Origin of the sequence: Oligoflexus sp. (assembly GCF_035712445.1) — a bacterium.
Taxonomy (GTDB): domain Bacteria; phylum Bdellovibrionota_B; class Oligoflexia; order Oligoflexales; family Oligoflexaceae; genus Oligoflexus.
The window spans coordinates 1-57,671 of record NZ_DASTAT010000100.1; the positions used below are offsets into that span (position 1 = coordinate 1).

Sequence of the window (57,671 nt, forward strand, 5' to 3'; positions counted from 1 at the left end):
CTTGGCTACGCTGATATGGCTTTCAGGAGCATCCCAGGCCGCTTCGGTCGGGGTGCGGATAATTTCAGCACCCAAGGCTTCCAGGACCACCTGCTTTTCACGACTCATTTTCTCGGGCATGGTGATAATGACGCGATAGCCGCGCACAGCACCTGCCAAAGCGATGCCGATGCCGGTATTGCCGCTGGTCGGCTCAATCAGGGTATCACCCGGCTTGATCCGGCCCTGTTTCTCGGCATCCATCACCATCCGGTAGCCGATACGATCTTTGACAGAACCGCCCGGGTTCATAAATTCGCATTTGGCGTAGAGATTACAGGCGAGATTGCTGCCGACCCTGTGGAGTTTCACCAAAGGCGTATTGCCAATCGCATCGAGAATGGTTTCGCAAAGCATGCACTTATCCTTCCAAATTGGGGAAAATCAGGACCAATCCCCCGGTTTTACCTGAAGCCGCCAGTGAGTTGTCAATCCCTGTATGAACTGGCTCTTATCCACCTTCCATAATTAACAGGATTGCACAGGAATTTCGAGGTCATGTCGATCAGTAACAAAATCTTGACGCCGTGCACTCGTTGACAGGCAAGGGTGTCAGTGAAACAATAATGAATGATATCTCGTCATATTCTTGACCAGGCCGGTTTTTCGGAGTCTTCGGACTCACAGCAGCTTGTCACACTGGCCGTAAACTTCGGTTTCCAGACAATTCACCACTGCGGGCTATGGCATGCTATTTAAAAAACCATTGCTGGCCATCGACATCGGCTCCTCCTCGATCAAGGCGATCGAGATGTCGGGTGGACAGCAGAGAAAACTCCACAATCTGGGCATCGAGCTTCTGCCGCGTGGAGCTATCGAAGCCGGCATCATTCGCGATTCCGATGTGGTATCCAAAGCTTTGAAAAAGCTGATGGAACGGCTGGGGATCAATGCCAAGACCCGCCGCGTAGCCATCTCCGTATCCGGCGTTTCCACTCTGATCAAAAGGGTGAACGTCACCTTTGATGAAGAGGCCGATACGGACGAGGCCCTTTATGAAGAGGCGAAGCAGCAGTTTCATTCCAACCTGGATGAGATGTACTTCCGCCATCAGGAAATCGAATCCGCCTTTGTGGATGAGGGTCAGCGTTCCTTCATCCTGGTCGCTGCGAAAATCGAAACGATCGAGCAGTTTGTCGAGCTCATCCATCGCGTGGGACTGAAGGTCGGCATCACCGACTGCGATGTTTTCTGTCTCGCCAACATGTTCGATTACAACTATCCGGTCGCCGATGCCCTGACGATGGCTGTGAATATCGGCGCCAGCTCCACCCAGGTCATCTTCCTCTATAATGGGGAATTCCTCTTCTCGCGCGAATTCTTCACCGGCGGCAATGATATCAGCGCCCGCATCGCCGAAAACCTGCGCGTGGATTTTGATAACGCCGAATCTTTGAAAATCTCGGCCTCCATGGGTGATCAATCCATCGCCGATCGCGTCAGGCCAGCGATCCAGGAAATCAACGATCAGATCGCGGTCGAAATCAATACGACCCTGGCCTATTTCCAAAGCGAGGAAATGAGCGGACGCTTTGAAAAAGTCGATCACATCTTCCTTGCCGGTGGCGCCGCGAGCACCCTCGATCTGGGCTCCACCATCTCCTCGGTGCTGAGGGCCCCGGTGCAGGTGATCAACCCTTTCCAGCGCATTGATATCAAACCATCCGGTATTGATATGGACTATATCATGACCCAGGGCTCGCTCTTTGGCATCAGTGTGGGCCTGGGTTTGCGTGATTTTACAGATGTTGGCTAAGAGGTGGCTGGTCCGTGATTAAAATTAACCTCACACCGGTTGAAGAACTTGAGAATCCATATTGGTGGATTCCCGATCTGTCTGTGCTCCTGCTGACGCTCGCGATCAGTCTGGGCGGCGTCTACATTTATGTCAGCACCGTCGAGGCCGAAATCGCCGTTCAGGAAGCGGATAAAAATCGCATGATCGCAGAAACCCAGGCGCTGACCGCCGATGTCGAGCGCTACAACAGCCTGAATCAAAAGATCGAGCAGCTCGAATCGAAAAAGTTCTCGCTCAAACGCATCACCGAATCCAAGCTCGTGCGCTTTCTGCCGATCATCCTGCTCGAGAACATCCAAAATCTCAAGCCCGCCGGCGTATGGCTGACCGCGCTCGCTTTCATCGATAAAAAAGTCGATCCTGCGCAGGCCGTGGTCCCTCCGCCCCCGGCCGATCCGAATCAACCGGCTCAGGCTGGTGGCACAACGCCCAATGCGTCTGCGACACCGAAGCCGACCCTGGTCGATGGCCTGGGCACGGACTATCCCTTCGTGATCGAAATCAGCGGCAGCGCGACGAGCAACGTGCAGATCGCCGAATTCATGATGGCGCTCAAGACCACGCAGAGCCAGGCCTATGAAAAATCCGACCTCCGCACGCAGCTCTTCTTCAGCGACGTGGCGATCAACTTCTCGCAGGTCTCGACGCAGAAGGTGGAAGGTCGATCCTCGGACTACGTGAACTTCAAGCTGCAGCTCAATTCACGGGAACGCAGCGGGCGTGATGGGGACAATACGGGGAAATTCAGCCAGTTTATTGATGATTTCCGGCGCGATGGCCAGGCGAGCATGAACTGAGGGCAGCATGGAACTCGAAGAACTGATAGACAAGTATCGCAACTCCAAACCCCAGATCCGTTTTGGACTTGCGGGCCTTTTGGCTCTTTTGCCGGCTCTTAACACCTGGCTGAATCAAGGGGAGGCCCTGGAGGCGCGTCGGGCGCAGGTGGAAACCGAGGTCGTGGATGAACGGCAGAAATTCGAAGCCGCCAAACAGAAGGTCGCAGAGCTTCCCGCGCTCATGGCGAAGCTGAGTGAGATCGAAGATGAATTGACCAGAGCCAAGCAGATCCTTCCCGACCGCATCGAGATGGACAATATCCTGGCCTCGCTCGGCAAGCTTGAAAAGGAACTGGACGTGAAAATCGCCAAGTTCACGCCGGCGGCGGAATATCAGCCGAATCCGGGTCTGGAGTATAAGGAAATGCCTGTCGACCTTGTCCTGCAGGCTCCCTTTCCCCAAACCATGCGCTTTTTGGATCGCCTCGTCCACATGCCGAACCTGACCCATGTGCGGAATATTCAATTCGGCAACAGCATTCAGGACGCGAGTAAAAAAGGCAGCGATGCTCCGGTTCTGGAAACAAGCGCCCGTCTGATTCTGTTCAAGGGGATGTAATGATGCGTTGGTTGCGCCCAGTTCTTTTACTCCTGCTGCTTCCGTCGGCAAGCGGATTCGCGGCCGATCCCGTGGAGGCCAGAAAACTGGCTCAGGGCGCTGCGCCAGCCAATGGCAAAGCGGGCAAAAAGAAAAAGCAGGCCGAACGTCTGGACTTGAATCAGATCGATCTGGAGCAGGTGGAAGAGGAGTGGGACAGTACGCCCACCAAATCCACCGTGGACATGGGCAATTCCGTCAAGATCCGCGAGATCGTCGAGCCCTCGGGTGAATACACCTATGCCTCCTTCGGAAGGCCCGATCCTTTCATGGCGCCAGCGGCCCTTATGGATCCCGGTGCCAATGCGGGCGCGACACCTGCCTTCACTCCCGAGGGCAGCGAAATCAAAATCGTCAGTCCCCTTCAGCGCTATCCGCTGAGCGATTTGAATGTCAAGGGCGTGTGGCAGCTTTCGAGCGGAGAAACACGGGCTGTGATCCTGACACCGAAGGGTGAAGGCGTGGTCGTGAAAGAGGGCGATCCGATTTCGTCGGGCAAGGTCTTGAGCATCAAACGCGAGCAGCTGACCGTGCGCCTCTATCGTTTGCGAGCGGATGGCGTTCGTGAATATGAAGATGTCGGTATGAAAATCGGTGGAGCGCCGGATGCGAATCAAGGCGTCATTAAACTGGATCCCGGCAAGGACCCGGTTTTTGTGAATCCCGAAGCGAACAGTAAACCCGCGCCCTTAAGCAAGGCGCTGGAAAATCCCGTAATGCCCGCATCGCCGGTCGCGATACCGGCCGGGGCGGGGGCAGGCATGGTGGTTCCTGGAATCGTGGTTCCAGCAGGTGCTGCCGCGGCCATCGGTGGTGCGGTCCCAGCGCAGCCAGCGCCACCCGTTGAAAAAGGACTCGACCCAGTCGTTCCACGCGCTCCGAAATAAGCGCGTGCGAACAGGAGGATTATGGATGAAATCTATGCGGACAGGTTCTCACAATCTCGCTTTGATCAGCTGCGTTTGGCTGCTCAGCTGCACATCAGCGCAGAATCCGGTCAGTCGCGAAAGTCGCGCGGCTGAACTGGAGGTCAGCGAAGAGGATGCGAATGCCGCCATCAACGAGGCCACAGCGGATGACTCGGCTCCGATCGAGGCTGGGGACGAGGCCTCCTTCCTGAATGCGGAAGAGGCGAAGGAAAACTTCATCAACGAATCGGCAGAGGTTCGTGATGATATGTTCGGCAACGAGAGTGATGAAGCGGCCATGGCCAACGCGGTGGATCCCGATTTTCCCGTGGATCCCACGGCCGCATCACCGATGGGCGAGAACCTGGCTCAGGAAAGCATGACCCAGGATCCCACGGCCATGATCAATTCCAATCCCACGGCTCCCGATGCGATGCAGGCCGATGACGGCGATCCCGTCGCGGCGGCAGCGGCTGCGGAATCAGCTGCGATGAGCACCGCAGCCGGTGATATAGATCCGATCGGTGAAGGCTCGGATCAGATTCCTCCGGCCCTGATGGAAGATTCCAGTGTAGCGACAGCCCCAACGGCTCCGCCTCCTTCCGTTCCCGCTGCTCCTGCCGCGGCACCGGCTCCCACGCAGCCAGCGCCGGTCGAGGAAGTGGAACCCGTGTCGAGCGTTCTGAGCTGGGTCGGATACCGTATCGCGGAAAAAGACCGGCAACTTAAAGTTGAACTCTTCAGTCAGGGCAATCCCGATTTTGAAATCTTCGAAGAAACGAACCGCGCGCAGCAGCTTGAGCTCGTGATCCGCTACTATCAAACGCGTCTGCGCCGGAAGATTCATTGGGATATCAATTCGAGTGAATTCCGTTCACCCGTGGCTTACATCCGCATGCGTGAATTCAAGGACAAAGGTGTCGTCGATGTGGTCCTGACTCATCGCGATGCGGTGCTTCCGGAATTTTATGCGCGTGATGGCCGCATGCTTCTGGTTTATAAAATACCCGAGACCTATTTCAATAGCACCCAGGCCAACCGCCGCATGATCAAAGATCGTGCGATCAGTCTGGTCACAGGGATTGAGGCGCCTTTGCGTCAAGCGTCCAAGCCATCATCGACCAATGGCCCCGAGCAGCTCGGACATCGCCGGACGATCTTCCGTGACGAACCGACCGCTTTGCGTCCTATCAAAGACGTCATCCGTTCCTTCCGTGAAGAGGAAGCGGATGAAAAGGGCTTGCCCGACGACTTCAACCGCCGTCCTGCTCCCAAGCAGCAGCGTGCGGTGTATCAGATCGAAACCTTCTCATTGAGTTCCGTGGGTCAGGATGATTTGAATGAGTCCGTCGAAGAAGAGGAGGACGACTCATCGAGCGCCTTTGATGCGCTCAAGCGTCGAAAGGCCAATGAAGCTGCGGGTGAAGCATCGTCCAACGCCGTTCAGAATGTTCCGACGGAAACAGTGGAATCCAATCCTGTCCCTGCTCCTGCCGCGGAAGCTCCGGCCGCCAATGCGCTGCCTGTGGTGAACGAGGCGGTTCCTGCGGAATCGTTTCCTATGGAAGAGGAAGGTCCATTGCCGGCTGCCGAGACGCCCGATCCTGCCGCCGATATTTCCATTACGGATGAAGCGGTCGCCGAGCCCACGCCGCCGCCTGCGCCGCCTCCTCCTCCAGAACCCGTTGCCCAGCCGACCCAGGCAGGGTCCGTGATGTCCAATCCCATTGAGATGACCGGCCAGGCCAATCCTAATGGAGGCCAGGCCTACACAGGCAAGCCGGTTTTCATGGAATTCTATGATGCGCCCTTGTCCCTGGTCCTGAAAAGTTTTTCCGAGGAAACGGGCAATAACTTCGTCTATTCGAGCGCGATCGGCAGCACGCCGGTGACCGTTCATTTCAAAGGCGTTCCTTGGGATGAAGCGCTGAAAGGCATTCTTGAGACCTATAGCCTCGGTATGGTGCGTATCGGGGAAAGCGTGGTGCGCATCGATCAGGTGACGCGTCTGACTCAGTACATGCAGGATCTGGAGCAGGCCAAACTTTTTGAAATGCGCCGCATCCCCACCAAAGTCCTGGTTTTCCGGGTGAATAATGCGGTGGCCAAGGACGTGACCCAGCGCCTTCAGGCTCTTTTGGCCCGTGATATCGAAGTCGATCAGCGCACCAAGATCCAGGCCGATGATCGCACCAATTCCATCGTGATGGAGGCTTCGCTTCAGGTGCTGAATAAAGCCAAGGCCATCATCGAACGCCTCGATCTGGAGACGCCGCAGGTGGAAATCGCCTCGCGTATCGTCGAAGTGCAGAAGACCATGAATAACTTTTTCGGTGTGGCCTGGGGTAACAGCTTTAACTTCGATCCAGGCCGCGCTTTGGGTTTTGGTTCCTTGAACTTCCCCAACTCCGTAGGCTCAAGCTTTGCTGTGGATCCCGGTGTGGCAGCCGCCAACACTGCGGGAGTCGGTCGTTTCCGCTTCGGCTCCCTGAATAAGTTCGTCGACCTCGACCTGCTTTTGAAAATGGAAGAAAAGAAAGGCACGACCAACGTTCTGCAATCGAACCGGGTGCTCGTGCTGGATGGACAGAAGGCTTCGATCCTCGCGGGTAACTCCCGATTCTTCCGTCCGGCCGCGGGGGCTGCGACGATTCCAGGCCAGGTCCCGGCCGGGGGAGGAGCGGGTGGCGGAGAGGCTGTGGGACTTGCGGAAGTGAAGTTCAATCTGCAGCTGGATGTGAAACCTCAGATCACCGCCCTGGGTTCTGTCATCATGGATCTTCTGATCAAGAGCGATACGCCAGGGGACTCCACAGGTGAAGCCCTGGCTACCAAAAACACCCGTGAATTGACCACACAGATGGTGCGTGACAGCGGGGATACCGGGGTCATCGGCGGCATCTATGATACGAGTCGCACCACCTCCGTATCGGGTGTGCCCCTTCTTTCGGATATTCCGATTCTGGGAGCCCTCTTCCGTTCGACGCAGACCGTCGAGAACCAGACCGAACTTCTGATCATGGTGACACCAACGATCGTATCAGGCCGCAACACCGAAGACCGCATGGAAACGTCCGCGACCAAAGGCAACCGTGCCCGTGAGGCGATGTGAAGGAGAGCTTTATGCTTCGCTATGTTTGGCTTTTAAGTCTCATCAACCTGGGTGCGGGCTGTTCCTATAAACCCGAGGACCCTGGCCTTTGCAAGTTGAATTGCAGCAGCGCAGTCATCGGCAGCAATGATATTCCGCTGTCCATGACCCTGCAGAGCACGACCAATAACGTGACCTGCGCCGCGGGCTCCGCCGGCCAGGTGATCAGCGATCCTTTCTTCGCTCAGTTTCTGGTGGCGGAAGCCTTCGATGCAGGCGTGGACCAACCCGGGCAGAGGCCGGTTCCATTCGTCAGCGTCGAGCCCATCGTGAACGGTTTGCGCTCGGACCTGCCGGAGCACAACCCGAATGTCGAGATCAACGGCAACATTTTTACGCCAGCCCGCTATAAGGGCATCATCACGCCCAAAGATAACTGGTGCTCGGATACCTGCGGGGTGGTGACGGTTGAAGTCGCCGCCGTATGCCCGCCGCCGGGCAGCACGAGTGAAATCAGCATTCAGATGCACTCAGGCGCTCTCTATTCGGATGTTGCGACCTTCACTACCACCACGCTCGACGCCAATTAAGGTTCAAAAGAGGCTGTCATGAATAGCATCGATCATCTTGCGGCTCTTGATCCGGGCAAGCTCGCCAAATCCGAGCAGGTGGCCCTGGATCATTTCCGCAAAAAGCCGGATGGTCGGGGTTTCTTTGCTGTGGGCGAAATCCTTGTTCGCCATCATCGCATCGAGGAAGCGATCCAGGTCCTGATGCAGGGGCTTGAACGTCATCCCAATTATTCGGTGGCCCGGGTTTTCCTGGCCCAGCTTTTTTTCAAAAAACATTTTTTCCGGGAAGCGTGGAATTGCCTGGAGGGTAGCCCCTCTTCTCTGCGCACCAACCTGACCGCGCAGATCCTTCGTCTGAAACTCTGCGTGGTCCTGAACTTTGAATCCCAGGCCCGCAGTCTGGCCCGTGAACTTGCCGTTCAGGACTTTCAGGATGGCGAAGCGCGCATAGTCATCGATCACATCAATATCAAAAGTTTTCCCATACTCCGGCGCGACTATGCTGAATACCTGGGCTGGGACGGCATCAATCAGCAGCAGAAGAAAGAATCCCAGCGCATCACGGAAGTGGCCCTGAAATCGAAGAGCCAGGATGATGAGCTGGCTCAGGAACATTTCCAGGAACGCGTGGCCAAGGGTTTTTTCTCAAGTCCCGTTCAGGAAATTTTTGTGAAACGCACGGCGCCCGATTTAAAACCGGGTGACCTGGATGAGCTGACCAGGGCGCGTCTGGCCCGACGCCAGGGCTACTATCAGAGCGCCTATGAAATCTATGAGCGCCTGGCTTATGCCGCGCCGTCCAATGAGCTCTTGCGTCGCGAATTTGCTGAAGTGCGTGAGCTGCGTGACGCGCAAAAGGAAATCGATCGTCAGATGGACCCCAAGATGGCTGATGCCATGGATAAGGTCCGGACGATCGATAAGAAAATTGCAGTCCTCAATCAGCTGCTCCAAAGTCTGGAAAAACTGGATGTGGCCTAAGGCTGCGTCCTCTCATTTACTTGCCGCCCTGCATCATGCCCTGGTGCATACCCATATGACCCAACATCGGGCACGCATCGGAGTCCTGGCAGTGCTTCATCATTTCAGCCTGGCATTCGCTCGCGGCTTTATTGCTGCGTAGGCAGGCAGCAAAGGCCTCGTGATTTTTAGCCATGGTTTCCCTTTGCTCCTTGGTCCACTCGGTTGTTTTGCCGCTCTGGGGTTTTTGTGTAGCAGGCTTGTCCGCAGCGTAGGCTCCGAAACTCAGCATGGCTCCTGTACAGAAGATGAGAATTCGTTTCATAAAAAGAACTCCTTATTGGTGTGAATTTCCGCCTGACGATGCGATAGAAACATAAACGCTGGATCATTTCGAGTCTTTCTGTTTAATAAATTCTGCTGCATTAGAGGACTTGTCCATGGCCAGAACGACTAAAAAACGCATACTCGTTGCGAGCGGTGTGAACCTGGATCTCCTGGGAAAGCGCGAGCCGGAAATTTACGGATCCACAACGCTGTCCACGATCGAAGATGAATTGCGCAAAATCAATCCGACGCTGGCCAAAGCCTTTGGTTTGGAAGCGGCCGAGCTGATCTTTTATCAGAGCAATCATGAAGGGCAGTTCCTCGAAAAATTATCCGAGGGATGGGATGGCGCTGTCATCAATCCCGGAGCCTGGACGCATACCTCGCTGGCCTTGGCCGATCGGCTGGCCGGTTTAAAACTTCCCTTTGCCGAAGTCCATCTGTCGAATATCGCCAAACGTGAGGCTTTTCGCCAACACTCGTACTCCGCCCCGCATGCTGTCGGTGTTTGCTTTGGCTTTGGTTCGGCGTCCTATACCGCAGGCCTCAGCGGACTCTATGCCTGGCTTGCCAAACAATCCTGATGGTGGGTTTCTGTACACCCCTTCCGCGCCCTGGGTTCTTTTTCGCTCTTGACCAGGGCTCCACTCCACCTGCATTCTTGCCACAAAGAATTTAAGCGCACACCTTCCCAAAGGGGGCCCGATGAAACGTGCCGTTTTTAATCAAAAGGGCGGAGTCGGCAAAACGTCCATTACCTGTAATCTGGCGGCTGCCTTTGCCAAAGCTGGACGCAAAGTCCTGGTGGTGGATCTGGATTCCCAGGCCAATTCCTCGAAATATCTGCTCGGCTCGCGCATGGAACGCGTGAACACCACCGTGGCTGATTTTTTTAATTCCACGCTCAGTTTCCGGCTGTTTCAGGAATCGCTCATGGATACGATCTATGAAAGCGAGTATCCGAATCTTTACGTGATCCCTTCCAGCGAAGCCCTGAAAGAGCTGCAGCCGAAGCTCGAAGGTCGCTACAAGATTTTCAAGCTGGGCGAGGCCATCGATGTGGCGATCGAAAAGATGGGCTTCGATGACGTTTTCTTCGATACGCCGCCGTCCCTCAATTTTTACAGCATGAGTTCGCTGCTCGCCGCCGATCGCGTCCTGATCCCCTTTGACTGCGATGCCTTCAGCGAGGACGCCATTCACCAGGTGATGCAGGCTGTGCAGGAAGTGGCGAGCGATCACAGGCCCGAACTGCAGGTGGAAGGCATCATCATCAATCACTATCAGTCGCAGGCCAAGGTTCCCAAGGCCGGCATCGACCGCCTGGAGCAGCATGGCTTCACGATCCTGAAGCCTTTTTTAAGTTCGTCCGTCGTGATGCGGGAAAGCCATAGCGCAGGTGTGCCCTTGCCTTTCTTCCGGCCAGGCCATAAATTGAGTCTGGAATTCTCAGGGCTCGCCGAGGCGCTGATCGGCCACGACAAACACGTGCGGCAGGTCAAGGCCAAGGGGCGCAGTCGCTCCTCGCAGCCGGAAGCATAAGGTCACGTTATGAAAACTCTCGAATCCTGGATCAATCGCATGAGCTGGGCCGGCCCCGAGCATCAGCTGGCCCCTTGGGTTGAAGATGGCATCGCCCATGGATTCGAAGGACTGGGTTTTGATCTGCCTCCATCCGGCTATCATCTGAAGCAGGTGCATGGGCCCGCCCTGGTGGAAATTAAAAAGGGCGCGAATCCAGAGACGCTGGCGGAAGCGGATGGACTTTGGACGCGGGAACCGGGCCTTGTCATCGCCGTGAAAACTGCGGACTGTGTCCCGGTGCTCATTCAGCATCCGCGACTTGTGATGGCGATTCATGCCGGCTGGAAGGGGATGGCTCAGGATATTCTGGGCGCGGCCTGCGAGGTTTTGGATCAACAGGGCATTCCCATCGCGGATTGCAAGGTCGGCATTGGACCCTGCATCAGCCTCGATAGTTTTGAGGTGGGGCCCGAGGTCATAGATCAGTTCCGCCGCAGCGCCTATGGCCTGGATCAGGAAACGCTGGCCTGGTCTTCGAGCAAGGGCCTGGGGGATCGCTGGCATCTTGATCTTGGACTCATGGCGGCTTTGCGCTTGAAAAGGGCTGGATTTGAGCCCGAGCAGCTGAGTGTGATTCGCAGCTGCACGCGGAAAAATCCTATGGTCTGGCATTCCTTCAGGCGTGACGGGCAAAGGGCGGGGCGCAACTGGAGCTGGATTCGCCTCGCGTGATCATTCTAGGGTCATGCGCAGACCGGCCAGGTTTATCCCGAACTGGGTGCTTTTTTTCGTCGAGTCGTCGGCATGATTTTTCCCGTTTTCCGCCGCCCACCACACACCGCCCATGTACCAGGCATTTTTAGCAATGGGAATCACGATGGAACTGGAGACCTTGAAAAAGTTTCCGGTGACCTTGACGGTTTCCTCTTCGCCTGTGGTCGTATTGAGTTCGGTGGATTCCGAGCGGTTGAAATCGAGGATGCCGACGTTCTCCAGAGTATAATCACCAGCGGGAACGCTCCAGGTGGCGAAGGCTCCGAAGAGATCGGAGCTGAGTTCGCTTTTGGGATTTTTCACTTTACTGGCGTTCAGTCCAAGGTCAATGCCCAGTTCAAGATCATCACGCACCATATAGCTGATCGAAAGAAGAGCATTGGAATCCTGAAAAGGATAGAAATAAAGGTTCACCTTATCGACCGTGGCCCAGATCATGGAATCCACGAGGTCACCCGAGTTCAGCGTGGTGATTTCGCGCTTTGCGTCCTCATCGCTGTATTTGGTTTCGGATTGGGCCCATCTGAGGCCGCTGAATTGCAGGGAAAGGCTGGCGGCAACCGGTTCGCTTTCCGCGGCCATGCTCCCTGTGGCGAGTAGGGTGGACACGAAACAAACGCTAAAGTTCTTCATGACTTGTCTCCTGGATCATGACACGTGGGGCCGGCATGGCTGCTGCTATTATTCTAACAAACGCCGCATCAATTTGGCAGTATGCCCGCAAGTTGGCTTTTTTCCTGGTCGGCGTCTGTGCTAGAACTGCCATTCGGCGCGGTACGGAAGGAAGGAGTGTTTCATGGGTGTTCTGATAGGCTGTCAAAACCTTGCGAAATCTATGAGTCATAAGGTTTTGTTTCAGGATCTGAACCTCGCGATTGAGGACGGGGAAAAGCTGGGCATCATCGGCCCCAATGGAGCCGGTAAATCCACGTTCCTGAAGATCCTGAAAGGGCTGGAAGTGCCTGACGCCGGAACCATTGCCGCGCGCAAAGGCCTGCGACTTGCGTTCATCAATCAGGAGCCGCAGTTTCCCACGCAGAAAACTTTGGAAGAGGTGCTGACGTCCGCCGGTGAACGGGAAGGACTTGATCATGACACCGCCATGATTGAAGCGCATAAGCTTTTGAGCAAGCTTGGTTTCCCCGATCCCATGCAGATGGTGGGAACCCTGTCCGGTGGCTGGCGCAAGCGTCTGGCCATAGCCGAAGCCTTGATCAGCAATCCCGACCTTGTGCTCTTTGATGAACCGACCAACCATTTGGATCTGCGCTCGGTCATCTGGCTGGAGGAGTTTCTGCGCCAGGCGAGTTTCGCCTGGGTGCTGGTCAGTCACGATCGTTATTTTCTGGATCGGACCGCCCGGCGCATTCTCGAAATCCACCCGGCCTATCCAGGTCGCTGGCATGTCGAGGAAGGCGGCTACTCGTCCTTCATCGAAAAAAAGGAAGCCTACCTTTACGATCTGCAGGTGAAAGAGGCCTCGCTCGCCAACAAGCTGCGGCGGGAAGAGGAATGGCTCGTGCGTCAGCCCAAAGCGCGGGGAACCAAGGCCCGCTATCGCGTTGATGAAGCGATGCGCATGAAGGGCGAGATGCAGGATCTGAAGCAAAGGCTCAGCACCAGCAGCGCGAACCTGGATTTTCAGGCCTCGGGCCGCAAGAGCAAGCAGCTTCTGCAGCTTAAGGGCATTACCAAGCGTTTCGGTGAACGCACTCTTTTTCAAAACCTGGATTTCGTTCTGTCGCCCGGCATGACGGTTGGAATTCTTGGAGACAACGGCACGGGGAAATCCACGCTCCTGAAAATCATGGGGGGTGTTGAAGAGCCCACCGAGGGTGCGGTTCAGGTCATTCAGAATCTGGAGATCGTTTATTTCGATCAGGCCAAGGAGCAGCTGCAGCCGGACTGGACTTTAAAGAGGGCCCTGTCGGAAGGTCATGAAGCCGTGATTTTCCGTGATCGTTCCGTGCATGTGGCCTCCTGGGCTCGCCGTTTTCAGTTCAAGGCCGAGCAGCTCGACACGCCGGTGTCCTTTCTTTCCGGTGGCGAAAAAGCCCGCGTGATGATTTCCCGTCTGATGCAGCGCAAAGCCGATGTCTTGCTTTTGGATGAGCCGAACAACGACCTTGATATAGATACTCTCGAAATTCTGGAAGACAGCCTGGAGGATTTCCCCGGCGCTGTGGTTCTCGTGTCGCATGATCGTTATCTTCTCGATCGCCTCTGCACGCATTTCCTTGGGCTTGGGCCAGGCGGAAAAATAACGGCTTTCGCGGATTATGCGCAGTGGGAGCGGAGTCTTCTGGACGAGGGCAAGGCCCAGAAAAAAGAAAAACAGGGCGCCGGGGCCGCGCCTGCAGCCAAGCCGAAATCCACCAAAGCCGTGAAGCTTTCCTATAACGAACAGCGTGAGTATGAGAAAATGGAGGAATCCATTCTGCATGCGGAAGAGGAACTCTCTGCCGCCCAGGCGGCGGTCGAAGACCCTTCGATAGCCTCGCAGACGCAAAAGCTCATGGCTGCCAGCGACAGGCTGCAAAAAGCCCAGGAAAACGTCGATCGGCTTTATGCGCGCTGGACGGAACTGGAAACCAAGGTGCAGGGCGGTTGACTTGAAAAAGTGGGCTCTACTCATACTTCTGATCCTCGGTCTGAGCTGGATGACAAGTCTGGCTGAAGGGCTCATGTGCGATGCCGACGGTCATGACATGAGCGCACAGCTTCACGAGGAGTCCGCACCGAAAACAGATTCCCATGCCTGTCATGTCGGGTCCTGTCACTTCGGACACTGTTCCCACGTTTATGCCCGACTTGCGTCCACGTCCATCATGGAGCCGGATGGTCATGCCGGTCCCCATGTGACCCCGTACTTCTTCATAACCATTTCTGCACCCGACTTTTCCTTGATGCGGCCGCCCCTCGCCTGACACGAATCCGTGATAGTATTTCCTAGCCTTTTTAAAGGCTGAATCATTCCTTCAACTCGTGAGCCGAGTATGAGACTTAACTTTCTCATGTCTGTCAGTATTTTTATGTCAGCACCGCTTCAGGCTGCTGAAACCTGCCGTTGGTCGCAATGGTCGGAGGTGGCGTCCTCCATTCTGCGTTCTGCGCCGGAGTGGGGATCTCTGGAGAAAAAGGCCGGTTTGAATCAATCGCAGCAGGAAGCCGCAGATTATGGTCCCGCGCCTCGCGCTGCGTTTCAGTATCTGGCGGGTGCGCCGCTGACCCGTGAAGGGGAAGCCGAGCTGCGTTATGAGTGGACCCTGGAACGTGGCGGCAAACGGGATGCTCGTCAAAAACTTGTGAGCGCGCAGCAGGCCCTATCGGAAGCCGCGATAGCCGGTCGCAAAGCCGAGCTTTTAAAGGATCTCGCGGTGACAGCCGATCGTCTGCAGCAGATCGAACATGAAGATGAAATCCTGAAAGAAACGGTCAGCACCTATCGGGCTTTGATGCGGCAGCTCGCATCGCAGGCGGCCCTTTCACCCGAGCAGGATGTGACGCTCGCTGTTTTTCGCCTGGCCCATGATGAAACGCTGATGAAGTCCGGTCAATTGGAGGTCGAAGCGGACGGCATTCGCAGTCAGCTTGCGCATCTGACCGCTTGCGAGGCAGTGACCCTTCCTAAATCCCGCAAGCAGGAGCGCACGAGCTGGCCTGAATTTCCGAATCAGATGCAGGATCTGAATTCGGCCTGGAAAAGACGGCAGGAAGCCCAAAAAGCTCAGCAGAAAGCGCTGCTGGATCAGGAGACGGCGCAAAGCATCGCGGATCTTTCGATCGGTCCTGTGGCGCGTCTGAGCCTGGAGGATGGGAGCAGCAAGCCGGCCTTTGGCGTCGCAGCAAGTCTACCGCTGGGGCGGACGCAGTCCCAGGCGACCTTGCAGGTGGCGCAGGCCACGTTCTCCCTCGCCGAAGTCGAAGCCACGATCGAACAGAAAAAGCGGGCTGCGGACTACGCCCGCTGGCTTGGACAGTACCGCAGTGCGGTGAAAGTCCTGAGGCAAGGTTTTGCTGAAACCGCGGTCCAGGATAAGCACGAGAAAATGGAAAAACTCTTCCTTGCGGGACGCGTGAATGCATCCCTCATCATCGAAGCCCACCGTCAGATGTATGAGCACGTCGTGTCCCGTCATCAGATGGAATGGAAGGCGCTGGAAGCCTACTGGAATCTTCGTTCCATGAACGGTCAGCTGCGGGAGGTGGACCTGTGATGCGTTTCTTTATGATCCTTCTTTTCGTGCATGCGCCTTCGCTTTGGGCCCATGCCAGTGAAGGTAAAATGTCCCTGCACGTGGGACCGGATAAAGGTGTTTTGGAAGTGGATGAGGACAAGGGCTTTGTCCTGCGATCCAGTGCAGAGCGAAATTTTTCCATTCAAAAAACCCTGCTCAAGGCGGGGCCATCGTGGACGGTTCCAGCCTCATCCCTCGTTCATTCGGGCATGGAAACCCAGGTGATTCGGCAAAGGGCAGGGCACTGGAAGTCGGTGGACGTGGATGTCGTGCGCAAGTCCGGAAACCGGATCGAGATTCGCAGCAAGGAGCTTCTGAATGGTGACCTGCTGGCCACGGCTGGACTTGGCTTTCTGAAGATCATTGAGCAGAGCGTCATGACTCCGCACACTGACTCCCATGATGATTGAAAAGGACGACTGATGCTGAATCGCATTATACATTTTGCCGTTTTTCATAGGGTTTTAACGCTGTTTTTGACAGCCATCGTGGTAATCTCGGGCCTTGTTTTCGGCTTTCGCCTGCTGCCCATAGATGCCGTGCCTGACATCACCAATAATCAGGTGCAGATCAATACGACCATCACCGGCCTCGCGCCCGAAGAAATTGAACGCAGTATCACCTTTCCGGTGGAATCCTCGATGCGGGGGCTGCCCCAGGTCGAAGGCGTGCGTTCGATCACACGCTTCGGCCTGTCCCAGATCACGGTGATTTTCGAGGACGGGGTCGACGTTTATCGAGCCCGGCAGATGGTGTCCGAGCGACTTCAGAATGTTCTGAGCGATCTGCCGACCGGCGCGGTCACCCGCCTGGGGCCGATTTCCACCGGCCTTGGGGAAATTTATCAGTACACCCTTGATTTCAAGACCATTGCCACCGATCCCGACGTCCGTTTTCAGCAGCTGATCCAGCTTCGCAGTTATCAGGACTGGACCATCAAACCCCGGCTTTTGACAGTGAAGGGCGTGGCCGAGGTGAACACCACCGGCGGCTATGAAAAGCAGTATCAGGTGGAACCGGATCGGCAGAAACTCCAGGCCTATGGCATTCACTTTTCCGATCTTAAAAGCGCCTTGGAAAGCGCCAACCGCAATGTCGGTGGGGGACAGATCCAGCAGACGGCGGAGCAGTTTTTGGTGCAGGGCATAGGCCTCTTCAAAAGCCCGGAGGACATTAAGCTCGTCCCTGTGAAGCAGCTCGAATCCCTCCGCATCGTCCGCCTCGGGGAAGTGGCCAGCGTCACCCTCGGTCGCGAGCAAAGGACGGGAGCCGCGACCATGAATGGAGAAGAGGTTGTGCTCGGCACGGTCATGATGCTGATGGGGGACAACAGCCGTTCGGTGGCCAAGGCCGTCGATGCCCGCATCGAAGAGATTCGGCGCACGCTGCCGCCTGACCTCGTCCTGACCACCGTTTACGATCGTTCGACCCTCGTCGATCATACGATCCAAACCGTGCAGCATAACCTGCTCTTCGGTGCGCTTTTGGTGACCCTCGTCCTCTTCGCCCTGCTCGGAAATATCCGCGCGGCCATGATCACCGCTCTGACCATCCCCTTCACGCTCTGCGTCACCTTCCTCCTGATGCGCCCCCTCGGACTCTCGGGGAACCTTATGAGCCTTGGCGCCCTTGACTTCGGCATGATCGTCGATGGAACGGTGATCGTGCTCGATAACTGCGTGCGCATGATTCAAAGTCGCGCGAAAAGCCTGGGCCGTGCTCTCAATTCCCAGGAAAAAAAGCAGGCGATTCATGATGCGACAGTCGAGATTCGTGCGGCCGCTGGTTTTGGTGAACTCATCATCGTTGTGGTCTTTCTTCCGATCTTCGCGCTGGTGGGTGTGGAAGGGAAGATGTTCAAGCCGATGGCCACGGCCTTCTCGATTGCCGTTCTCGGGGCGCTTCTTCTTTCCTTCACGGCCGTCCCGGCCCTGGCCAGCTTTGTCCTGAGCGGTGAAGGACGGGGTCGCGAACCCTGGCTCATGCGGATTCTGACCAGGATCTATGAACCGATTCTGCGTCTCTCCTTCCGCCTGCGTTTCGTCTTCATCAGCGTGGCGCTGCTGGCGATCGCCGGATCTCTCTTTCTCTTCACCCGCATGGGAGCCGTGTTTTTACCGCAGCTTGGAGAGGGGTCCTACGCCTTTCACATGATACGCCCGGTGAACATCAGTCTCGATCAGTCGATTGCCTTTCAAAAAACCGCCGAGCGCATTCTGCGGGATGTGCCGGAGGTTCAGCATGTTTTCTCGCGCATTGGAACCAGCGAAGTCGCCACCGATCCCATGGGGGTGAACGTGTCCGATACCTACATCATGCTGAAGGACCAGAGCAGCTGGCCTCTTCAACAGGGGACAAGGCATACCTTCGAATCCCTGGCTCAGGAGATCATCGAGACTTTGGAGCGCGAAGTCCCGGGGCAGAATTATCTCGCATCCCAGCCCATTCAGATGCGATTCAACGAATTGATGGAAGGAACCAGGGCCGATGTGGCGATCAAGGTCTTTGGCAATGACCTTGCGAAGAACCTTGATATCGCCCGCGAGATTCAGGAACTCATCGAGGATATTCCCGGCGCCGGGGATGTGGAACTTGATCTGGCCGGCACCTCGCCGGTCCTTAAAATCGAGCCCAAGCCCGAGGCCCTGATCCGCTATGGAACCTCGGTCGCTGAAGTGTTTGAAACCGTGGCCGCGGCCCTGGGTGGCGAGGAAGCCGGGTTCATCCATCAGAACGAGCAGAAGGTTCCGATTTACATTCGACTCGGCGAGGCCGAGCGTTCCGATCTGGATGTGATTCGTTCGCTGCCGGTCGCCATCAGCAGCGGAGCCTCGACGCGACTCGATACTCTGGCCGACCTTGAATTCGCGGATACCTATGGTTCCATCAATCGGGAAAACGGCATGCGCCGGACCGCGGTCCTCGTGAACCTCCGCGGCCGCGATACGGAGAGTTTTGTGCAGGAGGCTCAGCAGAAAATCGCCGATTCCATTAAGCTGCCGGACAACAGCTTCATTGAATGGGGCGGTAACTTTCAGAACCTGCAGGAGGCGCGGCTTCGTCTCCTCGTCCTGACTCCGCTCGCCCTCTGTCTCGTCTTCTTCATGGTCTATGCGGCCTTCGGCAATGTCTGGGAAACGCTGCTTATCTTTGTCGGCATTCCGCTGGCCTGGGTCGGCGGCATCCTGAATCTTTGGCTGAACGATCTGCCTTTTTCGATTTCCGCGGGCGTTGGTTTCATCGCGCTCTCGGGCATTGCCGTTCTGAATGGAGTCGTTCTGATCGGCTATTACAATAGTCATAAGGCCAAGGGTGAAAGCGGAGCGACCATGATCATGAATGCGACGGTCGCCCGCCTGCGTCCTGTGGTGATGACAGCGCTCGTGGCGATCTTTGGTTTTTTACCGATGATGTTTTCGCAGGGCATGGGGGCCGAGGTGCAAAAGCCGCTGGCCACGGTCGTCACCGGCGGGATACTTTCGTCGACGGTGCTGACGCTTTTTATTCTGCCGATGCTCTTTTCCTTGATTGAAAAGCGTGTGCGGACATTCCGCGTGACGGCGCATTGAATGGGAAACTTCCATGGCGTTTTTCGCAATACCGCTTCCCGATGAGGGGAAGGCCCGGATAAACGAGGGCCTCGCCGCTTTGAGAAAGGATTGGCCTGATGTTCGCTGGGTGCATCCTGAGGACTATCATTTCACGCTGCGCTTTCTTGGGGGGCTTCAGCCTGAGGCCATGACCCGGCTTCTGACAGTCGTGAAGGGAGGGGGTCTGCCCTTTCCCCCTTTTACGCTGAATCTGCAGGGCATTTCCTCATTTCCGCCGCAGCGGGATCGGGGTGTGCTCTGGATCGGTCTGAACCTTATGCCCCCCGAAATGTTGGATCTGCAGATGCGCCTGGAACAGGCCGTGCAAGCCTGGGGTTTTGAAGCCGAAACCCGACCCTTTACCCCGCATCTGACCATAGGCCGCTTCAAAAACCACGATGCGGCGGGGATTATGGAACGTCTTCCTGAGTTTGCGGCCCAGGATTTTGGCCAGTTCACCTGCCGCGAGTACGCCCTCATGAAGCGGCGATATGGCGCCAGAGATCACGAGGCCCGGCCATTGTACGAGGTCCTGGCCCGCTTTCCGGTATAGACGTTCGCTGAAGCTTCGGCCTCGTAGGCTTTGCAGCTAAAGCAGTTGAGAGGAAAGCCTGGAAGGATTACAACGGGAAGGGTAAAAGATTGGTTCCCTGGAACTCGCTTGTGCGGAGAGAGTATGACGAAGAAATCGATAGCTGTGCTTTGCAGTGGTGGTGATGCCTCCGGCATGAATGCAGCCATTCGTTCGGTGGTGCGCAGCGCCCATTTTGAAGGCATCGACGTGTACGGCGTTTACAAGGGCTTCGAAGGCCTGCTCGATAAATCCGTCGCTCATCTTGATTTGTCCGCCGTCGGCAACATCATCCAGCGCGGGGGAACAGTCATTTACAGTTCCCGCTCCACCCGTTTCATGCAGCCTGAGTACAGAGCGCAGGCAGCATCCTTCCTGAAGGACCTTGGGATCATGGGCCTCGTCGTGATCGGCGGGAACGGCTCGTTCAATGGCGCGGCTCTTCTGCACAAGGAACACGGCATTCCCGTCGCGTGTTTGCCCGGTACGATTGATAATGATATCGGCGGCACGGAATTCTCCATCGGTTTCGACACCGCGCTCAACACCGCAGTCGAGGCGATTGATAAAATCCGTGACACCGCGACTTCGCATGATCGCACCTTCATGGTGGAAGTCATGGGCCGTTCCTCGGGCCTGATTGCGATTACAGTGGCGATCGCCACGGGTGCGGAAGCGGTGATCTTCCCGGATCTGACTGTGGACCTCGCCTCGGTGGCCTATACGGTCAAACGCGGTGTTTCGCGCGGCAAGAAATCTTCCATCATCATCGTTGCCGAAGGTGAAAAGGAAGGGCTCAGCCATCTTTATCAAAAAGAGCTGCAGGAAAACTACGGACTGGAAACCAAACTCTGTATTCTGGGTCATATCCAGCGCGGCGGCAACCCTTCGCCGCGTGATCGTTTCATCGGCTCCTTCATGGGGAATATGGCCGTGAAAGCTCTCGTCGGTGGCGAACAGGCCGTGGCGACTGTCGTGCGCGATGGAAAATTCGCTCTGGCGCCTTTGCAGGAATGTCTGAAGAAGCGCAATGACTTCGACCGCAATCTTTTGGATCTTCTGAATACACTCGCTCTTTGAAAGGAGCTTCGCATGGGCCTTTTCCCTGCTTCCGTGGATCTGGATGCATTGAACCGTGACTGGCGACCGAAGGCGGAAGCGAACATGGGCCTTCAGGTCATCGAAATCGGGGAAAACAGCATCACCGCGGAATTCACCGTCGGCGAGGCCATGCTGCAGCCGCATGGCATCATGCACGGTGGCTTTTCCTGTCTGGTTGGGGAGGGGCTGGGTTCCATCGCCGGCAACCTTTGTCTCAAGGATCCCGCTTTCGCCGTCGTGGGTCAGAACCTTCAGGCTCTGCATCTGCGTCCTGCCAAACCTGGGGATGTCCTGCGGGCCCAGGTGCGGCCCGTTCACATCGGTCGGCGTTCACATATTTGGGAGACGGAAATCAAGGACAGGCGCAGTGATAAGCTGATTGCGCGGGTGACCCTGACCGTCGCGGTGGTGGAGCGGCCGAGGTGATTAGCGCCGTGATTCAAAGTGGAAGTAAGCAGCTGGCTGGTGGCCTCGTGGATTCTTGTCCAGGAAGATCAGCACAATAATTTCATGACGACGTTCGCCGTCGCTATTGATGATCATCGCATCAGCCAGCTGCAGAAGTCGCGCAAGGCTCGGCAGGGAGCGGCCTGCTTCACTCTCCTGAATATGCCTTTCCAAAAATACGATCAGCTCCTGCTGATTCAAAAGCTGTCCCCGCAGATCCATGGAGAGCGCCACAAGACTGGCATCAAAGCCATAGCGCAGCTGCTGCAAAGGCGTGCTGATCGTCTGCGGGCTCCAGTTGCTTACCAGCGCATGGGCTTTTTTAATGCTCAAAAGACAGCTCGTGATCTCGGCCATGGCGTCGATGCCATCGGCTTCCAAGCCCATGCGTTCCAGGTCCTCACGCAGCTGCCGCACCAGGAAATCCCGCTGATCGACAGTGGGCAAAGGCTTTTCTTTGACCTCAAAACCCCAGGCCAGATACTTTTCAATGCCGAAGATATCACGCGTCAGGAGCTTGCTCAGATGAATCAAAAGAATCTGCTGCAGCATCAGACGCGGCAGGTTCATGGGAATGATGTGGGCCACGTGAGGATTCTGCCGCATCATGGCCAGATTCTTCAAAGTATCCTCGGACGACATCACCACGATACGGCTCTGCTGGCTGACTCGCATGATGTCCGGCGTCAGGCTCAGCCAGCTATGGTGCAGCGCGAGCAGATCAAAGGGATGCTCGCCAATCATCCTTAGGAAATCCTGGGGCGTTTCCGCGATCTGCACATCGACCTTGCTGCCGCCGATCGCCATGCGATAGATCCTTTGATGCTTGCGATCGGCATCCAGGATCAAAAGCCGCTTTTTGCTGATCGAATGATTCTTTTCATACTGATGCGCAGCCGGTTCCAGGGTTTTGGCCAGCACCTGGATGTGATTATTCAGCTCGGCGAACGAGTTGTCATCGAAGCCCACATGCAGCTGCTGCAGGCAGTTGAAAATATTCGGAATGGACTGATTCTTAAGGTCGGCGATGCGACTCAGGATGACGTCCTTATCACGGGCAATGATCGCGACCTTATCCTTTTGGTTGGCCAGGATCTCGTGATGATCCTCCAGCTCCAGATGCAGGCGTTCAAGCTCACTGTTGCGGCGGTTCAGATCCGAGGTGCGGCGGTCCACTTCCGACTGCAGGGTTCGGTTGCGATCGGCGATCAGCTTGGCCTTGGCCCTCTGAATCTCGGCATCGTTGCGGATCGTCCTTTGAATCATGATCGAGAGCAGCATACTGATGAAGCCGATCAGAGCCCAGGGGAACAGCATGCTGCGGGGTCTGTCCGAGAAGAGGAGATGACTGATGTCGTGCATGGAGGCCAGGGTCAGGAGCGTAAGGCTCAAACCGAGACGAATGCCGAACTTCGGCTTATCGAACATGGATTTGATGGCGAAAGGCATGAATATGCAGGCTTCGATGATCATGATTTTATAGTAGGTGCGGCGCAGGCCATCGAAGTTGGGGGCGGAGTCCCACATCCACGAGATGATAAAGAGCAGGAACACACTGCCATTGAAGATCGCGAGCTTTCGTCCCATCCCGAATTTCGTCGGCATGATCTGTTCGATGAAAAGAAAGAAGGGTATGGGCGAGACGACCAAAAGCAAATGCCAGATCACGCGCCAGATCGGTTTATGCGCGAAGAGGACGAAGGCGAGATCCGTTCCGGTCATGTAGGTCAGGCTCATGGCGCAGGCGGACAGGCTGAAATAGAGGAGAAGTCTTCGGCCTTTGACGGCAAAGAGCAGAAAGCCGCCGATTCCCATGAAGATCACGATGGACCCGGCTGCGAGGTCGGCTATTTCATTCGCCAGGAAATGATAGAGCGCCATGTCCTGGTTGCTGAGCCGGATGGTATCACAGGTGGGGTGATAGCCGGTCTTATCCGAGTAAAAGGTCTCGATGATCAGCTGCGAGGGACGCTGCGCGCCCGCCACGATCAAAAAGGGTTCGCCTTCGGTAATGCGGACACTGAAGGGATAGGTGGCCTGCGACGCGCTTTCCTTGATCAGCTGCTGATCCTGGAAGATGCGCACGATATTGGTGCATTTGGTGAGGATAAGATACTGAAGGCTGGTATCCGCCGGCAAAGGATAGGCGAACCAGGCGCGTGCATCCGGATTCAAAGGCTTATCATCGAAGGATTCATCGGTCAGCGTTTGCCAGGCATCCTGCGGCGGCGGCAGAAGCCTTTCATCATGGGTATCATAGGACCAGAGAACCGGCTCGCTTTGCCGCAAATCCACCTTCGGTCCCTGACGACAGGCCAGCGGCGCTGTCCCGATCAGGACGAGTAGGGTGAAGATGTGTCTCTGGAAGAACTGCAAGCGTCTACCTTTCGATAAAGTAATGGAAAGACCCGTGACGTTTCCGGGCCTGGGTTTTGCCGCTGACATTGATCAGCGCGATAATCTCGGTGCGTTCGCCGGGCTTGATATTGGTGATCATAAGATCCGCGGTCGAGATGATCTGGAACAGACCCATGCCCCCACCGCCTTTGCCCTCGTGCTCATTGATTTTGCCGAAATGTCCATCAAAACAGGACTTCAGATAACGGGTGATGGTCTCGCGCTTCAAAGCTCCGAACGGATCATTCACCGACAGGGCGATCGTGGATCCATCGAAGGCGAAGCGGAGCTTTCCGTATTCGGTCGGTTCCAGCTCCACCGCCACGCGACGTGACAGATGGTTGTATTTCGAAAGACCTGTCTTCCGATTCACAGGTGCATCATAGATGGCGTTCATCAGGATCTCGTCGGTGATCATCATCGCATTGCGGATATGGGATGTCATGACCCCGGCCTTGGTCAGCTCCGATTCAACTACTTCCAGATACTGCGTCCGGTTTTGACTGGAGGTGATGATGTATTCCTTCACATCAACGCCCCAGTTCAGGTACTTTTCAAGGCCGAAGATATCGTTGCTCAGGATCTTGGTGACGGTTACGAGCAGGTTTTTCTGCGTGAGCGCCCGCTCTTCGTCATCCTGATAGATCACATGACAAAGCCCGGGATTTTCCGCGAGCAGGTCGATGTGATGGCTCAGTTCCAGCCTCGTGGTCAAGACCGTGGAGACGGCGGGATACTTTTTTTGAACAAGCGAGGGGATGCCCGCGAAGTCTGTGCTGATAACGGTAAGGTCGGGCTGACCCTGGGACAGGGCCTGCGTGAATTCATCCGTGCTCATGAAGGATCGAATATCCACGCGACTGCCACCCAGAGCCATCTTGGTTACCATGAGCAGCTGCTTTTCCGGCTCCAAAAGCCAGATGCGGCGACTTTTCAGGGCTTCGCTGCTGCTGTGCAAACGGGCCACTGGCTCCAGCTGGCTGGCGATTTTATGAAGCTCGATGCTCAGGTTTTGCAGAGCGATCTTGTTGCGCTGCTCGTAAAGCGTTTTCAGGGCGGCCAGGACATTCGGCAAAAGGTCACTGCTGATCTCGGCCACCTTCTTCAGCAGCGCATCCTTCTGTCCAATCAGGTCTTCCAAACGCTTATGGCTGATGCTCAAAAGAATGTTCTTTTCTTCCAGATCGAAGTTGGACTGCTCCAGCTCATCCGTCTTAACCTGCAGGACCTGGGATCTCTGCTCCACTTCCTTGGCCAGCTTTATGCTGTATTCTTCGAGGCTATGGGTTCGCTCCACTTCCAGACTGCGTTCGCGATCGATGTGGATTTGAATCAGATAGGTGATCAGGGTCCCCATGAAGAAAATCAGGGCTATGCAGGTCCCTTCAAAAAAGGGCCAATTCAGCAGCAGGCTCGCGATATCCACCGCCGTCCCAAGGAAGAGGACGACCAATCCCAGAGTGAGGATGGGAGCCGGGTAGGGGGAGCGGATCAGAAGCGGCAGAGCCAGAAGCGCGATGGCGACCAGCTGAGGGGCGAGCAGCTGGAAAAAGATAACCCGCAGCTGTTCCAGTTGCAGCTCATGACCGCTTGCGAAAAGGACAAGGGCAGCCATCCAGGGCAGAAGGTTCGCCCAGGCCAGGACCTTCAGTGTTCGCACTCGCTGGGGCAGGATGTGATAGAAAAAGGCCATGAAAGCGGTCGGGGACAGCATGACCGAGAAATTCCAAATATGCAGAAGCCAGGGGATGCCTGGCAGCGAAAAGTGAACCGGATGAGAGACGGCAAAGAATGTCGAGCCCACCGAGCCCGAGAAGAAACCAAAGAGAAGGATGGTGCGCTCGCGTTTGAAGAACCAGATGATAAAGCTCATCAGGGCAAGAAAGAGCATGATCACCGATGTCATGGTCTCAAAAGCCTGGAAAACGGTGAAACGCTTGACCACGGTGGCCTCGGGTCCGACCCGGACCTCGCGGCAGTCCGGCTGGAAAGCGGTGCGATGCGACCACAGGACGCGGAAATAAAGAGGCTGCGGCCCCTTGTCCATCGGCAAAATAAAATAGGGCTGGGAGCTGCGGATCATATCCAGGCTGAAATTACTTTTCAGTTGATAGTCCATGAGGATGCGGTCGCCCCAGGCGACTTTGTCGATATTTCCGCAAAGTCCAAGGAGCAGCGCTGGCCGGCCTTGCAGGGCAGCCAGGGGTATATCATAACGAATCCAGGCTTTTTGAAAGGCTTCCAGATGCTCGATGCGATCGAGAGGCTGAAAGTTCTCGTTCCGCTTCATCTCTTCAAAGGACAGACTCTCGCCCACCCCCTCGGGCATCAACGTGAAGGCGGTGGGGCCATGCAAATCGTAAAGCTGCTCCGTATCGCAGCCTGTGACCATGAGCCACAGGCAGCTAACAAGCAGGCTTAACTCCAAGCATTTGCCGAGTTTCCATCGCATGCGTAAAAAGACCCTTGCCAAGAAAAAGCGATGAGCTTCCTCTTTAAGCTTACCTGGTCTTTTATGGAAAATGTTGCCGGGTTCAGTGAGGCTTTGAGGGGGCATCAGGGCCGGGGTGCGAGCTTATTCTTCCAGCGCAGGAAGTGCTTTTCAAAGCAATGGTAACTGACCCAGGCGATCAGAATGGAGGCGGTGATACCCAGGGCTCCATTCACCAGAATTGCCAGAGTCTGATGACCGAGCCTCTCCAGCCACCATTCGGTCATCCGATAGCGATCGGCTGGCCAGGAGATGAAGTGGTGAAAGATGTAGATGCCGTAACTATACTTCCCGAGGAACGTCAGTGGCTGAATGCAGAGGCCTCGGATCAGAAGGGAAGACGGCGGCAGCGAAACGGCACTCAGATGCATGGCTGCAAAAAGTCCGAGCCAGGACAGAGTGCGCAGAGCTTCCATGGCCTCGCTCAGATGCGGAACCATTTTCACCAGGATGATGATCAAGACCTTCGTCAGCACAGCAAGGATGAAGACCTGAAGAGCCCGCCGGCGTATCGGGGCAAGGCCCGCGGCCAGGACCCTGGGCTGCCGCAGCCAGGTCGCAAGCCAGGCGCCGATGCACAGTGCGTTGAGGCGCAAAGGCGTCAGCACATGAAGGGTGACCTTGCTGAAACCCGAGACTTCCATCCAGGCGAGCAAAGTCGTGGTCGCGATAATGATGCCGATGCTGAGCTGCATCAAACGTGGGGCAGACAGGCGATAGACGACAAAAGGCCAGACCAGGTAGAACTGTTCCTCGACGGCCAGCGACCAGAAATGTCCCATGTAGGGAACCGACCAGGAACCTTCGCGGGCTATGAAAAAATTAAAGAGATAGCTCCAGGCCCAGGGCTGCGCTTCCCAAATTTTGCTGTAAGGAGGCTGATCGGAGCCAGGAATCAGAATAAGGGCCAGGAGCACCAGAGCCAGAACCAGATAGTAGAGCGGAAAAATCCGCAGAAAGCGTCGCAGCAGAAAGTTGCGGAAGTAGTGGCTTTTGGATTTGGTCTCCAAAAGGATGCCGGTGATCAGAAATCCCGAGAGCATGAAAAAAAGATCGATCCCCAAGGTTCCGAAGCCACTGATCTTTTGAATCGCCAGTTCCAGGATATTCTGCGGCGTGTAGCTCATAAAAAAATGCACGCACACAACGCCGAGTATCGCCAGTCCACGGATGCCATCCAGGGCTGGGATATGACCTTGTGCAGGGCTTTTGTGGAGTGGTGTGGTCATCGGCAAAGACACCTCTTTTGCCGATTTTATCAAAAACCTGTGGGTAGATTATGCCCGGCTCATGGCTCTGTTCTGAGTATGACGCCCGCCGCCTTGGTTCCTTTGCGCTCGCCCTCGGGAGTACGCAGAGTCAAGGTCTTGACGCGGACCCACTGCGACGGTTGCCAGTTGCGAGAACAGGATTTGAAAACATAGTCCTCGGGACGTGAGCCCCCTTTCGAGTCCTCGCCTTTGGTGCCATCGGAACGAATTTCGTAGGTGCAGACAGTTTCATCGAAGACGATTTCCATCTGACCGGAAGCCTTGCCCTCCTGTGGTCCGCCGGGACCAGGACCTGAGTTGGATGCGCCGGGCGTAAAGTTTGTGATGTATTTTGGTATCTCGACCGGCATCCAAAGATTCCAGGTCTTTCGATCGACACCGGGCCAATCACCGGCCGATCCGGTCGAGGCATAGAGCGCAAGCCCCTTGCCGAGACGCTGCTCAATGGCCTTCAGCGCGCCGGGATTCACGGTCGTGCTCATCACAAGGCGACCCTGGGGAAGCACGACGTCCACATGCAGCTCCATAAAATTCTGAAGACTGCGGTCCATAGGGAAAGACATATGATAGGCGCTGCCCTGAGGCAGGACGTTCACTGTTATGGGCGCCATCATATCGTCAAGGTTATTCATGACAAACATATTCTTATCAGCTGCCTGCCACTGGTCATCGGCTGTGTTGCCCATACGGCAACCGACATTGACCCGAGTCTGGGGATTGCTGCCGGCTTTGCCGTCTTCGGCATCACAATAAAGATAAGCCCCGCCGATTATAGCCGGCTCGACGGATTTCTCCTCTTCCAAAGGATCATCAGGTGGCGGCGTGCGGATATCGCCCTGATCAGAAGGAACCGGGATCGCGTCACTCCCCAGAGGCTGCGCGGATGCATTGCTTTTGTTGCCTTTGGGTTTGAAGGGCTCCAGGCTTGATCCCGGGGCACAACTCCAAAGCAACGGAAAGCATACCAACAGGTATGAATGTCGCATATTGGACTCCTCTTACGGTTCCCTACTAGAATAGGATCGGTCGGCCGTGGGAATTCCTTGATAATAAGTCAATTAATCAAGAATATCAGTCTGTTGCGGTGGAGTATTGGGAAGTGGGCGCGGGGCCAAACTCTGGGAAAGCATGCCCAGCAGATCGAAAACCGAACCGCTCTGGCGCTTGATCATCTGATCGAGACTCTGTTCCACGAGGCGGATCAGCATGCCGAGCAGAGCTACCTTCTGTCGTTCCACGCCATGATCCTGCAATTCCTGAGGATCAAGACGCTCCAAAAGCGAGTGCGAAGTGCGAATGCGGGCCATCATTTTTCTTTCGCGACGCCGCAGCGTATCGAGAATCGTCGCGCCCAGATCCTCGCGCGCCCGATAAAGGCGGGTGCCGCGTTCGCTTTTGCCGGCCTCTTCGATCACGGCGAAATCCAAAAGCTCTTTCAAGGAAATGCTCACCAAAGCTTTCGATATGCGCAGGCGACGCATGAGTTCGGCCGCATCCAAAGGCGTCTGCGAGAGATAGATGTGACACCAGATCTGTCCGTGAACTTTCTTGAAGCCCCAATACTCCATGAATTGCCCGACTTCCGAGGCAAATTCTTCGAGTTCGGTAAGGACACGCTGATCGTCTTTTTTCGTCATATGCGCTGGGCCAAATAATTCACAAGAACTTTAAGCGCAGCAAGAGACTGTGGATCTTTTTGCCCGCGACGGCTTGCCGTTGCCTCTGACAGAATTTCGAGCAGAGTGTTGGCCTCTTCCACCAGACGATCGACCCGCAGGCGGACGCGCTCAATCGCCTGATCAAGAGTCCTGGGATCCGGCTCGATGGAATCAATGCGAGTCATATCGAGTTGCTCGCGATCGTGCGTCAGGCAGAGCGCTTCAAAAATCACGGCATTGATCACGCGATTTTTGATGTCAGCGCCTTCCGAACCATCGCGGCGTTTGAAATCCAAAATATCATCGGTCAGCTGAAAGGCGATGCCGATGGATTCGCCGAGGCGCCTCGCTTCCGGCAAAAGATAACCGTTCGGATAGGCGAGCAGAGCCGGAGCCGCACAGCTCCAGCGCAAGACGCTGCCGGTTTTCTTCAGCGCCACGCGTTCGATATCCGTCCAGCTGAGATCTTTTTTCACGCTATTTTCAATCTGCAGCCATTCCCCTTCCGCCAGATCCGCGATGATCGCCGCCATTTCACTGACCAGATCATTGCGTCCCGTTTGAGCGATTTCCTGCAGCACGTAGGCCAAAAGATAATCACCGGCAAGCACGGCCTGCTTGTTGCTGGCTACGATATTAATGGAAGGTTCCCCGCGACGGTATTCGGCATTATCAATCACATCATCGTGGGCCAGGGTGGAAGCATGCACAAGTTCGATGTAACGGCTGAAGGGCTCGATCGCCGCGTGCGCGACGCCCAGAAGATCCGCCATCATGAAGGTCATCAGAGGCCGCAGCCTCTTACCGCCGGAAAGAACCGTCTTGCCCAGCAGGTTGCCTATGCGCGGGTTGCGCTGCCATTCACTCAAACTGAAATCGAGTCGTTGAATACTGTGCAGGACAGCAGGTGAAATGGCGTGGGCAATCGATGCAATAGTCACACGAGGATCCTGTGGACAGAGTTCATAAAATTTTGAACCGGAGAAACTCCTCCTGGTTCCGGCGTCTCTATTTATTCCTCGATCCAGGCTTGAAGGCAAGTCCCTTCCTTAAAAAACCGAAATGTCGTTCGCATTCGACGCTCGCGAAGGCCGGGATTTTGGTTGAAGCTGCTCTTGCAAAAGGTTTATATAGTCGTGAACAACGACATAGGGAACCCGGACCCATGCCTCTCCCCCATGCGAAAATAGAATCCTACCGAATCTTCGATGCCATTGCTGGTCGATATGACGTTATCAATACCGTACTATCTGGCGGACTTCATCGCATCTGGCGCCGTGCCATGCGACGGTCTTTGCCCCAACGGCTGAATCTGACTGTCCTTGATTTAGCAACCGGCACAGGTGATGTGGCGTTGGAATTGATCAAGAACCCGCACGTACAAAAGGTTCGTGGCCTGGATCTTTCGAAAGGCATGATTGCCAAGGGGCGGGATAAAATTGCAGCAGCCGGTCACGGTGACAAAATTACGCTCGATGTCGGTGATGCGCAGAAAATACCTTATTCAGACGCATCTGTTGACGCGGTGACGATGTCCTTTGGAATACGCAATGTCGCCGACGTGAAACTCTGTTTAAGCGAAATCTATCGCGTGCTCAAACCGGGCGGTCGCGTTTTGATTTTGGAATTTGGTTTGCCGCAGAGCCGCGTGCTTCGTTCTGCGCATCTTTTCTATCTGCGGAAGATCCTGCCCGGACTCGGCCGTATGCTGTCCGGTCACGCCACGGCCTATTCCTACCTGAACCAAACGATCGAGGAATTTCCCTACGGCGCGGCCTTTGCAGAACTCCTGACGGGCGCTGGATTCACGGATGCTCAGTACCGTCCGATGAGCGGCGGCATCGTGCATCTCTATCGGGGTGACAAGCCTTGAAGCTGTCGAGTTTGAGGGACTTTGAACGCGCTGGCTGGCAATGGCTGGAGGCCGGTCGTTTCCTGCAGGCACGCCTGGCCTTGCCCGTTCACGGCAACGCCACTGGCTTTTTGCGCCTGCCGCCCGACTGGGCTTTTTTCTGGAAGAGCAAGGAAGCGCGCTCGTGGTTTGCGGCCTGGGGTGAAGCGGAAAAAATTTCCTTCGATGAACTCATGGCTGCGGACATTGATCCGCTTCTGACCATCTGTGGTGGTTTTCCTTTTGCGCCGTCTCAGGATCCTGATGCGGAGTGGCAGGAATTTTCCACGAGTCATTGGTTCGTGCCGAAATTTCTTTGGCGTCAGAATGCGGACGGCGCCGTGCTGGAAGTTACCTTCCCTTTGGCTGCGGCGCAGAATGATGACAACTGGAAGACGCAGCTCATCCAGCAAGCCTTTCCCTTCTATCAAGCCATGCGGGAAGACGCTCAGGATGCCCCCTTGCCGTCCTGCCACCGGCGAAGCGATCATCCCTCGCGCTCGCGCTGGCAGGATATGATGCACAAAGCAGGCGCTGCGATGACAGCCGGGGACTTCGGCAAAGTCGTCCTGAGTCGCCGCGCGCAGCTCGAATTCAGAGCAGGAATTCCGGCCGCGGCTTTGTTCCGTCAGCTCCTGACTCTGGACGAGGAAACTTTTATTTTTGCCTGTCAGAGTCCCGAAGGCCGCTGTTTCATGGGACGTTCACCCGAGCGCCTGCTCGCCTGGCAGAAACGGAATTTTCAACTGGATGCCATCGCAGGCACGCGCCGCCGCAGTCTTTCAGCTTCGGGGGATCAGGCCTTTTCCGATGACATGCAGCAGTCACCCAAAGAACAGAACGAGCATCGGCTCGTGCGCCAGGCGATTACGGATCTTTTGGAGGCTGAAGGCATTCGCTTCGAGCCCGTGGAAGAGCAGGGCATCATCCGACTGAAGCATGTTCAGCATATGCGCACGCGTTTTCACGGCGAGATGCCGGCCGGACGCCGACCGGCTGAACTTCTGCCGCTTTTGCATCCGACGCCCGCGGTCGGTGGTTTTCCCCGCCGTCCGGCTCTTGAATTCATGCTGGCGGAAGAAGGCTACGATCGCGGCTGGTTCGCCGGCGGCATCGGCGTTTTTCAAGGGGACGCCGGGGATGTGGCGATCGGTATTCGTTCGGCCCTGGTGGATGGCAACAAACTTTATATCTATGCGGGAGCGGGGATAGTGCCCGGTTCCGATCCTGATGCGGAATGGCAGGAAATAGAGGCCAAGATGCAAAACTTCCTGGGCCTCGTCACGGCCGAGGACGCCAACACATGAGGCGGCTATGGAATCGATTCCTAAAACCTGGCTGACGCAAAACTGGAATACCTTTGCGAGTTCGCTCCTGGTCCACGGATTATCCCAACTTGGTGTCCGTGGTTTTTTTGTTTCCCCGGGTTATCGCGATGCTCCTTTCATTGCGGCTCTTCAGGCGCGTCCTGACCTTCACGTGAAATCCTGCATGGATGAACGCGCTGCAGCCTATGAGGCCCTTGGTTTTGCCAAGGCCACGCGGCGTCCTTCCGTCCTTGTCTGCACATCGGGAACCGCAGGTGCCAACTATCTGCCGGCCGTGATCGAGGCCAAGACCGATCAGCTGCCCCTGCTTCTTATCACCTGCGATCGGCCCTTCGAAATGGTGCACGCCGGCGCGCAGCAGGTCATCGACCAGCGACAGCTCTTCGGTTCCTTCGTGAAGCAGAGCCTTGATTTCCCTGCGCCTTCACCCACGCTGGATATGGCTGCCTGGCTTTCCTATGTCCGCATGCTGGTGGAAATCAGCTGCGAAGGACGGCAGGGACCTGTGCATGTGAATCTGCCCTTCCGTCTGCCGCTCGATCCTGTGGAAACAGCCGATCGACCCACGGATGCGCAGGTGATGGACGCGCAGAAACTGATTCGAAATCTTGCTGTGCAGCCTGATATCACCCAGAGCACGCGCCTTGCGCCCAAGGTGGCCCGCGATTGGCTGGATGATCTGCGTTCAGCGGAACGCGGCCTGATCATTCTCGGTCGCATTCAGGGGCGTGAGCAGCAGCGTGCGGCTGCGGCTTTGGCATCATCCTTGGGCTGGCCTTGCTACGCGGATATTACGTCCGGCGTGAAGGGGCGTTTGGAAAATGACCTGATGGATCCGACGCATCCTTTGATGACGCGCGCCCTGGAAGACTATCAACCCGATGTCTGCGTTTACCTGGGACGTCGCCCGGTCAGCGGATTTTTTGATAACTATCTGCAGAAAGTTCAGCCGCGCGCCTACTGGGTCTTCACAACCGAAGCCACGGTGCAGGATCCCGGTCATCTGCCGCAGAGGCGTCAGGTGACGGTTGATCTTACGACGCTGGCTCCATTATGGTCGGGTGCTCCCTTCGTTCCGATGCCGGTGCATGAAGCCCTATGGCAGACCTCGGATCGCGTGCGGTCGGCCCTGCAAAAGCCTTTATTTCCAGGCTTTGCCTTTGCGGATGTTGCCCAGGAAATTGCCGCTGCGATTCCCACGCGCGATCATGGACTCTTCCTTGGCAATTCCACGGCCATCCGCGCCTTTGATAACTGGTGCGATCTGCAAGGCAAGCGCCTGCCGAACATCGAAGCCAACCGCGGAGTCAACGGTATCGAAGGCAATATTGCAACAACGCTCGGGCTGGCTGCGGGTACGGAACATGCCTGGACTCTTGTCCTCGGTGATGTTTCGGCTCTGCATGATTTGAATTCGATCCTGGGCCTGCCCCAGGCGAAGGCGCCGATCATCCTGGTCCTTGTGAATAACAGCGGCGGGCGCATTTTTGAGTTTCTGCCGATCCAGGCGCATGGCTGGGTGAAGGACCCCTTGATCACCACGCCGCATGCTTTCCGTTTCGAGGGTGTTGCGGCGATGGCGGGACTATCCTATGAACACTGCAGCGACCGCCTGCGTTTCCGTGATCTTTATCAGAAGGCCCTGCAGTCCGGTAAAAGCTGTATCATCGAATGTCAGCAGGATGCGCTGGCGGATCAAATGTATGTGAAGGCATTTAAAAGTCAGGAGTGAATGATGAGTAGCGCTGTGTCCACAAACCCTGCGATTCAGCCCCAATCCTGGCGGGCTTTCGTGCAGGCGATTCGTCCCCCGACCTTGCTGGCCGGACTGGGTCCGGTTTTTATCGGGATCAGCCTGGGACTCTCGCAAAGGAAAATTCTGCAGATCAGTGAGGGGCCTGTCGTCCTTCCGGCGGCGGCGGCCATTCTTCTGGTGGTTCTGCTTCAGGCTTCAGCGAATCTTGTGAATGATGCCAAGGATGCGGAAAAAGGCGTCGATCACGGCGAACGCCTGGGGCCGATTCGCGTGGTGCAGAGCGGACTGCTCACCATCCAGCAGGTGCGGCTTGCGTATCGTATTCTTTTCGCGCTGGCGGCTCTTTTAGTCCTTGGGCTCTTTCTGATGAATCCTGCGCCTGTGATTCCCCTGGTGGCCTTGGCCTGTGGTTTGGCGGCTTACCTCTATACGGCCGGTCCCTTTCCACTGGCTTACTATGCACTGGGTGAAGTGCTGGCCTGCGTTTTCTTTGGTCCGATTGCTGTGATGGGGACGACCTATCTTTTAACGGGTCAGATCCTCTGGGACACAGCAATCTGGGGTCTCGGTTCAGGTCTGATCGCAGCGGCGATCATGGCCATTAATAATCTTCGTGATCGCGTCGGAGATCGCGTGGCGGGCAAACATACGCTGGCTACGCTGAGTTCGGATGATACAGCGCGCAAGCTGCCGCTGCTTTTCGTGATGGGCAGTGCAATGCTGCTCGCGGTCTATGGTTTTGAGCATGATAAGATCATCATCGGCGTGCCCTGGACGCTGCTGGCATTATCCTTCATTCGCCGTCGCATCACCCCCAGGCTGCAGGGCGAAGGTGCGCTTTTGAATGAGGCCCTGAAAATCACGGCTCTCTTCAATCTCTTTTATGCCATCCTCTTTGCGAGTCTGGTTCTTTTATGAGCTTCCAAACGATCAGCGTGCGGCAGGAATCCCTGCCGTGGTCCTGGCCTCTGCGCCTGGGCGCTCAGATGCCTCAGAATCGACTGCGGGCTGTGATCACAGCCTGGGATTCTGAGGGACGCCGTCACGAAGCTGAGCTGGCGCCTTGTCCCGGCGTGCATCCGGAAAATCTGGAAGAGGCCCTTGGTCAGTGGCATCGGCAGGTGGAAACGCTCCTGACTGCAAATGCCTTTGCGCCTGAACGTTGGAACTGGACCCGTCCTGCGTTTGGTCTGCTGGATCTTCCTTCAGGACTTTTTCGTTCTGTTTTGACAGCTGTGGAGCAGTTGCTTTTAAGCCTGGCGCAGGCGGAGCATCCCGAGGAATTTTCATTACCCGCAGCTGTGATGATGGAAGGTTCCGCTCTCCTTGCCTTGCAGGCGGATGCGGAAAAGGGTTGGCAGGAATTTTTGCAGCTGTGGGGCGCGGGATTTCGCGTTTTCAAATGTAAAGTGGGGCGACTGCCGGCTCGGCATGAATACGACCTTTTGCAGAGAATGAACGTGCACGCCGCGGGCCACTTGCGTTTGAGGCTGGATGCCAATCGCGGCATGGATCAGGAAGGGCTTCACTTTTGGCAAAGTCATCAGGCGTCCTTGCCCATCGCCTACTGGGAGGAAGCCGCGGGACTGCGGCCGCAGGCTTTGGATGAAACGCTTTGGGATGATGATGCCGCAGGGTCCGAAGCCGCCGCCTGGATTCTGAAACCCACACGCCTTGGACTCTCACGAACCATAGCCCTCTTGAAAGACGCCGCAAATCAAGGCATTCCCTGTGTGCTCAGCAATGCCTTCGACTCGGGGCTCAGTCTTCGCGCTTCGGCTTGGATTTACGCGGCTTTTTGCGCGAATCCTCAGCCGCTCGGTTATGGGACCACACGATTTCTGCCGGCCGATTCATGGGACAGTGAAACATGGGGACGAGCCGAGGTGCTCATTCCCCGTCATCCGTTTTCTCAGGGTAAGGACGCATGAAGACTTCCCTTCACAATATTTTCAAACAGCATGCCGCGCAGCCTGCCTGGCGAACTCCTGAAGGATCTTTGACTTATCAGGATCTGGAGCAAAGGGTCAGACGTCATGCGACTCTTCTGATGAAATCCGGCGCCAAGGCCGGCGATTTCTGGGCGGTGCGCGGCTGGTCCGCTCTGGATACCTTTGCCCTTCTTTTAGCCGCCCTATGGCAGCGCGTGACCCTTTTTCCTTTGCCTGATCGTCTGCCTGATGCGCAGCACCAGATCATGATGCAGCAGGTGCCTCTGGCTGGCGTTCTTGAAAGCGCGGCCCCTAAGGCAGAAATGGAAAAGGAAGGACCGATCGACTGTGATGCCGACGCTCCCGCCGTCGGCATCTTTACCTCGGGCTCCACAGGAGCCCCGAAGGCCATCATTCACAGCTGGAACAGTCTCACGAGTTCCGCTGAAGCGACCAACAGTTTCTACGGACTGAAGCCCGGTGACAGCTGGCTCCTCAGTTTGGATCCGGCCCACATCGGTGGCCTTCAGATCGCCGTCCGCTGTTTCATAGGCGGTGGCATCACCTGGCATCTGGCGGAACCCAAGGCTCTGGCCCATGTTCTGCACACAAAGAGCCCAACATTTCTGTCCCTGGTACCGACGCAGCTCTATCGACTGCTTTCGGACCCCTTGGCCTGTGATGCCTTGCGTCTCTCCCGTGCGATCGTTCTCGGAGGCGCAGCCGCTTCGCCTGAACTTTTGCAGGAGGCCGCAAAAAAATCGCTACCCTTTTCCGTCAGCTATGGATCCAGTGAAACAGCAGCCCAATGCACGGCTCTTCCTCCGGGAGTTCTGCCCCGGCACGCGGGTGATGTGGGCTATCTCCTCTCCGGTTGGGAGTATCAGCATAGCGCTGTAACACTCAGACTGCGCGGTCCTGCAGCAGCGTCTGGCGTTTATCAGCAAAAAGAATGGCGGTCGCTCGTGGACGCAGACGGTTGGCTCACACTGCCCGATCGCATACTCTGTGATGCCGGACGGCTGACGATCCTGGGCCGGGCGGATGGAATTTTCCAGGTCGCCGGTGAAAATGTTTCGCCTCTCGATATCATTCAGCCGCTGGAAGCCTTGCGTCAGCACGCGGATTTTTTAGCTTTGCCCTGGCAGGACGTGGAATATGGAACCATACCCGTTCTGATCGTGAGATCCCCGGAAAAACCGGATATTCCAGCAATTCTGCAGCGCCTTCAGACAGCCTTGAACGGCGTTCAAAGACCAAGGCGCATCTACTGGCACGCGAGCGACGAGATCTCAAAACCCTCGCGCAGCTATTATGAAAAGGCGCTGGAGCGCCACGAACTTCCTCTTGTGTGGAGACTGGACCTTGGAAGAATTTGATCTGATCGTGGTCGGCGGTGGTGCGGCCGGATTTTTTGGGGCCATAGCCTGCGCGGAAGCGAGGCCGGGCAGCCGCGTTCTTATCCTTGAAGCCACGCCGCGCGTTCTGACCAAGGTCAAGATTTCAGGCGGAGGACGCTGCAATGTCACGCATCATCAGTTTGATACGAAGCGCCTTGTTACGAGTTATCCGCGCGGACAGAAAGAATTGATCGGAGCCTTCCACCGCTTTCAGCCGCGGGATACCGTGGCCTGGTTTGCGGCGCATGGCGTCGAGTTGAAAGTGGAAGAGGACGGTCGGATGTTTCCCGTCACCAATTCTTCGCAAACCATCATCGACTGTCTGGAAGGGGCCGCGCGTCAGAGCGGAGTGAGCCTCCGTCTTAAAACTCTGGTTCAGAAAATCGAAAAGACGGACGATCATTTTATTCTGCACACCAAGGACGGGGCCACTCTCCGTTCGCGTTTTGTTCTTTTGGCTACAGGCAGCATGCCCTTTGGTCAAAATCTGGCGCGCGAGCTGGGCCATCGGCTGGTGGATCCGGTGCCGTCCCTCTTCACCTTTGAGATCAAGGACCCTTTGCTGGAAGGTCTTTCGGGAACGAGCTTCCCGCGTGTGCATATGCAGCTGAAAGTCCCCGCCGCCGCGCAGGATTTTCAGCAGGAAGGCCCCTGCCTTATCACCCACTGGGGTCTGAGCGGTCCGGCCGTGCTGAAACTCTCCGCCTTCGCCGCGCGTGAACTCTTTGCGAGTGAGTATCAGGCGCAGCTGACCGTGAACTGGGAGCATCCTCTGAAATATGAGGCCGCCCTGCAGCAGCTGGAAACCCTGCGGCAGCAGCATCCCAAAAAGAAAGTGAGCAATGAGAATCCCTTTCACTGCACCCGCCGTTTCTGGGAGGCTTTGCTTCGCGAATCGGGACTCACAGCCCAGCAGACCTATGCCGAGACCAGCAAAAAACATCTGCAGGATATCGCGCGGCGTCTGACCGGGACTGTTCTTTCTGTGGCGGGCAAAGGCGTGTTCAAAGATGAATTCGTGACCGCCGGCGGCGTCGCGCGCGAGGAAATAGATTTCCGGCGCATGGAAAGCAAGGTGTGCCCTGGCCTTTTCCTGGCGGGTGAAGTCTTGGATATCGACGGTATCACCGGCGGCTTCAATTTCCAGAATGCATGGACGGGTTCGTGGCTCGCTGCCCAGGCTGTCGCGCAAAGTCTAGGCGGATAAGGCCAAAGCCGGAAGCGGCCAGCGCATGATAAGCCGTGTGCCTGGACCGCAGTCATTATCCAAAAGCGCCGCATTTCCCCCGAGTTTTTCACAGGTATCGGCAATCACATCCAGGCCCACCCCACGTCCGCTGGTTGCGGAAACCTTGTGCGAGGTGCTGGTGCCCGAGAGAAAGAGGACGTCCGATAAGGGTCGGCCTTCCTCTGGCTGAAATTTTTTCTCAGCGGCAATGGCCTTGATCCTGTTCCAATCCAATCCCCGCCCGAAGTCGCGGATCAGAACCTGCAGGTGCCGTTCATCCTGGGTCACTTCAATGGCAAGCCTGGCTGCCGGCATATCCTCACCTCTTTGCCTTGGCAGAATATAACCGTGATCCAGAGCATTCGTCAGCCCATGCAGAAGAAGCGTTCGGAGTGTTTCCAGATCGCCCGCTGTCCACTGCTGATACTGATCCTTGATCATCAGCTCATCCAGAGTCATACCATTCGTTGTCAAAAGATTCTGCAGATTGGGAATGATATCGCGCAGGATATCAAAGACGTAGTGAGGCTCTGGATCACCGAGAAGTCCCATGGTCTGCATCAGAGGCTTCCAGGCCTCCATCTCGTTCTGCCAGCCTTGTTCCTGAAGCAGCCGCTCGATTTCATCACCTTGAAGCAGAGCGCTTTCCCATTGATGGGCAGCTTCCGCCAGAGTCTTCAGGCCAAGCGTGCGGGCATTGCCCTTGATGGTATGGAGGTCACGCATCAGTTCCTTGGCCGGGGCTTTCGCATTCAGATTTTGGGAGACATCTTTCAAAAAGCGAACAGCACGTTTGAAGTCCTGGCTGAGCAGCTGCTGCAGGCGATTCAACCAGACATCGAGTCTCGCTTTTTCGGCGGCCACATCCTTTTCCAGCTGCCTGCTTTCGGTCATATCCCGCAGAATCAACTGAATCTTATGCAGGTGACCATTCCGATCCCAAAGGGGCTCCCAATGAAGCCCAAGAATCTTGCGACCCAGACTCAATTCCGCGGGAAGATGACTGGAATTAAGCTCCCATGCCAGCTGCCCTTCACCCAGAACGGATTGCAGAACATCCCGAATCTGGCTTTTCTCATCCAATGAAAGGTTCGAGGGTTGAATCAAAAGGTCGAGCGCATTCCGTCCACTCAAGTCCTCGTTCCGATCCAGGAGTTCCAACAGGTGACGTGAATAATGCTTTTCCACGAGGAAATCGGCACCAAAACGCAGAATGCCCTCCTGAATCGAGTCGAGGATCTCCTGCATTCGTCTTTTCTGTCGCCGCATCTCCCTATCCTTCAGGTGCGAGCGAATCCCCAGGACGATGATGATGAGGCAGAGAATGGCGACGCCCAGCAGCAATTTCCGCGTCCGATCCGCCTTCTCCAACTCCACGGACTGAATTCTGTTTTGATTCGCCAGAATCTCCCGTTCATGCTCCTTGCGCTCCAGATCGAATTCCACCGTATACTTATTGATGGTCTCGCGGTCCTGCTGAATTTGATAATCGTGCGACATCCGGCCGAATTCCCGATAGGTCGCCAGCTCCTCATCCTTGCGGCCGAGGGCATTCATGACCATGATTTTCTGCTCCAGGATGGTAATCATATCCGCGGGCGCTCCGAATTTTCGCATCCCCGCCTCGGCCTTGGGCAGAAGGGCCAGGGCCTTTTCAAATTGCCCGGCGCTTGTATAGGTGATCATCAGATGCTTTTGAACTTCGGTGCTCATCATGGTATTGTTCGTTCGCAGGAAACCTTCATCCGCTTTCAGAAACTCCTGCTCGGATTCACGGAACTGATTCAAAAGCGAGTGGGTCAGTCCCAGTCCATAGCGGCAGTAGGCGATGCTCGATTCATCCTGGATGGATTCGGCGCTGCGCAGAGCTTCGCGAAAGGCTTCAAGGGCCTCTTTGGGTTTGTTCGTCTTCAGCGAAAGTCCAAGGTTATAGAGGATGACGGATGCATAAAAGTGCTTCTTTTGCCCTACAAAATAGCTCTTGGCGTCTTCCAGGAGGCGAAAGCTCTCGGTGTCGCGATCCAGGAGTTTATTGCCATAAAGGCTGCCGAGGTTATTGAGAAGGTCATGATAAAGGTCGTCATGCGGCAGAGTCTTCATGATCGTATAGGCTCTTTGGATGTGCTGCATGGCCTGCTTTTCTTCCAGCTTGCGATTATACATCCAGCCCAGATAATTAAGGGCGTAGGCGGTCAACCAGGGATCCCGGGATTTTTCCGCCACTGTGAGGGCCAACTCATAATGTTCCCGCGCCTTCTGCATGTTGGCCGAGAATTCGTAGCCTTCGCCCAGAACGCAGTAGAGTTTAACCAGAAGATCAGGGCTATTCAGTTTTTCCGCCGTCGCCCGCACCGGCTCGGCCCAGTGCAAAATCTGATCACTGTTGCCCAGCAGTGAGGAGGCCCGTGCTGCGAGGACGTGCGCGTGAATGTAGACGCGGGTTTGCCGCAACCCATCCATCCGGGATCGCAAGGATTCCACAAGGCGCAGGGTTTCATTGGGATCAGCCAGCAGAGCGTCTTCCGCTCTTTGAAGGACGTTCTCCAGAGAATCCGCCATCAGCGCAAACGAGCCCAGCATCAGCAGAAGGCCGACGAGAAGCCTGTGCAAAGATGAAAGTCGTTGGGTCAAGGAGGCTCCGAAACGCATGATTATCAAAGAGAAAGACTGTGCATGGGATCGGTGTTCCACTGCTTTTCCACAGGGGCAAGTGTTTCCGTCCGGGAAAATCAGTATGGGCGGCTGGAAGCCGTATCAGCGCTTCGATGCGTGAAGACGCCAGCCTGGCTGAAATTCGCAAGGCCCTTCCATCCTGGTGTACGATTGCCTGCTAAAGAAAGGAACGGATGAGGACACTGCCTGAATCGAAAAGGCAAAAGCTCCTTGTCACCTTGGGCGAATCGTAGTACGAAATTTAAAAAGTCTGACGAAATGCAGACCAAGGCCACGCTCACATTCAGGATGTTCAGTTTGCTTACTATAGCCTGGAGACATTGTGAATATCTACCCAACCCTCAAGGAAATCAGGGGTTTGGCGCAGCGTGGGTTTCCGCTGATACCGGTGGGTATCGAAATACCAGCGGACACACTCACGCCCGTCAATGCCTTCTTGCGTCTGCGCGCAAGCGGGTCCACCCACACCTTTCTGCTCGAAAGTGCCGATGGTGGCGAAGAAGTTGGTCGCTACTCCTATCTTGGCATTGATCCCTTTGCATCCCTGATCAGCAAAGCGGGACAGCTCACCTTTCACAATTTTGTAACGGATCAAAAGGAAACCCAGGACACGAGTTTCGCTGCGGTTGGCGCCTATTTGGAACGTTATAAGACACCGAAACTCCAGGGATTTCCGCCTTTTGTCGGCGGGGCCATCGGGTATTTTGGCTATGATTGTGTGCGGTATTTGGAACGTCTGCCCGAGACGGAAGCCGGCAATGCCCCCAACGAACTGAACTTTATGTTCTTTGGGACGACTCTGGCCTTTGATCGTCTGCGCCATCGTCTTTATATCGTGACCCTGATCCCCGGCGATGCCGCGGACCTGGAAACGGCGGTGAATGAGGCTGAAGCGCGCCTGATCCAAATCAAAAAGCGTTTGCTCACGGCCCCAGGACCCGATGAAATCCTCGATCTTTCTCTGTCTGATCTTTCCCGGATCGAGCCGGTCGCGGCCGAAACCATGCTGGGTCAGGAGCAGTATATCGAGGCCGTTGGCACCATCAAAGAGCACATCCGCCGTGGTGATATTTTTCAGTGCGTGCTGTCCGATCGTTTCCGTTTTCCGGTCAAGGCCGATTCGTTTACGATCTATCGCATCCTGCGCATGATCAATCCTTCGCCTTATCTTTATTACCTGGGATTCGGTGATGAAATTCTGCTCGGGTCCTCGCCCGAGATGCTGATGCGGGCCACAGGGTCCACGGTCGAAACCTGTCCGATCGCAGGCACAAGACCGCGCGGCAAGGATATGGATGAAGATCGCAAAATGGAGCGTGATCTTCTGGCCAGCGTCAAGGAACGCGCCGAGCATCTGATGCTGGTCGACCTTGGTCGCAATGATATCGGTCGCGTGGCGAAGCCCGGATCGGTGGAAGTGAAAAGTTTCATGCACGTCGAGCGTTATTCGCACGTCATGCATATCGTCAGCCAGGTGGCAGGTCAGTTGAAATCGGGAACATCGACCTGGGAAGCCTTCGGTGCCTGTTTCCCTGCAGGAACTCTGACGGGTGCTCCGAAAATCCGTGCCATGGAAATTATTTCCAAGCTGGAAAAGAAGGCCCGCGGACCTTACGGTGGCGCGATCGTCTGCAAGGATTTCGCGGGTGATCTGAATTCCTGTATCACCATTCGCAGTCTTTTCCTGCGCGATGGCTATGGCTATGCGCAGGCTGGTGCTGGAGTCGTCGCCGATTCCAAGCCGATCAAGGAATACGAAGAGGTGCTGAACAAGGCGAAGGCGGTTCGCACAGCGGTGGCGGCCGCAGAACGAGTGCAGGAGGGCCGCGGATGATACTCCTGATTGATAACTACGATTCCTTCACCTACAACATTTATCAGTATCTCGGCTGCCTCGGTGCCAAGGTCAAGGTCGTGCGCAATGATGCGATCAGCGTCAAGGACGTGGCTCGTTTGAAGCCGGAAGCCATCGTGCTGTCGCCCGGTCCGGGAACGCCGGATGAGTCCGGCATCACGCTGGAAACCATCACGACCTATGCGGGAAAGATTCCCATTCTGGGGGTCTGCCTGGGTCATCAGTCCATAGGCCAGGCGTTTGGCGGCAAAGTGATTCGCGCCGGAAAGCTGATGCACGGAAAAACTTCGGTGATCGAGCATACGAACAAGGGTGTGTTCAAAGGCCTGCCGAATCCCTTGGAAGTCACCCGCTATCATTCCCTGATCGTCGAGCGCAAATCGCTGCCCGACTGTCTGGAGGTGACAGCGACGACGGATGATGGTCTGATCATGGGCCTTCGGCACAAACGCTTCTTAGTGGAAGGCGTGCAGTTCCATCCGGAATCCTATGTCACGCAGAATGGAATGGACATGCTGCAGAACTTTTTGGATCTGGCGGCCAAGCGAGGAACCAGGCTGTGAAAGCTTATTTGCAAAAGCTCTTCAAATCCCAGGATCTGACCTGCGACGAAGCCGAGGCGGCCACGGGCCTTATCATGCAGGGCAAGGTCAGCGTCGAGGAAACCGCCGGGTTTTTGGGCGCCCTCGCCGGCAAAGGCGAAACCGTGGACGAGATCGTGGGCTGCGCAAAAAGCTTAAGGGCCCATGCCCTGCCTTTGCAACCCAAGCGTCAGGATCTGATCGACGTCTGCGGTACAGGCGGTGACGGAGCTGAAACCTTCAACGTCTCGACCTGCAATGCCCTTGTGCTCGCAGCCGCGGGCCTTGGGGTCTGTAAACACGGAAACCGCGCGGTATCGAGTCGCTGCGGAAGTGCGGATGTCCTGGAAGCTTTGGGCGTTGTGATCGACCTGCCGACCGAAAGGGCGGCTGCTGCGATTGATAGCTGCGGCTTTGCCTTTCTTTTTGCGCCTCACTATCATCCGGCCATGAAATATGTGGGTCCTGTGCGCCGCGCTTTGGGTGTGCGCACGGTCTTCAATCTGCTCGGACCTTTGGCGAATCCTGCTCCTGTGAAGCAGCAGGTGCTCGGCGTCTTTGATCCGGATCTGGTTCCCATGATGGCCGAGGCCCTGCAAAAACTGGGGTCGGAATCGGCTCTGGTGGTCTGCGGTGATGGCGGCCTGGATGAATTAAGCCTATCCGGTCCCAGCCGCGTCTCGCGCATCAAGTCCGGGCGGATGGAACACTTCACCTTGAGTCCCGAGGATTTTGGTCTGCCTCGCGCGCCTTTGGAAACTTTGAAGGGCGGTGACAAGGAAGCCAATGCCAGGATCGTCGAAGCGATTCTGCGCGGCGAACGCAGCCCACGTCGTGATATTGTTGTTATGAATGCCGGCGCGGCGCTGGTCATCAGTGGTCATGCTCAATCGTGGCGTGAAGGCGCGGAAAAGATCGCAGCCGTCATCGATAGCGGACGGGCCTTTGAAACCCTGGAAAAAATACGAGCGTTTGTATGAGTGTTCTGCACAAGATCGGAAAAACAGTCGAAGAACGTGTGCGCCGGGATCGAGCGCAGCAAAGCGAAGAGGAACTTCTGGCTCAAATCGAGGCTTTGGGATGGCAGCCCAAGGATTTCCGTGCGCTTTTTGATCGCCGCGGTTTCAACGTCATCGCGGAAGTGAAGCTGGCGAGTCCTTCGCGTGGCGACATCGCGCCTCAGCTCAAACCCCTTGAGGTGGCCAAGGCCTATCTGGACAACGGCGCCGCCGCTCTTTCCATCCTCACGGAACCGCTTTTTTTCAAGGGCGACATTGCCTATTTGAAGGCCATACGCGCCGCGCATCCGGACGCCTATCTTCTGCAAAAGGATTTTGTGGTCGATCCCTATCAGCTCTATCAGGCCAAGGCCGCGGGAGCGGACGCTATACTTATCATCGTCGCGCTTTTGGGCGAGGAAGGCTCGGCCGAAATTCTGCGCACCGCAAGGAAACTCGGTCTGACTGCTTTGGTCGAAGTGCATAACGAGGAAGAAATGGCGATTGCGACCAGGATCGGTGCCGACCTAGTCGGCGTCAATAATCGCAATCTCAAGGACCTCACCATTTCCCTGGATGTTTCGCTGCAGCTGCGGCCCCTTGCTCCCAAAAATGCCCGCCTGATTGGTGAAAGCGGCATCGAAACCCATGAGGACATGCATCGACTGCATGCCGCGGGTTTTCATGGTTTCCTCGTGGGCACGAGCCTCATGCGCACGGGAAAACCAGGGGAAGCTCTGGCGAGGCTCATTCAGCATGCGCATTAAGATCTGCGGCATCACACGAACCGAAGACGCCCGCCTGGCCCTGCAGCTGGGGGCCTGGGCCTTGGGCTTTATCTTTTACGAAAAAAGTCCGCGCTATATTCCTGCAGCGGCGGTCAGGAAAATCCTGGATGCGCTCGCAGCCGAGGGCTTTGTTCCCGAGCGCAAGGTCGGTGTTTTTGTGAACGCCTCCGCATCGCAGATTCAGGATACGGTCAAGCTTTCCGGCATTGATACGGTGCAGCTGCATGGTGATGAAACTCCCGAGTTTTGTCAGCAGCTGTCCGGCCTCACGCTTTGGAAAGCCTTCCGTCTGCGCTCCGCCGACCAGCTGCTCGCGCTGCCGTCCTTCGAAGCTTTCACGGATGCCTTTCTCTTCGATGCGGCGGTTCCTGGACAGTACGGCGGCACAGGTCACACCACGGACTGGAATCTTGTGGCCGGCATTCAAAGCTCCCGTCCGCTGATTCTATCGGGCGGTCTTCATCCTGATAATCTTCAGGCCGCCATGACCGCGGTTCCGGCCTTTGCTTTTGATCTTTCCTCGGGTGTGGAAGAGAAGCCCGGCATCAAAGACGCTCATAAACTTCGCAAACTTTTTATAGCAAGGAGTCCTTCCGATGACTCAAACTCCTGATGAACGTGGTTATTACGGCCGTTATGGTGGACGCTATGTGCCCGAGACGCTCTATCGTCCCGTCATGGAACTGGAGGCAGCGTATAACCGCTACTCCAAGGATCCCGACTTTCAAAAGGAACTGAAGTACCTTCTTCATACCTACGTCGGCCGACCCACACCTTTGACCTTTGCCAAACGCTTGACCGAGCATCTCGGTGGCGCGCAGATTTATCTGAAACGCGAGGACCTCACGCATACCGGAGCGCATAAGATCAATAATGCTCTGGGTCAGGTCCTTCTCGCCAAACGCATGGGCAAGACCCGCATCATCGCCGAAACGGGAGCTGGCCAGCACGGAGTGGCGACGGCAACGGCCGCGGCGCTTTTGGGACTCGAATGCCAGGTGTATATGGGCAGCGTGGACATGGCCCGTCAATCTCTGAACGTTCGCCGCATGCGTTTGCTCGGCGCTTCGGTCGTGCCGGTGGAAAGCGGAGCCAAGACTCTGAAGGATGCCGTGAACGAAGCGATGCGCGATTGGGTGACCAATGTGCGAACCACGTTTTACAGTCTCGGTTCGGCCCTTGGCCCCCATCCTTATCCGCAGATGGTGCGGGATTTTCATAAGGTCATCGGTGAAGAGGCGCGCGCTCAGATTCAGGAAGCGGCCGGTCGACTGCCGGATGAACTGGTCGCCTGCGTCGGCGGCGGCAGCAATGCCATCGGTCTTTTCCATCCCTTTTTGAATGATCTTTCCGTGAAGATGACCGGCGTTGAAGCCGGTGGTCACGGGATTGTTTTGGGCCAGCACGCTGCGCGTTTCGCGGGCGGGGCTCTTGGTGTTTTGCACGGCGCCCTCACATGGCTTTTGCAGAATGATGATGGCCAGGTTCAGGATACGCACAGTATCTCGGCGGGTCTTGATTATCCGGCTGTAGGACCGGAGCATGCGCTTTTGCATGAAACCGGACGCGCGCAGTATACCTTCGCCACCGACCAGGAAGCCCTGGAGGCCTTCCGCCTTCTTTCGCGCATGGAAGGCATCATCCCGGCGTTGGAAAGTTCGCATGCGATTGCCTATGTCCTGAAAAAGGCTCCGACCCTGGCCAAGGATAAAATACTTTTGGTGAATCTCTCGGGTCGTGGTGACAAGGATTTGGAAGGAGGCGTGGGATGAGTCGCTTGCAGAAGGTTATCCGCAGTCGTCAGGCAGAAGGCAAAAAAGCCTTCGTCGCTTATATCACAGCAGGTGATCCCAGTCTTAAGGAAACGATGAATCTGGCCCAGGCTCTGGCTGAATCCGGTGTCGATATCATCGAGCTCGGCGTGCCGTTTTCAGATCCCCTGGCCGATGGTCCCACCAATCAAAGAGCCGCCGAACGCGCTCTGTTATCCGGGACGAGCCTGCAAAAAATCCTGGACGAGGTCGTGGAATTCCGGAAGAAGAACGATCACACACCGATCGTGATTTTCTCTTACTTGAACCCGATCTATCGCATGGGCTTTGAAAACTTTGCCCAGCGCGCCCAGGCCGTGGGTGCGGATGGTGTCCTCATCGTCGATTTTCCGCCCGAGGAGGCGGACGCCTACCGCCGCACGATGCAGGCCGCGGGCCTTGACACTGTGTTCCTGGCGTCACCGACCAGCGATGAAAAACGCCTGCAGCATGTCGATCATAATTCATCCGGTTTTGTGTACTACGTCTCGCGCACAGGCGTCACCGGCATGCAGTCGGAACTTTCGCAAAGCCTTGGTCAGGAAATGACCCTCGTCAAACGCTTTGTGAAAAAACCTGTGATGGTCGGCTTCGGTATTTCCAATCCCGAACAGGCCGTTGCAGCCGCAAAGCTTGGTGATGGCATCATCATCGGCAGCGCCATTGTCAAAGTGATTGAAGAAGGCGCCGATGCCAACGCCCGTTTGCAGGGCGTTCGTCAGTTCGCGAGCGGCATTCGCGCAGCTCTGGATCGGGCCTTTACATCCTGAAGTCTTTCAGCCAATCGCCTTGAGCTCTTCAAGAGCCAAGGCGTCGCCGCCTTCAGACCGGAGCAGAAGCTGAATCATGAGACCCAGCCGAAACTCCAGCTTTTCCCGCCCCAAAGGGTCGCCTTCCAGTTTATTCCAGGTTTTCAAAAGAGTGGTCTTCACTTCGAAGCTGTCACAGCAGGAAGCCAGTCCTGGCCCCGAATCTCGGAACATGTTGTCCTCCGCCAACAAAACTGTTGCGAGGATTTGCGATGGGAACAAAAAAAGCCAAACCCAAGGTTTGGCATATTTGCGCATCGTTTCGGCACTTTAGCAGAGAAAGCTGCAATCGGCCACAAACCCTTGTTGCTTCAAACGATAAATCCCATGACCCTGATTTGGCAAGATCTATTTTTCGTAAACCCACCGATCGGTGCCTGCCGCATTTTTCTGCAGGCGGGTTTGAATGTAAAGATCGCCGGTTACCACGCCGTTCGCCAGCACATAGTGATCACGCAGATCCTCGCCGGCCGCCAGTTCCAGGTTCCACACCACGGGGGCCTTATCCCCTGCGGGAACCGTGGCAATCTTCTGAATCACACCCATGGTCCCCTCGACGGTGCGAACGCGGTCGCCTTCCTGCAGTTCAAATGCGGCCCGCGGACCCTGGCTGGTGGGAAAGGGGTGCGTTCCCGTCACGCGCACGGTCCTGCCTTCGATTTGAATATCGAACATGGGAACGTTTTCCGGTCCGCGTGTCATGCGTGCGATCGCCTGGGCCCGACGGGTGATCGGATTCCAGACCTGATCGCGTTCTGTCAGTTCGGTGATGCGTTTCTGTGTTTTGCCATCACCCAGCGTGATCATGGTCTCGTCAGCGAAGCAGCCGCAGGCCCCGCGCACGAAGAGGAATTTTCTTTTGCATGAAGGCACTGTGTAATAAACATATTCAAGCGATTCCCAGCCCTGACTGCTCAGCTCTTCAAAACTTTGAGCCGTCCGCCCATTCTGAGCCAGAAAGCTTTCAGCCGGGTTTCTGACGTTTTCACAGAACTTCACGCTCCTGATCTTGACCTGATCGGTCCGCATCCACATTTCGTGGTTACGGGAATAGTCCATGTACTTGCGATCCTGAAGATCGGCGATCGCAGCGGGCTGGTAGGTGTCGCCTTCGAACCAAGGGCACTCATCATTGCAGGCTGCCTTGAATTCATCGTCGGTCAGCTCCTTGCCCTTGTCCCAGTAATTCACAACGCTGAAGGTTTTCGTGACTTCATGATTGGGCGATTCGGAAACCTCGCCTTTGGCGTTATAAAGCACGGCCCGCACTGTGAATTGACCGTTGGCCGGTGTCATCGAACAGGTTGTCGGATCGGAATTGAAGCCGACGAACTGATAGCGGGTCGTTCCGATCACTACGTTTTTAGCCAGAACGTTGGTCGCGGCATGATTGGTCGGTTCGCCGGTGTCCTTATTGAAGACGCTCAGCTCGACCGGATCGCTGTTCACGTAAATTACAGCTTTATACACCACGCCCGAGGCGGTGACGCGCAGATCATAGTCGCCGATGGTGATGTTGCTGAAGTCGGTGGTCCAAAGATTGGCTCCAGCCGGGCTGACCTCCAGAATGGGATCCGAAGGCTGGGGAACCGGAACGGGAATACGCGCTTTGCTGGCGATTGAACTCGTCTGGCCTTTATCGACCTTGGTCGTTTTCACCTCAACGTCCACCGACTCCACGTAATCGAAGTTCAGGGAGCGATTGAAGTTAGCTTTCAGAATCCGAATATAGCCATCCTGCGGCTTCAGGCTCGTTTGAGCCTTGCTGCCTTTGAAAACGCCTTCCAAAGTCTTGCCGGAAATATCCCCGGTATCCACAAGACTCATCTTGATCCACTCGTTGCCGCTCAGTGCCACGTCATCGGTGGGAATCTTTGGATTCTTGGTGATCTGCCGCCAGTCAGCGAGCCAATAGTTTTGTGGGAAAAGGGCCGGAAGATATTCGTTATCGACCTTGCCGTTATTCAAAAGAGCCTTGAACTGGGCCACGGCATTCATATTCGACAGCGATGCGGCGTCGTTGGTGGACTTCACCCTGGCCTGCATCACGGAGTCGTTCACCTTCTGCTGATTCTGCACGACATAGAAGCTGGTCAGCCCCAGTGCGAGCAGCGCCACCAGCGCGGTCATGGCCGCGGAACCCTCTTCTGTGGTTTTCTTATGGATTCCCATGTGGTCCCCTCTTTTCTGTCGCCTTGGTAATGCGTTCCTACTAGCAATTTCGGAAGAAATGGCTGCAGGATTAAGATTTTAAATCTTACCTTTGCGAAGAAACGGGGGGCGTGGCTTAGCCCTTGTTTGCACAGTCTTTTTCGGTGTTGGGCATGCCTTTATCGAACCAATCGAGGAAAATTCCCTGCTCAATTGGATCGAGCGGTTTGGTCAGGGCATTGGTGGCAATGCGGTTTTTCGCGGCTTCCGCCACGGCCTTCCAGTCCTCATAGCTTAGGAATTTAATACCTTTGAAGGCGAGTCTATCATTGTGGCAACTTTCGCAACGGAGCGTGGAAAGTTCGCTGATCCACAGTTCATAGCTGGGAATGCCGAGGCTGTCGCAGGTGACATCCGGCTCCTTTTTTACCGGCTCTTTCTTCACGGGTTCCGTGGTCACGGGCTGCTGCTCGGCTGCTTGCGCCGGAGCGGAGCCTTCTTCCGTGGTGCTTTCGAGTTTTTCCTTTTGACAGCTCATGGCCAGTACAAGCGTCATCAGTCCAGGCAAAAGCCGCGGCATGGTCAAACCCCAAAAAATGTGTGGTGCTTCGGTGCGTGCAAGTAAAGTGCCTGAAAGCCTTATCGGCTAAGGGTGCGAGAAAATTCAGGGGACGACGGTGCGTCTGTGGGGTCCCGCGCGCCAGGGGATTGACAGAGTGGGAAATCCTACAGTTTTTATTAGCCCACGAAACCAGGCTGCATCGAAAGCCAGACAAGGCCCAGGCTCATCAGAACGGAAACAAGAGCCAGAGCCGTAAAGAGCGCGGCGATGCTGACCCGCAGGACCTGCTGCGCCATGCGAGGGATGCTGCCTCCAAACGGAGCTGTCATGCGCTGCAGCTGATGACCTTCGTGCAGAAAAGCTTTCATCGCGTAAAGAAAACTCAGAACACTGAGCGCTGTAATGATGATCACGAACGATGGCATATTGCTACCTCACAGTTAGGCTATTCCGTATTCGGTGGAGTCCCCAGGAGCTGAATCCGTGGCTGCAAAGCCCGGTCAAGGCTTAACAATTCTTGCGATTTTCGCCGAGGTGTCTGCTGGTCCTGTGGGGTTTTTCAGAGGTTGGGATTCTTACAGAACGGGTCTCCCAGCCATCCGCGAATTCATCCGCGCGAGCAGTATCCTGCCTTTCAGTTTTTGATGATTCGCAGCAATTTCAGAATTTGAGCTGGTGCTTCTTTCGAGTCTGATTTCCGGTTTTTCGCCGGATTCGCTGACAAAAATTCGTCCGTAACCCGAAGGCAGACTTTTGTTGGATGTGAGGGTCATGCATGGGGAAAGGCGCTCGGCGAGCTTTGGCGCCATGGTTTCACGGTCAAAGGTTTCGCCGCGTTTTGGAAAAATATCGCTCGATGCAGATTGATCGGCGTGGAGCTGATGAGGAAAAAGGATCATGCCGAGGGTGACAGCGGCCTTCAGTGGTTGGCGCGAAACAGGACCTAGGCTCGATATTTTCACGGGTTCTGGCCTTTTCATCATTTCATGGTTTTGTCTGTCTCTGCATCTTCGAAACTGACCAGGATCCTAGAACATCTTACGCCCTGTCGTCACCAACGATATTGAATACCAGAAAGAATCCGGGTTTCCTGATAGCTTCTTTCCTTATCTGCACTCTGTCTGAGACTCTGCTCGACGGAAAGGCTGGGCTCGCGTCTATGCCAGTAGAGAAATTTGAGATCAGCTTTCAGATCAAAACCTGTGAGCGACGAGCGGGTGCCTGAAAAAAGATCCTGATGCAGAGTCCCCTGAAGATTCAGGGAAAGATCATAAGGAAATTCCCTTTGATACTGTCCACGCAGTGAAAGGCGCTGTCGATCATCCTCTTCAGACCCCGCATAACGATAGTCCCAAATTTGCCAAAACGCTTCGATAGCACCACTGCGGACGCCAAGACTATGAAGCCGAACACTGCGGTCCAGAATGCCCACACGCTCGCCCGTCAGGGCATCCAGTCGATGTTCGCGGGTGGGGGCGAAGTCGAGATTTTGTTCCTGGGCCCAGATGAATTCCGGCATCATGTTGCCGATCGGCAGTGTCCACGCCATCTCATAGCCGAACCTATCCAGCCCACCGGATCCTTGCGAAAGCCTAGAAATATAGGGTTTGATAAGCAGAGACTGCCCGTCAAAGGGCAGGCTTATTCCAAGAGGCAGAGCCAGGACGGCTTCGAAACGCTGCAGATCCGCGAGACCCGTGTGCTGATAGACGGCAAACTGGAGTGAAGGCTCCAGTCGCACAGAAAAAGCTGCACTGCGTTCCAAAAGATAAGGCAGCTTTTGAGACGAGCGGACGAGCCAGCTCGAACGGTGCCCAATTTCGGGAGGCGCGGCCTCGTCGGAAGGAAGATGCAGGACGTTATTCGACCACCCGAGTTCAAGAGTTGCGGCATAGCTCCAGGGTTTCTTGCCATCAAGGTGCCTTTGCCATTCCTCGAAAGATTCCTGAAGCGGTGAAGGATTCGCGCTGTCCTGCCACCTTTCCCAAAGATCCAAAGCGGAACGCCAGCGGCCTCGCGCCTGCTCATTGGTGGCCAGCAGATAGAGTTCATCGGTGGGTATGCGCGCATGACGGAAATCTCCGGGTGCATTCACATCCCGTCGGGCTTTGCGCCGCAGCCTTGAGCGCAATGATTCCTGCTTTGTAATATCAGCCCAGAGGCTGCTGCTATCAATCCCGCTCTGCTTTTTATCGGCAAAGGCTTCCTGCTGCAGCCGATAAAGGCAGATGGCGGCCAACGCTTTATATTCAAGATCCGCGTCCGATTCAGCGGTCTTCACCAGCTCATAGGCTTCCTCCCATTGACCTTCCTGCAAAAGTCGGTAGAGATTTTCCTTGTTCGCCGTGACAGGGCCCATCATGTTTTTAAGCCAGTTCTTCCGAAGTTCAAGCAGTGCCGCCGTCAAAGGCTGATTCGTGTCCGTGGTTTCCATCAGCTGAGGGGATGTGCGCGCCATCGCATTTTGCCAGGTATCGGCATGCGGCAGACCTATTTGGAAGTGATAGGCTGCGTCGGCCTCCATCAGCAGTTCCTGGCCTGCAAAAACCTGAATTTCATAGGGTTTCCCTGGCACGCGGCGCAGCTGTTTTTGCTCCCATTCCCAAATAAGACCCTCGGGCCGCATGGATTCCAAAGGTCGCGTCGTCTCCCAGCGCGAAGTCATGTGGCCGCGAATGGTATAGGCGATGACCGTATCGCGGTCATATTTCACATAAAGATCGGAATCGGCAGCCAGCTCCAGCTCCGCATTCTTCCAAGCCGTCTGGGGATCAGCAGGCTGCAATGAAAGAGCCAGGGGATAGCCGCGGGTGGAAATCCGCGCAAGACCGCGTTCGCCTGTGAAGGCAAAAACCCAGACGCCATCTGACGGCGTGACGCTGATCGAAGTATGGGAATGCAGAATCATAAGGGCGGCATCACCGTATTTCAGAGCCACAAAGCTTTGGCTCGGACTATAAATCCGCGCATAATCCTGCAGCAGAAGTTGCTGCTCCCCCAGGGGTTCCGCCGCGCGGCGCGTGCGATGCAGAAAGCCTTTTTTATTCAGGGCCATCACCTGAAGGTCCATGGACGGTGGCCGGCTGGTCGGTGCCTCAGCCTTGGACGCCAAGGGCCGCAGAAAACCTTCCGCATCCTCGGGCCCCCAGTAATCGGGCGCAGGAACCCAGGGCTCGGCCGCATGAAGCGTCGAGGGCACAAAAAGAATGATAAAGATCCAGCGCAGCATGCTCATCCTATGAAAGCCTGGCCATGGACCTTTCTGTATCGGTGGAATCATTCCAAAATAGGGAGGCAGAAACTGCCGGGCGGAGGGGAGGAAGAAGGAAAGGATTCCCTTTACCGCAGGCAAAGGGAACCGAGGCGACACCTTACTTGCGGATGGACGCGAAGAGGATATTACCGCTGCGTTCCAACTGCAGAAGAACCTTATTACTGGACTTGAAGACATCCACGAGATCCTTGACGGATTTCAGCGGAGTCTGGTTGGCTTTCAGAAGGACATCACCAGGGCGAATGCCCGAGGCGCGTGCCTTGGAATTCGGATCGACATCCAGAACGAGGAGACCCGCGTTGCTATCGATTCCAAACTGCTCGATGTAATCGGCATGCTTTTGCTTGTTCAGCGGCTCAATTTTCAGGCCTGCCTGAAATTCAGCATTGCTGGCACTGCCCCCGCTATTGCCCGGTGCGGGGTTTTCCATGCGGCCTCGCTGGGCGATAAGATTATCCTGATCGAAGTCACCGAGGACCACGGTGGTCGACTGCTGCTTGCCGCCACGGAAATAGGTGACAGGAACTTTGGCCTGAGGCGGGGATAGACCGACGATATTCGAAAGTTCCTGGCCGGACGTGACCGGACGTCCAGCCACTTCGATGATCACATCGCCGGATTCCAGACCGGCCTTCGCTGCAGGTGTTCCGCGTTCGACCTTGGCGACCAAAGCCCCGCGGGTTCCCTTCGGCAGATTGAGTCCGCTCAGAAGTTCGTCATCGAGTTCCTGCGGCGAGAGCTGCACGCCGAGGTAACCGCGAGCCACGCGACCTTTGCTGACGAGCTGCTCGGCCACGCTGCGCACAAGGTTCGATGGGACAGCAAAGCCAATACCAGCGGACGCTCCCGAGCGCGAGAAGATCGCCGTGTTCATTCCGATCACAAGGCCTTCCATGTTGATCAGGGGGCCACCGCTGTTACCTGGGTTGATGGCGGCATCGGTCTGGATGAAGTTGCCGAGGCTCGTGATATTGAGATTCCCGCGACTGGTTGCCGAGACGGCACCAAAGGACTGACTGAATTCAAGACCGAAGGGAGCGCCGAGCGCGATCACGAACTCCCCGACTTTCACAGAGTCCGAGTTGCCGACGGAGAGTTGGGCGAGGCCATCCCGTTTGAATTTGGAATCGGTGATCTGAACCAGGGCCACGTCGGTGTTTTTATCCCCGCCGAGGACTTTCCCGGTATAGGTGGCTCCGTTGGCCAGCTTCAGCGAGATTTCATCAGCGCCTTCGATCACGTGGTTATTCGTGATGATATAGCCTTTGTCCAGATCGATGATGAAGCCGGAACCGACGCCTGCCTGCTGCTTTTGCTTCTGCTCAGGCACGTTGTTGGGCTGTTGTCCCCGGAAGCGTGGTCCGAAGAAGAAGTCGAAAGGATCCATTTCATAATAAGGATGGCCTTTGACTATCTTGGAGATCGAAATCAGAACCACACCTTTGCCAGTGGCCTGGGACAATTCAGAAACCCCAGCCGAAATCTGCTGCAGGGCGCGCACATTATCGGAATATTTGTCGCGATCCGGCGTGGGGAGCTGATAAGGAGCAGCCAACAGTGATGAGCTGATGAAGGCGGCACTGAGAAAAGTCAGGCTGAACTTCCTGGATAACATATATCTGATGAACCTCTCTCGAAATGGTTGAGCTTCCAAACTCTCCACATTCTGCAACTTTGATCATGAAATGAAAATAAGATATGGTGGACTTTATGAGAGCCCCGGACGGGGCCTATGAGAAATTGCTAAGTACGGATGGACGCGTTGAAAGCCGATACTTTACATCCCCTCAAGGCTGGTTTTGGCTTCGGAGGTTACATACCCCGTGCGCTTGATGCCGCCGTGGGCCAGGATTTCCCGACTCGCCTCGATGACGAGGCCTGGATGCAGCTGGCCCTTTTGGAATCCATGGAAGGCATTGGCCGAACCTGCCCGAATCCCCCTGTGGGAGCGGTCCTGGTGAAAGATGGACGCCTGATCAGTAAGGGAGCAACCCTGGCCTATGGGGACCGGCATGCCGAGCGGGTGGCGCTGGATGCGGTGACCGATCGGAGTCTTCTGAAGGGCGCGACGTGTTATGTCACCTTGGAACCTTGTGCCGGAACGGGTCGGCAGCCGCCGTGCACCGAAGCGCTTTTGGCGTCGGGTATAAGCCGTATCGTGGTGGGCGCTCTGGATCCGCATCCCAAGGCCGCAGGGCAGGGACTCAAGGCGCTGGCCCAGGCTGGAATCACCGTGGAAACCGATGTGCTGGGCGGCGAATGCCGCGCCTGGCTTTTTCCTTTTCTGGCCTATCAGCAGCTGCAAAGGCCGGTGGTGATCGGCAAGTGGGCGCAGACTTTGGATGGGCATCTGGCCGATGATCACGGTCGTTCCCAATGGATATCCGGAAAAAAAGCCCGAGCCTATACGCATTGGCTTCGGCAGAAATATGACGCCATCCTGGTCGGAGTCGGCACCGCCCTTGCGGATGCCCCGAGTCTGACCGTAAGGGATGCCGCTCCGCCTTTGCATCGGCAGCCGCATAAAATTATTTTTGATCCCAAAGGCCGCCTGGCGACCGGACAGCCCGAGGTTTTTCAAAACCTTCGCCGTGGTTTGAAGCCGGAAGGTCCCGTCCTTTTTTATGCAGTCGAGGCTCCCAACTGGAGGCATGCGCCGTGGATGGATGCCTTTTCTGATGTCATCGAGCCGGTTTTGATGCCGCCTCAATGTTCCTGGCTGGAATTTTTACGACTTCTTGATCATCAGCATCGTGCGCGCCTTGGACGCGAGCTGCAATCCATCATGGTGGAAGGCGGCGCGCAAATCCTGACGCTTTTGGTGCGGGATGAACTTTTGGATGCGCTGCAGGTTTTTGTGCGCACGGGAATTTTAGGGGGGAGTCGGCATCGCATCGGACGACTCGATGCGCGTGATGGAGCCAGCGCACCGCCGACCAATCCGCTTTTGGATCTGAACGCGCGGCATGATTTCCAGCTCGTCAGCACCCAGCAGCTGGGTGATGACGTGGTATTGGAATGCGCGCATCGGCGTTTTACATTCTGGACTTAAACGTGATGCGGCCCGCGCAGATGAGCGAAGGGCAGCTGCCTCAGGACATGATCCATCACGCAGAGTAAAGCCATCGCTTCCACCATCGGCACAGCGCGCGGCAGAACGCAGGGATCATGACGACCCGCCTTGGGTTTCATCACGAGTTCCTGACCCTGGCGATCGACGGTTTGCTGGTCTTTAAAAATGGTGGCCACGGGTTTGAAGGCCACGCGCATATAGATGTATTCCCCGTTGGAAATACCGCCCTGAATGCCGCCGGAGCGATTGCTCTCGGTGCGGATTTTCCCCTCGCGATTCACAAAGGCATCGTTGTGTTCCGATCCATAAAGATAGGTGGACGCGAAACCCATGCCGATTTCAAAACCCTTGCTCGCGGGTAAACTCAT

50 protein-coding genes (1 of these 50 running past the window's edge) are annotated in these 57,671 nt (G+C 55.9%); 33 read left to right on the forward strand and 17 right to left on the reverse strand.

Annotated features, from left to right (window positions below; all coding sequences use genetic code 11):
- The coding region (locus tag VFO10_RS22050) for a pyridoxal-phosphate dependent enzyme (RefSeq protein WP_325144146.1) at positions 1-396 on the reverse strand (396 nt) is incomplete at its 3' end.
- A gap of 331 nt (positions 397-727) precedes the next feature.
- On the opposite strand from VFO10_RS22050, the gene pilM reads away from it, so the two are divergent.
- Genes pilM through VFO10_RS22085 form a run of 7 tightly spaced genes read left to right on the forward strand, consistent with a single transcriptional unit; the run spans position 728 to position 8,826 of the window.
- The gene (gene pilM / locus VFO10_RS22055; RefSeq protein ID WP_325144147.1) at positions 728-1,795 is read left to right on the forward strand and encodes a type IV pilus assembly protein PilM; all 1,068 of its coding nucleotides are present in this window, start codon (positions 728-730) and stop codon (positions 1,793-1,795) included.
- A 14-nt stretch (positions 1,796-1,809) separates the two neighbouring features.
- Entirely contained in the window at positions 1,810-2,634 is an 825-nt protein-coding gene (locus VFO10_RS22060) for a hypothetical protein (protein WP_325144148.1), read from the forward strand.
- Positions 2,635-2,641: 7 nt separating this feature from the next.
- Positions 2,642-3,235, forward strand: a complete 594-nt coding sequence (locus VFO10_RS22065) for a type 4a pilus biogenesis protein PilO (protein ID WP_325144149.1) — start codon at positions 2,642-2,644, stop codon at positions 3,233-3,235.
- The gene (locus VFO10_RS22070; protein ID WP_325144150.1) at positions 3,235-4,161 is read left to right on the forward strand and encodes a pilus assembly protein PilP; all 927 of its coding nucleotides are present in this window, start codon (positions 3,235-3,237) and stop codon (positions 4,159-4,161) included. The genes VFO10_RS22065 and VFO10_RS22070 overlap by 1 nt, the downstream gene beginning before the upstream one ends.
- Positions 4,162-4,186: 25 nt before the next feature.
- Positions 4,187-7,294, forward strand: a complete 3,108-nt coding sequence (locus VFO10_RS22075) for a secretin N-terminal domain-containing protein (protein WP_325144151.1) — start codon at positions 4,187-4,189, stop codon at positions 7,292-7,294.
- Between the two features lie 11 nt (positions 7,295-7,305).
- A complete protein-coding gene (locus tag VFO10_RS22080) occupies positions 7,306-7,863 on the forward strand; it encodes a hypothetical protein (protein ID WP_325144152.1) in 558 nt (185 codons plus the stop codon).
- A gap of 18 nt (positions 7,864-7,881) precedes the next feature.
- Positions 7,882-8,826 (forward strand): hypothetical protein, encoded by a 945-nt coding sequence (locus tag VFO10_RS22085; RefSeq protein WP_325144153.1) that lies wholly within the window; start codon positions 7,882-7,884, stop codon positions 8,824-8,826.
- Positions 8,827-8,842: 16 nt separating this feature from the next.
- Here the strand turns inward: VFO10_RS22085 and VFO10_RS22090 are convergent, their stop codons facing one another.
- Positions 8,843-9,130 carry a hypothetical protein gene (locus VFO10_RS22090; RefSeq protein WP_325144154.1) on the reverse strand — a complete coding sequence of 96 codons (288 nt, stop codon included), beginning with the start codon at positions 9,128-9,130 and terminating at the stop codon, positions 8,843-8,845.
- A 115-nt stretch (positions 9,131-9,245) separates the two neighbouring features.
- Here VFO10_RS22090 and VFO10_RS22095 point away from each other — a divergent pair, with 115 nt between their 5' ends.
- From VFO10_RS22095 to VFO10_RS22105, 3 genes are all read left to right on the forward strand, one after another.
- A complete protein-coding gene (locus VFO10_RS22095; RefSeq protein ID WP_325144155.1) occupies positions 9,246-9,716 on the forward strand; it encodes a type II 3-dehydroquinate dehydratase in 471 nt (156 codons plus the stop codon).
- Between the two features lie 121 nt (positions 9,717-9,837).
- Positions 9,838-10,674 carry a ParA family protein gene (locus tag VFO10_RS22100; protein ID WP_325144156.1) on the forward strand — a complete coding sequence of 279 codons (837 nt, stop codon included), beginning with the start codon at positions 9,838-9,840 and terminating at the stop codon, positions 10,672-10,674.
- A 9-nt stretch (positions 10,675-10,683) separates the two neighbouring features.
- A complete protein-coding gene (locus VFO10_RS22105) occupies positions 10,684-11,388 on the forward strand; it encodes a polyphenol oxidase family protein (protein WP_325144157.1) in 705 nt (234 codons plus the stop codon).
- Here the strand turns inward: VFO10_RS22105 and VFO10_RS22110 are convergent, their stop codons facing one another.
- Entirely contained in the window at positions 11,389-12,063 is a 675-nt protein-coding gene (locus tag VFO10_RS22110; RefSeq protein WP_325144158.1) for a hypothetical protein, read from the reverse strand.
- 163 nt (positions 12,064-12,226) lie between these two features.
- Between VFO10_RS22110 and VFO10_RS22115 the strand changes: the two genes are divergently transcribed.
- The 8 genes from VFO10_RS22115 to VFO10_RS22150 all read left to right on the forward strand — a co-directional run bounded on the left by VFO10_RS22115 (position 12,227) and on the right by VFO10_RS22150 (position 21,356).
- Complete coding sequence (locus VFO10_RS22115; protein WP_325144159.1) at positions 12,227-14,041, forward strand: ABC-F family ATP-binding cassette domain-containing protein; 1,815 nt, start codon at positions 12,227-12,229, stop codon at positions 14,039-14,041.
- Between the two features lies 1 nt (position 14,042).
- The gene (locus VFO10_RS22120; protein WP_325144160.1) at positions 14,043-14,357 is read left to right on the forward strand and encodes a hypothetical protein; all 315 of its coding nucleotides are present in this window, start codon (positions 14,043-14,045) and stop codon (positions 14,355-14,357) included.
- A 69-nt stretch (positions 14,358-14,426) separates the two neighbouring features.
- Positions 14,427-15,647 (forward strand): hypothetical protein, encoded by a 1,221-nt coding sequence (locus tag VFO10_RS22125; RefSeq protein ID WP_325144161.1) that lies wholly within the window; start codon positions 14,427-14,429, stop codon positions 15,645-15,647.
- Positions 15,644-16,078: a hypothetical protein gene (locus VFO10_RS22130; RefSeq protein WP_325144162.1), complete on the forward strand. Its 435-nt coding sequence runs from the start codon at positions 15,644-15,646 to the stop codon at positions 16,076-16,078. Before VFO10_RS22125 ends, VFO10_RS22130 begins: the two co-directional genes overlap by 4 nt.
- A gap of 12 nt (positions 16,079-16,090) precedes the next feature.
- Positions 16,091-19,237, forward strand: a complete 3,147-nt coding sequence (locus tag VFO10_RS22135; protein ID WP_325144163.1) for a CusA/CzcA family heavy metal efflux RND transporter — start codon at positions 16,091-16,093, stop codon at positions 19,235-19,237.
- Positions 19,238-19,250: 13 nt separating this feature from the next.
- Complete coding sequence (thpR, locus tag VFO10_RS22140) at positions 19,251-19,811, forward strand: RNA 2',3'-cyclic phosphodiesterase (protein ID WP_325144164.1); 561 nt, start codon at positions 19,251-19,253, stop codon at positions 19,809-19,811.
- 123 nt (positions 19,812-19,934) lie between these two features.
- Positions 19,935-20,909, forward strand: a complete 975-nt coding sequence (pfkA, locus tag VFO10_RS22145) for a 6-phosphofructokinase (protein ID WP_325144165.1) — start codon at positions 19,935-19,937, stop codon at positions 20,907-20,909.
- A gap of 12 nt (positions 20,910-20,921) precedes the next feature.
- A complete protein-coding gene (locus tag VFO10_RS22150; RefSeq protein ID WP_325144166.1) occupies positions 20,922-21,356 on the forward strand; it encodes a PaaI family thioesterase in 435 nt (144 codons plus the stop codon).
- Here VFO10_RS22150 and VFO10_RS22155 read toward each other — a convergent pair whose 3' ends face one another.
- The 6 genes from VFO10_RS22155 to VFO10_RS22180 all read right to left on the reverse strand — a co-directional run bounded on the left by VFO10_RS22155 (position 21,357) and on the right by VFO10_RS22180 (position 30,135).
- Entirely contained in the window at positions 21,357-23,753 is a 2,397-nt protein-coding gene (locus tag VFO10_RS22155) for a hypothetical protein (RefSeq protein ID WP_325144167.1), read from the reverse strand.
- 4 nt (positions 23,754-23,757) lie between these two features.
- The gene (locus tag VFO10_RS22160) at positions 23,758-26,226 is read right to left on the reverse strand and encodes a 7TM-DISM domain-containing protein (protein ID WP_325144168.1); all 2,469 of its coding nucleotides are present in this window, start codon (positions 26,224-26,226) and stop codon (positions 23,758-23,760) included.
- Between the two features lie 104 nt (positions 26,227-26,330).
- Entirely contained in the window at positions 26,331-27,494 is a 1,164-nt protein-coding gene (locus VFO10_RS22165) for an acyltransferase (protein WP_325144169.1), read from the reverse strand.
- 59 nt (positions 27,495-27,553) lie between these two features.
- On the reverse strand, positions 27,554-28,522 hold the full coding sequence (locus VFO10_RS22170; RefSeq protein ID WP_325144170.1) for a hypothetical protein: 969 nt from the start codon (positions 28,520-28,522) through the stop codon (positions 27,554-27,556).
- A 72-nt stretch (positions 28,523-28,594) separates the two neighbouring features.
- Positions 28,595-29,173: a hypothetical protein gene (locus VFO10_RS22175; RefSeq protein ID WP_325144171.1), complete on the reverse strand. Its 579-nt coding sequence runs from the start codon at positions 29,171-29,173 to the stop codon at positions 28,595-28,597.
- Positions 29,170-30,135: a polyprenyl synthetase family protein gene (locus VFO10_RS22180; RefSeq protein WP_325144172.1), complete on the reverse strand. Its 966-nt coding sequence runs from the start codon at positions 30,133-30,135 to the stop codon at positions 29,170-29,172. Before VFO10_RS22180 ends, VFO10_RS22175 begins: the two co-directional genes overlap by 4 nt.
- A gap of 224 nt (positions 30,136-30,359) precedes the next feature.
- Here VFO10_RS22180 and ubiE point away from each other — a divergent pair, with 224 nt between their 5' ends.
- The 7 genes from ubiE to VFO10_RS22215 are packed head-to-tail and all read left to right on the forward strand — an operon-like array spanning position 30,360 to position 38,707.
- Positions 30,360-31,067 (forward strand): bifunctional demethylmenaquinone methyltransferase/2-methoxy-6-polyprenyl-1,4-benzoquinol methylase UbiE, encoded by a 708-nt coding sequence (ubiE, locus tag VFO10_RS22185; protein ID WP_325144173.1) that lies wholly within the window; start codon positions 30,360-30,362, stop codon positions 31,065-31,067.
- Positions 31,064-32,392, forward strand: coding sequence for an isochorismate synthase (locus tag VFO10_RS22190; protein ID WP_325144174.1), 1,329 nt, complete (start codon positions 31,064-31,066; stop codon positions 32,390-32,392). The genes ubiE and VFO10_RS22190 overlap by 4 nt, the downstream gene beginning before the upstream one ends.
- Before the next feature lie 7 nt (positions 32,393-32,399).
- Positions 32,400-34,145: a 2-succinyl-5-enolpyruvyl-6-hydroxy-3-cyclohexene-1-carboxylic-acid synthase gene (gene menD / locus VFO10_RS22195; protein ID WP_325144175.1), complete on the forward strand. Its 1,746-nt coding sequence runs from the start codon at positions 32,400-32,402 to the stop codon at positions 34,143-34,145.
- A gap of 3 nt (positions 34,146-34,148) precedes the next feature.
- Positions 34,149-35,087: a 1,4-dihydroxy-2-naphthoate octaprenyltransferase gene (menA, locus tag VFO10_RS22200; RefSeq protein ID WP_325144176.1), complete on the forward strand. Its 939-nt coding sequence runs from the start codon at positions 34,149-34,151 to the stop codon at positions 35,085-35,087.
- Entirely contained in the window at positions 35,084-36,100 is a 1,017-nt protein-coding gene (locus VFO10_RS22205) for a hypothetical protein (RefSeq protein WP_325144177.1), read from the forward strand. Before menA ends, VFO10_RS22205 begins: the two co-directional genes overlap by 4 nt.
- Positions 36,097-37,479: an AMP-binding protein gene (locus tag VFO10_RS22210; protein ID WP_325144178.1), complete on the forward strand. Its 1,383-nt coding sequence runs from the start codon at positions 36,097-36,099 to the stop codon at positions 37,477-37,479. The genes VFO10_RS22205 and VFO10_RS22210 overlap by 4 nt, the downstream gene beginning before the upstream one ends.
- Positions 37,466-38,707, forward strand: a complete 1,242-nt coding sequence (locus VFO10_RS22215; RefSeq protein WP_325144179.1) for an NAD(P)/FAD-dependent oxidoreductase — start codon at positions 37,466-37,468, stop codon at positions 38,705-38,707. Before VFO10_RS22210 ends, VFO10_RS22215 begins: the two co-directional genes overlap by 14 nt.
- Here the strand turns inward: VFO10_RS22215 and VFO10_RS22220 are convergent.
- Positions 38,696-41,359: an Hpt domain-containing protein gene (locus tag VFO10_RS22220; RefSeq protein WP_325144180.1), complete on the reverse strand. Its 2,664-nt coding sequence runs from the start codon at positions 41,357-41,359 to the stop codon at positions 38,696-38,698. The genes VFO10_RS22215 and VFO10_RS22220 overlap by 12 nt on opposite strands.
- Before the next feature lie 364 nt (positions 41,360-41,723).
- Between VFO10_RS22220 and VFO10_RS22225 the strand changes: the two genes are divergently transcribed.
- The 7 genes from VFO10_RS22225 to trpA are packed head-to-tail and all read left to right on the forward strand — an operon-like array spanning position 41,724 to position 48,204.
- Positions 41,724-43,235 (forward strand): anthranilate synthase component I family protein, encoded by a 1,512-nt coding sequence (locus VFO10_RS22225; protein WP_325144181.1) that lies wholly within the window; start codon positions 41,724-41,726, stop codon positions 43,233-43,235.
- Positions 43,232-43,819, forward strand: coding sequence for an aminodeoxychorismate/anthranilate synthase component II (locus VFO10_RS22230; RefSeq protein ID WP_325144182.1), 588 nt, complete (start codon positions 43,232-43,234; stop codon positions 43,817-43,819). Before VFO10_RS22225 ends, VFO10_RS22230 begins: the two co-directional genes overlap by 4 nt.
- Positions 43,816-44,817, forward strand: coding sequence for an anthranilate phosphoribosyltransferase (trpD, locus tag VFO10_RS22235; protein WP_325144183.1), 1,002 nt, complete (start codon positions 43,816-43,818; stop codon positions 44,815-44,817). The genes VFO10_RS22230 and trpD overlap by 4 nt, the downstream gene beginning before the upstream one ends.
- A complete protein-coding gene (gene trpC / locus VFO10_RS22240; protein ID WP_325144184.1) occupies positions 44,814-45,602 on the forward strand; it encodes an indole-3-glycerol phosphate synthase TrpC in 789 nt (262 codons plus the stop codon). The genes trpD and trpC overlap by 4 nt, the downstream gene beginning before the upstream one ends.
- A complete protein-coding gene (locus tag VFO10_RS22245; RefSeq protein WP_325144185.1) occupies positions 45,592-46,236 on the forward strand; it encodes a phosphoribosylanthranilate isomerase in 645 nt (214 codons plus the stop codon). Before trpC ends, VFO10_RS22245 begins: the two co-directional genes overlap by 11 nt.
- Positions 46,220-47,395: a tryptophan synthase subunit beta gene (trpB, locus tag VFO10_RS22250; RefSeq protein ID WP_325144186.1), complete on the forward strand. Its 1,176-nt coding sequence runs from the start codon at positions 46,220-46,222 to the stop codon at positions 47,393-47,395. The genes VFO10_RS22245 and trpB overlap by 17 nt, the downstream gene beginning before the upstream one ends.
- Positions 47,392-48,204 (forward strand): tryptophan synthase subunit alpha, encoded by an 813-nt coding sequence (trpA, locus tag VFO10_RS22255; protein WP_325144187.1) that lies wholly within the window; start codon positions 47,392-47,394, stop codon positions 48,202-48,204. Before trpB ends, trpA begins: the two co-directional genes overlap by 4 nt.
- A gap of 6 nt (positions 48,205-48,210) precedes the next feature.
- Here the strand turns inward: trpA and VFO10_RS22260 are convergent, their stop codons facing one another.
- The 6 genes from VFO10_RS22260 to VFO10_RS22285 form a co-directional block, all read right to left on the reverse strand.
- Entirely contained in the window at positions 48,211-48,417 is a 207-nt protein-coding gene (locus VFO10_RS22260) for a hypothetical protein (protein WP_325144188.1), read from the reverse strand.
- 174 nt (positions 48,418-48,591) lie between these two features.
- Positions 48,592-50,415 (reverse strand): Hint domain-containing protein, encoded by a 1,824-nt coding sequence (locus VFO10_RS22265; protein WP_325144189.1) that lies wholly within the window; start codon positions 50,413-50,415, stop codon positions 48,592-48,594.
- 115 nt (positions 50,416-50,530) lie between these two features.
- On the reverse strand, positions 50,531-50,974 hold the full coding sequence (locus tag VFO10_RS22270; RefSeq protein ID WP_325144190.1) for a hypothetical protein: 444 nt from the start codon (positions 50,972-50,974) through the stop codon (positions 50,531-50,533).
- Between the two features lie 158 nt (positions 50,975-51,132).
- Positions 51,133-51,381 carry a hypothetical protein gene (locus tag VFO10_RS22275; RefSeq protein ID WP_325144191.1) on the reverse strand — a complete coding sequence of 83 codons (249 nt, stop codon included), beginning with the start codon at positions 51,379-51,381 and terminating at the stop codon, positions 51,133-51,135.
- A 626-nt stretch (positions 51,382-52,007) separates the two neighbouring features.
- Entirely contained in the window at positions 52,008-54,185 is a 2,178-nt protein-coding gene (locus VFO10_RS22280; protein WP_325144192.1) for a hypothetical protein, read from the reverse strand.
- 142 nt (positions 54,186-54,327) lie between these two features.
- Complete coding sequence (locus tag VFO10_RS22285) at positions 54,328-55,845, reverse strand: trypsin-like peptidase domain-containing protein (RefSeq protein ID WP_325144193.1); 1,518 nt, start codon at positions 55,843-55,845, stop codon at positions 54,328-54,330.
- Positions 55,846-55,992: 147 nt separating this feature from the next.
- Between VFO10_RS22285 and ribD the strand changes: the two genes are divergently transcribed.
- Positions 55,993-57,282, forward strand: coding sequence for a bifunctional diaminohydroxyphosphoribosylaminopyrimidine deaminase/5-amino-6-(5-phosphoribosylamino)uracil reductase RibD (gene ribD, locus VFO10_RS22290; RefSeq protein WP_325144194.1), 1,290 nt, complete (start codon positions 55,993-55,995; stop codon positions 57,280-57,282).
- Here the strand turns inward: ribD and aroC are convergent.
- Positions 57,279-57,671 carry the end of a chorismate synthase gene (gene aroC, locus VFO10_RS22295; RefSeq protein ID WP_325144195.1) on the reverse strand. Its footprint extends 717 nt past the window's final position, so 393 of the gene's 1,110 nt are visible here — the last part of the coding sequence; the start codon falls outside the window, past its right edge — the gene reads right to left on this strand; the stop codon is at positions 57,279-57,281. The genes ribD and aroC overlap by 4 nt on opposite strands.

Bases quoted from the DNA above. Each gene is read 5' to 3' on its own strand.
- VFO10_RS22080 (WP_325144152.1), top strand. From the start codon at position 7,306: ATGCTTCGCTATGTTTGGCTTTTAAGTCTCATCAACCTGGGTGCGGGC.
- VFO10_RS22110 (WP_325144158.1), bottom strand. From the start codon at position 12,063: ATGAAGAACTTTAGCGTTTGTTTCGTGTCCACCCTACTCGCCACAGGG.
- VFO10_RS22175 (WP_325144171.1), bottom strand. From the start codon at position 29,173: ATGACGAAAAAAGACGATCAGCGTGTCCTTACCGAACTCGAAGAATTT.
- pfkA (WP_325144165.1), top strand. From the start codon at position 19,935: ATGACGAAGAAATCGATAGCTGTGCTTTGCAGTGGTGGTGATGCCTCC.
- menA (WP_325144176.1), top strand. From the start codon at position 34,149: ATGAGTAGCGCTGTGTCCACAAACCCTGCGATTCAGCCCCAATCCTGG.
- VFO10_RS22065 (WP_325144149.1), top strand. From the start codon at position 2,642: ATGGAACTCGAAGAACTGATAGACAAGTATCGCAACTCCAAACCCCAG.
- trpA (WP_325144187.1), top strand. From the start codon at position 47,392: ATGAGTCGCTTGCAGAAGGTTATCCGCAGTCGTCAGGCAGAAGGCAAA.
- trpB (WP_325144186.1), top strand. From the start codon at position 46,220: ATGACTCAAACTCCTGATGAACGTGGTTATTACGGCCGTTATGGTGGA.
- pilM (WP_325144147.1), top strand. From the start codon at position 728: ATGCTATTTAAAAAACCATTGCTGGCCATCGACATCGGCTCCTCCTCG.
- VFO10_RS22090 (WP_325144154.1), bottom strand. From the start codon at position 9,130: ATGAAACGAATTCTCATCTTCTGTACAGGAGCCATGCTGAGTTTCGGA.
- VFO10_RS22260 (WP_325144188.1), bottom strand. From the start codon at position 48,417: ATGTTCCGAGATTCGGGGCCAGGACTGGCTTCCTGCTGTGACAGCTTC.
- VFO10_RS22135 (WP_325144163.1), top strand. From the start codon at position 16,091: ATGCTGAATCGCATTATACATTTTGCCGTTTTTCATAGGGTTTTAACG.
- VFO10_RS22125 (WP_325144161.1), top strand. From the start codon at position 14,427: ATGAGACTTAACTTTCTCATGTCTGTCAGTATTTTTATGTCAGCACCG.
- VFO10_RS22210 (WP_325144178.1), top strand. From the start codon at position 36,097: ATGAAGACTTCCCTTCACAATATTTTCAAACAGCATGCCGCGCAGCCT.
- VFO10_RS22100 (WP_325144156.1), top strand. From the start codon at position 9,838: ATGAAACGTGCCGTTTTTAATCAAAAGGGCGGAGTCGGCAAAACGTCC.
- VFO10_RS22205 (WP_325144177.1), top strand. From the start codon at position 35,084: ATGAGCTTCCAAACGATCAGCGTGCGGCAGGAATCCCTGCCGTGGTCC.
- VFO10_RS22285 (WP_325144193.1), bottom strand. From the start codon at position 55,845: ATGTTATCCAGGAAGTTCAGCCTGACTTTTCTCAGTGCCGCCTTCATC.
- VFO10_RS22230 (WP_325144182.1), top strand. From the start codon at position 43,232: ATGATACTCCTGATTGATAACTACGATTCCTTCACCTACAACATTTAT.
- VFO10_RS22115 (WP_325144159.1), top strand. From the start codon at position 12,227: ATGGGTGTTCTGATAGGCTGTCAAAACCTTGCGAAATCTATGAGTCAT.
- VFO10_RS22270 (WP_325144190.1), bottom strand. From the start codon at position 50,974: ATGCCGCGGCTTTTGCCTGGACTGATGACGCTTGTACTGGCCATGAGC.
- VFO10_RS22160 (WP_325144168.1), bottom strand. From the start codon at position 26,226: ATGCGATGGAAACTCGGCAAATGCTTGGAGTTAAGCCTGCTTGTTAGC.
- VFO10_RS22070 (WP_325144150.1), top strand. From the start codon at position 3,235: ATGATGCGTTGGTTGCGCCCAGTTCTTTTACTCCTGCTGCTTCCGTCG.
- VFO10_RS22150 (WP_325144166.1), top strand. From the start codon at position 20,922: ATGGGCCTTTTCCCTGCTTCCGTGGATCTGGATGCATTGAACCGTGAC.
- VFO10_RS22105 (WP_325144157.1), top strand. From the start codon at position 10,684: ATGAAAACTCTCGAATCCTGGATCAATCGCATGAGCTGGGCCGGCCCC.
- VFO10_RS22075 (WP_325144151.1), top strand. From the start codon at position 4,187: ATGAAATCTATGCGGACAGGTTCTCACAATCTCGCTTTGATCAGCTGC.
- VFO10_RS22085 (WP_325144153.1), top strand. From the start codon at position 7,882: ATGAATAGCATCGATCATCTTGCGGCTCTTGATCCGGGCAAGCTCGCC.
- VFO10_RS22165 (WP_325144169.1), bottom strand. From the start codon at position 27,494: ATGACCACACCACTCCACAAAAGCCCTGCACAAGGTCATATCCCAGCC.
- VFO10_RS22280 (WP_325144192.1), bottom strand. From the start codon at position 54,185: ATGCTGCGCTGGATCTTTATCATTCTTTTTGTGCCCTCGACGCTTCAT.
- VFO10_RS22265 (WP_325144189.1), bottom strand. From the start codon at position 50,415: ATGGGAATCCATAAGAAAACCACAGAAGAGGGTTCCGCGGCCATGACC.
- VFO10_RS22275 (WP_325144191.1), bottom strand. From the start codon at position 51,381: ATGCCATCGTTCGTGATCATCATTACAGCGCTCAGTGTTCTGAGTTTT.
- VFO10_RS22245 (WP_325144185.1), top strand. From the start codon at position 45,592: ATGCGCATTAAGATCTGCGGCATCACACGAACCGAAGACGCCCGCCTG.
- trpC (WP_325144184.1), top strand. From the start codon at position 44,814: ATGAGTGTTCTGCACAAGATCGGAAAAACAGTCGAAGAACGTGTGCGC.
- VFO10_RS22095 (WP_325144155.1), top strand. From the start codon at position 9,246: ATGGCCAGAACGACTAAAAAACGCATACTCGTTGCGAGCGGTGTGAAC.
- menD (WP_325144175.1), top strand. From the start codon at position 32,400: ATGGAATCGATTCCTAAAACCTGGCTGACGCAAAACTGGAATACCTTT.
- thpR (WP_325144164.1), top strand. From the start codon at position 19,251: ATGGCGTTTTTCGCAATACCGCTTCCCGATGAGGGGAAGGCCCGGATA.
- VFO10_RS22170 (WP_325144170.1), bottom strand. From the start codon at position 28,522: ATGCGACATTCATACCTGTTGGTATGCTTTCCGTTGCTTTGGAGTTGT.
- ubiE (WP_325144173.1), top strand. From the start codon at position 30,360: ATGCCTCTCCCCCATGCGAAAATAGAATCCTACCGAATCTTCGATGCC.